The following is a 57,671-nucleotide window of genomic DNA, read 5'->3' on the forward strand; positions in this document are numbered from 1 at the left end:
AGACCATGGGTGGCAGCGTAATAACCGCCGACATGCCAACCACAAGCCTTTACTGATTCCATAGTGTTCGACAGCCTGCAAAGCATATTGAGAACAACTAGGATAAAAGCGACAACAAGGTTTTATGAGTGGGCTAAGCAAGTATTGGTAAAGCCGGATAGGAGCACAAATCATTTTTTGCATAAAGCCGTTAATTTGTCCCATGCTTTATCCAATTTATTGATTAAAATAGAATTTTCCGCCTTAGCGGCGCCATGCCTAGCTAAAATAACCACATCTATTGCTGGTAATTGCCGTACACGGAACGTTTCACGCAAAATACGTTTCAATCGATTCCTGTCATGCGCTTTCGCAACGTTTTTTTTTGATAATGCCAAACCAAGCCGAGCATAACCCATGGCATTATTTCTGTATAAGAAAATGAATTCTGAAGTCATCATTTTCATTGCCTGTTTAAAAACAAAATCATATTCGCTTTTTTTTAACAAGCGCTTTGCTTTAGTAAAACAGTACACTTAGGCAGATAAGCGCTTACGTCCTTTAGCGCGACGGCGTTTGATAACCAAGCGACCAGAACGTGTTGCCATGCGTGCACGAAAACCATGATCTCGTTTGCGCTTTAAATTACTGGGTTGAAAAGTGCGTTTCATGATGAACCTGCAATTAATTTTTCAAAGTGGGCAATGATAGATAACTTTACACGGACTGTCAAACAAGAATTAATTGTTTGATCGGCGAAAATAATACACATGGCAGGCCATAATAAAAATAAGATAAATTTATTATTTGTTATTTATTATAAGCCATGTTTTTCTTGTGGATATGTTTTATTAATTAATTGTTATTAACTAGTTATGTTTTTTTGTTCTTGTTTGAAACCCCTGCTTATTCTATTGAATACATTATGAAAGAAGCGCATTCTCTAAAAGTGGTATGTCGTTAATCCACGAACTACTACGAAGTAATCATTGTGTTATTCACAAAAATTAGACATTCGAAAAATAGAAAATGATTGGTTTAAGTCTTTTTACAAAACTGCACATTTGTCGAGATGTTATCTGAATTCTGATTTTTAATGAGGTTGGATTTATTAATTTTATAGTTTTACAAACTCATGCTTATGCCTGACCTTTAATAACAATAAATAACATTCTTTTATTTTTGTTTTTTATTATTACTGATATCAATTACTGTTATATTTTTAGTTTTTTGATTTAAAATCAATTAGTTATTTGTTTTTTAAGGCTGTGTATAATTGGTGTTTAGAGTGCGTATTTAAATCTGGATAACTTTATTTGATAATGTTTTGCTTAGATTATCCTAGGCTTATTCTTCAAGTTTTATTCCATTTATTCAGGCTTTTTTTGATAAACTCCTATAGAATACCTTCTGCATAAATCTGATTCGCCATGAAAACAGATAAGTGCACAGAGTCTAAGCATCGTCATTGTTTTTCTTGCTCATAGAGGTAATCAGTGGCACTATCTAACGTGGTAATTTGTATTTTTATAAGGGCGTGTCATCAATTAGTATTTTCGGCTGCAAATCGCACTAATTTGCTCAAATTTTAGTTTGAATTCGTTAAATAGGCTGGCTATTCGCCTTATTCAAACTAAAATTTGAGCTAGATTATCGTAACGAAAAACTAATTGATAACATGCCTAAGTAAATTTGCTGAAAAGTGTAGAAAAATTTTTAGGAGTTATCTGTGTCTGCAAATGTTTGGCAGAAATGTTTAGAGCATTTACAAGAAGAGTATCCTGCTCAGCAGTTCAACACATGGTTACGACCTTTACAAGCTGAGGCAGAAGAAAGTACTCTAGTGTTGCTTGCTCCTAATCGCTTTGTGGTGGACTGGGTTAAAAAACACTTTTATTCGCGTATTAAAGAGTTGGTTGGTCAACTTAGCGCAGATGATATAAAATTGGTCAGTATCGAGATTGGTAGCAAGGCGGTAAAACCTGTCGTTGTTGATGACTCATTAGCCAAACATGTTTCTGTTGCGAAATCTTCTCCCAAAAAAACAACCGATCATTATAAAAATAGTTATCTTAATAAAAAATTTTTGTTTGACAGTTTTGTTGAAGGAAATTCAAACCAACTGGCCAAGGCGGCTGCATTACAAGTAGCAGAGAGGCCGGGTGATGCTTACAATCCTTTGTTTATATATGGTGGTGTGGGTTTAGGCAAAACTCATTTGATGCATGCTATAGGTAACAGTATTTTAAAAAATAATCCTGAAGCTAAGGTTTTATATTTACATTCAGAACGGTTTGTAGCGGATATGGTTAAAGCGCTGCAAACGAATGCCATTAATGAATTTAAGCGGTTTTATCGATCTTTAAATGCGTTACTTATCGATGATATTCAATTTTTTGCTGGCAAGGATCGCTCTCAGGAAGAATTTTTTCATACGTTCAATGCATTACTTGAAGGGCAACAGCAAATTATTTTAACGAGTGATCGCTATCCCAAGGAAATTGAAGGTGTAGAAGAGCGATTAAAATCTCGTTTTGGATGGGGGTTAACGGTTGCAGTTGAACCCCCTGAACTTGAAACCCGCGTAGCTATCTTAATCAGTAAGGCTGAGCTTGCAAATATTGAACTGCCTTATGAGGTCGCTTTTTTCATCGCGAAGCGCATACGATCAAATGTTCGTGAACTTGAAGGTGCTTTGCGGCGTGTTATTGCCAATGCGCATTTTACAGGTAAACCGATTACCATTGAGTTTGTCAATGATGCTTTACGTGATCTGTTGGCCTTGCAGGATAAATTGGTCACCATTGAAAACATTCAAAAAACCGTTGCTGAGTACTATAAAGTTAAAGTGGCGGATTTATTATCTAAACGGCGCAGTCGTTCCATTGCCAGGCCAAGGCAAATGGCTATGGCTTTGGCAAAAGAGCTGACCAATCATAGTCTTCCTGAAATAGGCGATCATTTTGGTGGCCGCGATCATACGACCGTTATTCATGCCTGTCGTAAAGTCAAGGAGCTGGTGCAAGAGGCGGGTGATTTTGCTGAAGATTATAAAAATCTGATGCGTACTTTATCCTCTTGATTCGAGGTGTTTATGTTTGAGTTTAACATCAGTAAACAGCAATTACTTACCCCGTTGCTAACGGTGGCCGGTGCTGTTGATAAAAAGCAAACGCTCGCAATTTTGTCCAATATTTTACTTAAGCAGACCACCGAGCAACAACTTTTATTAACCGCAACTGATTTAGAGATTGAAATTACTGCCATTATCCCTTGTCAATCTTCACAAGGTTCTGGAGCTATTACGGTTCCAGCAAAAAAAATGGTTGATATTGTTCGTTCACTGGAAGAGGATGCTCACCCAGTTGTTTCTTGTGATAATAAATCTTTTACTATAAAAGAGGGGCGCAGTTTATTTAAATTAGTTACACTTCCTGCAGAAAATTACCCTACTAGTGAAGAAGAACGTAGTGAATTAGAGTTTTCTCTGTCAAGAATAGATCTTATTCATGTGTTACAATCGACCCATTTTTCTATGTCACAGCAGGATGTGCGCGTTTTTTTAAATGGATTATTGCTGGAGTTTGATAATCAATTAATTACAGCTGTTGCAACCGATGGTCATCGAATGGCTATTTGTCGTCTTCCATGCCCGATGGTTAATCAACATCATCGTCTTTTAATTCCTCGCAAAGGCGTGCAAGAAATATTGCGTCTGCTGAACAATATTTCAGATGAACAAGTATCACTTTCAGCCGGAAAAAATCATTTTCGTTTAATTTCAAGTCAATATTCTTTTGTTTCCAAGTTAATTGAAGCACGTTTTCCACCCTATGTTAAGGCGATTCCTAGAGATCAAGATAAACAAGTGGTTGTTGAGCGAGATTTATTGCGGCGTGCTCTTTCTCGTATCGTTATTTTAGCGCATGAAAAATCAAGAGCTGTTTTATTGCATATGCAAGAAGCTCAATTGACGTTAATTGCTAACAATCAAGAGCAGGAAGAGGCCATTGAAACTTTGGAAGCACAAACACAGGGCGAGGAATTGAAAATAGGGATTAATGCTAGCTACTTGCTAGACGTTTTGAATTATATGAGAGAAGGGTTATTGCGTTTATCGATGACTAATCCGGACAGTAGTATTCTTGTTGAATCTATGCAAGATGATAATTATCAATACATCATCATGCCCATGAAAATCTAATAAAATGTTTGTTGCGAAATCACTTTCATCCGTTTCGTAACATGCATATAACCAAGAAAGAATCATAACGCCGAAATTCAATGGAAAGAATATTCGCGTCTCTGTTAATATAATAGTGAAGTATCTTTCTGTTAGAAATTACTCCTATGAACCTCACTGAGCTGCATATACATCATCTGCGTAATATAAGATCTGCTCGTCTTTCGCTTCATTCGCGAATGAATGTCTTCTATGGTGAAAATGGCAGTGGAAAAACCTCAGTGTTGGAAGCTGTTTATTTGTTGGGAACAGGTCATTCTTTTCGTACTCGTGAAATTATCCCTTTAATACAACAAGGAGAAAATAGACTGACGTTGTTTACAAAAACGGCTACTGAGGATTTAATTAGCATGCAAAAATCGTTGACGGGTTCAACGATAGTCAAGCTTAATCAACAATCTTGTCGTAACAGCAGTGAGCTTGCTCGCTTTTTGCCTTGCCAGATTTTTTATCAAGATATTTTTCATATTATTGATGCAGGACCTTCGATACGCCGAAGTATATTAGACTGGGGGTTGTTTCACGTGAAACAGTCTTATCACCTGGTGTGGAAAGAATATCGGCGAGTACTTAAACAGCGTAATGCTTTGTTGAAACAAAAAGTCAGTCATCAACAATTTATTCCCTGGGATAAATTGTTGGTGGATTTGTCTTATAAACTTGATGCAATGCGTCTAGATTATTTTACTCAATGGACAGAAGCTTTTCAGTATTTTCTTTCCTGCTTAACCGATATACCTTGTGAGCTGCGTTATGATAAAGGATGGGATAAAAGAAATCATGGTAAAAAATTAGAAGACATTTTGACAGAACAGTTTGCAAGTGATTGCCAGCGCCAATACACGCAGTCAGGAGCTCATCAAGCTGATCTTATTTTTGACTCTCTATCTTCAGTTAAGGCTAAATATTTATTGTCTCGCGGTCAACAAAAAATTATTTTAATTGCATTAAAATTAGCGCAAGCTCATTTGTTGCAACAACCATGCATTTATCTGTTTGATGATGTAATTGCTGAATTGGATGATGTTCATTTGCGCCGGTTGATTCATTGCTTAATGCAGATTAAAGGGCAGTTTTTTTTTACGATTACCGATCAAAATCAGTTGCAGTTGCTGGAAACAATAGGCGATATGACAATTTATTCTTTAGATGAGGGTAAGATTCACTGTTTCACGTGAAACAAATGTTAGTGAATGGTTATTTTTATATACGCAAATCAATACTCCTGCTGTTTTATTGTTAATTTCAAACTTTTATTGTATTATAATTAACCATTTATGCTTTGTGTGAATACTATCTTAAGTATTAATAGATTGAGTAATTATGATTCAATGATTCAATAGGAGAGATCGATGCCCAATTTTTTTGGCAGGCCATTTTCGGCAAAACAAAAAAAGCCTAATGATAAAAAAAATTTTTTTCAGAATTATAATGATCATTTGCAGTATTTGCAGGTTGATTTAGCAGAAAAGCTATTGGCTAAACATCCTCGGGGATCACATGATCTTTTAGCAGCTTTAATGGATGAAATATTGAGTTTGAAGCATTTGACAATGTTTGATGGATTGCGCGATGGCTATGATTATTTTGATGAGGTGATGGGTGCAAGTGTTGTTCCTCTTCTAGGTGTTGGGGCCATGGTTGGCTCAGTAGGTCTTGCTATTTGGGAAGGCATACAGGCATTAGCGATTAAAATGAATCTCCAAGAAAATGATTATGGACAACATGGAGATAAGGCATTAACTTGTCTCGTAGTTGCAGGGGCATCACTTGTACTTAGTGCCGCAATTTTCCTTAAATCAGTGATTGGTTTGGTAACAAGGCCAATCGTGACAGCGATTCAAGGCTGGAAACCTCAAGATGAAGAGCGCTTTTACAATGAAGATTCTTGGGAAAGCACTGCAACAAAAGAAATAGCAAGATTATTTACCATCTAAAAAGAATAATTTAGATAGCATAACGTGATATCCAGGTTCTTTATGCTAGAATTCTGATTGTTATTAGGTAACAATCAGAATTCATAGGATACATTTTACATATTTAATTATTATTCTTCAGATATGAAAACATCCATTATATTAATATTGCTGATCTTCAATGTAAATTACTGCTGGGCACTACGGTGCAATGGGCAGCTAGTTTATGAAGGTGATAAGCAAACGATAGTATTGAGTAAATGTGGCGAACCTCAAACTAAAAAAACACTTAGTACTTCCCAGGATTTATACAATGAAGAAGGGGTAAAATTTGGTTCGGCCCCTTTTCTTACTGAAGTGTGGACTTATCATGAGTCTCCTCAAAATTTTGTTTATAAAGTGTATTTTACCAATAAAGTTGTGACTTCAATGACGGCTAATTTACCGTCTCCATAAAAAACAACATATATCATTTATCATTCATCTGCCAGTATTCAACTATAGCAGTCAAAATCGCATAGCTTTTCAGCCTCAGGCATAAAATTGTGATTTTTTCTCGGCAAATCAATTTAAATTCGTTCTCTTTAAAAATCCCAACATGCAAACTAAGGTTGAATAATGGTATAATTTATCTTTTAGCCTTGAGTTTGGGCAAGAGGACAATTCATGAGTGTTGATACCAGCTACGATTCGACCAATATTAAAGTTTTAAAGGGATTGGATGCCGTAAGAAAGCGCCCAGGCATGTATATTGGTGACACTGATGATGGTACAGGTCTTCATCACATGGTTTTTGAAGTGGTGGATAATGCCATTGATGAAGCACTTGCTGGTTATTGCAAAGAAATATACGTCATTATTCATGCGGATGAGGCGATTACGGTCAAAGATGATGGTCGCGGTATCCCAGTTGATATTCATAAAGAGGAAGGCCGTTCAGCGGCGGAAGTCATTATGACGGTTTTGCATGCCGGCGGTAAGTTTGATGATAATTCCTATAAGGTTTCTGGTGGGCTGCATGGAGTTGGTGTTTCCGTCGTCAATGCACTTTCTGACGAGTTGCATTTACTGGTCCGTCGTGGTGGTAAAGTCCATGAGCAGCATTATCGTAATGGCGTTCCTGATGCACCGCTAAGCATCACCGGTGAAGCGGATAGCACTGGCACACAAATCTGGTTTAGGCCAAGCCCCAATACATTCACCAATATCGAATTTCATTATGATATTTTAGCTAAGCGTCTGCGTGAATTGTCGTTTCTTAATTCCGGTGTTTGCATTCATTTGACTGATGAACGGACAAACAAGCAGGATACTTTTCGCTACGAAGGGGGCATTAAAGCATTTGTTGAGCACTTAAATCGCAACAAAAATCCTATCATTCCTATCGTTTTCTCAATGAGTGGTGAAAAAGAGCAAGTCGCTGTGGAACTTGCTATGCAATGGAATGATTCCTACCAGGAAAATATTTTCTGTTTTACCAATAATATTCCTCAACGAGATGGAGGAACTCATTTAGCAGGATTTCGTAGCGCCTTGACTCGTACTTTAAATCATTACATAGAAAATGAAGGATTTGCCAAAAAAGCAAAAGTCACTACCATCGGTGATGATGCTCGTGAAGGCTTAACTGCCGTTTTGTCTGTCAAAGTACCCGATCCTAAATTTTCCTCACAAACAAAGGATAAGTTGGTTTCTTCGGAAGTAAAAGCAGTTGTTGAATCTTTGGTTGCAGAAAAACTTAATGATTTCTTATTAGAAAATCCTGCAGTTGCCAAAGCCATTGTTGGTAAAATGATCGATGCAGCAAGGGCCAGAGAAGCGGCCAGGCGGGCGCGAGATATGACTCGACGCAAAGGGGCGTTGGATGTTGCCGGTCTTCCGGGTAAACTGGCTGATTGCCAGGAAAAAGATCCAGCACTTTCTGAGCTATATATTGTTGAGGGTGATTCGGCAGGTGGCTCAGCTAAACAGGGGCGTGATCGAAAATTCCAGGCAATTTTACCACTAAAAGGTAAAATTCTTAATGTTGAAAAAGCGCGTTTTGATAAAATGCTGTCTTCGCAAGAGGTAGCAACGTTAATTACTGCCCTAGGATGTGGAATAGGTTCTGATGAATATAATCCCGATAAAATTCGTTATCACCGCATCATCATCATGACTGATGCTGATGTTGATGGTTCTCATATCCGTACGTTGCTGCTAACTTTTTTCTATCGACAAATGCCAGAACTCATTGAGCGAGGCTATATCTACATCGCTCAGCCGCCTCTCTATAAGGTGAAAAGTGGCAAGCAGGAACGTTATGTTAAGGATGATGATGCACTCTATGATTATTTAACGCAAAATGCTCTAGATGGCGCTGAGTTTTACCCATCAAGTGATGCTCCGGCAATCACTGCAGAAGCTTTAGCGAAACTTGTTTACCAAGTTCGGCGGATGGAAAAAATTATTAAACGTTACTCCAGACGCTACCATTCTCAGGTGTTGAAACGCATCTCTTATTTGCCCCTGCTTCAGCAAGACGACTTTAATAGTCGGGAGGCGGTAAATAATTGGGCTAGACAGCTCCATGCAAGTTTGCTGCAACTGGATTCTAAGTCGCAGAAATTTTCTGTGGATGTTATTCATAATCAAGAAAATGATCATTATTTACCGCAAGTGTTGATTAGCCAGCATGGAATGGTGCAGACGTTATTACTCAATATAGATTTGTTCCTGTCAAAGGATTACAAGGAATTGGTTCATATTGGCAATCATTTGCGAACGCTAGTCGATGAAGGTGCTTATATTAAACGTGGCGATAAAGTCAGGTTAGTTGAGCACTTTGAGCAAGCACTTGATTGGCTTATGGAAGAAGCAAAACGTGGTCAAACCATTCAACGATATAAAGGTTTGGGAGAAATGAATCCTGAACAGTTATGGGAAACTACAATGGATCCTGAGGTTCGACGTATGATGCAGGTTACGATTGAAGATGCAGTAGCAGCCGATGAAATTTTCACCACATTAATGGGTGACCAGGTTGAACCAAGGCGGGAGTTTATTGAAACAAACGCTCTTGAAGCCGAAAACATTGATGTATAATCCCTGTAGAAGATAAACCGCATCCTTGCGGTAAAGCATATTCAGCGTGCTGGTCCTTTTTTGACTTCTTGTCAGACAATCCTTGTCGTTCCCTGTGATCTAAGTATAACTTTTTCACAGTCTGTGTCATGCTGATTTCGTCTGATTATTATGTAAGAAATATCTCAATACAGTGAGTGTGCTTCGATCAATAAGGGCTGACCACAACCCATTTTTGATGCTGGCTATCGTTGCCACAACAGCAACCTGCCCTAATTGCCGCAGCCATGTTAAAGTGGTATTCAACCGCCCTCCTTTAAATCCTATTATAAAAGCGGTCAACAGCACAGAAATAATGATGATTTTGTTATCTTTTATGTGCTGTTGAAGATAGCGTGTCTGTTGGTGAGCCTTAATCTGATGCTGTTGGAATTTCTGTTCTAGTTCGGTTACAGTCAGAATGATTTGCTTGCGCGTGCTCATGATCGTCACTGTCCTTATTTGGAGATAGAATTTTCCTTGTCTTTGTAAAACTCATGTTTTTTATATTAAATTGCAGGTACTTAAGTAAAACACCAAGTAGAATAAAATTTAGGAATAAGATGGATGATATTGCAATCATTGCACTGTCATATAGTACGTTAATACCGTAGCCTATCATAAACATTGCCGTCAACCAGATAGCTATTAAAACAACAAACAACATACAGAGATTTAGCAACAATGGAAAAATACTGAGGCCGGCAAGCCTTGCCTCCAACTTGATGATTGCAATGGTCGTTTTAATCATTTCTAGCTTGTTGGAAACAAGACTAAGTAATTCATCTACAGCACGCATTATTTTCTTAAGATAGAAGAGAGTAAAAAACCAACACCTGCAGCAACTAATATAGATGCCAAGGGGTTTTTTCTAACTTTCTCCAGCATTTGATCAGAATGTTCTTTAACGTTTTTTTGAGCATCCTCAACTCTATGTAATCCTTCCTCATAAAGTTCATGCGCAAGTTTTTTACTCTCCTTGAGCAGCTCACTGGCGGCTTCTCCTACATGCGATTTGTTGGAGTTTGATTCAGGATGCTTTTTGTTTACATTATCCATTGCCTTAATATCCTTTTAGTTATGAATGGTAATCATAAGCATAGTAGAGCTTACTTGGTTATGTAAACCTTAAATATTTAAAAAGATAAAAACCAAGCAGGAATGCGAAAAAATTAGGAACTAATAAAATGGCGAAGGCTTGTTCTATCGTTTGATGATCTAAGATATAGCCCAAAAGAATTGCCAGTCCACTAAATAACAAACGGGTTGTAAGCGAATCAATACTTAATACGCTCGCTCTTGCAAAGGAGGATAAACGCTGATTCATTAAATAATAAATAAAAGGCATTTTAATGCCAAAGGTTAAGGCCGCGAATAAAATAAAGATGAATTGCCATTTGGCTGAGGATAAGCTCAATACAAGCAACATAAGTAGTAGAAAAACAGGTAATAAGAGGTAGATTTTTTCTTTATAAAACTGAATAATCTTTGCCGTGTAGCTGGAGGTGAAACCGGTTAATAAATTATAAAATAACCAGATCATTCCGATGCTTATAAAAGATAATCCATATTCGTTAATAAATACCTGCAGTAACCAGAATGAAGCAAGCGATATGATGCTTAAGCATGAAGAGTAAAGAATGATTGCTTGAATTGGCCTATTTTTTCTGTTGAATAAAAAATAATGAATACGCATGCCTTGCCTTTTAACATCACACTTTAATCTTTTTTTAAACAAATCTGGTCGAACTCGTGAAATAGGTTCCTTAAGTAAAAAACTTAGAATGATAAGTGGAATTGCTGTAAGAGCGGCCAAGATCGCCAGTAAAACAATATTAAGCGTGGCAATAAAGCCGCCAGTAATGCCTGAAATACTTTCACCAAATCGAGCATAGGCATGAACTTGAGATTCTTGATGCAAATATTGCTCGAGTTGATTTGATTCTTTGGCTGACTCATAGAGTAATGCTGAATCACTCCCTGAAAAAAAAGCGTAGCCGGCGGCTAGTATTCCTTCTGCAACAGAAAAACCGGAAAATGTTTGCCAGAAAACAAAACAAGAACCACCAACCAAATAACAAAAACTGCCACAAATGAGACTCAATCTTCTTCCCATTATGTCGGCAAATATGCCTCCGGGCAGTTCCAATAAAATTAAGGTGAGCGAAAAAATCGCTTGAGTTAAAAAAATTTGCTGATAGTCTAAGCCTATGTGGCGACCATATAAGACATAAAATGGCAGCAGAACATTATAGAAACGAAGAGCCGACATGTATTTTAATAGAGTGAAATTTTGTTGCATCATTTTTGGTGATGGTGCCACTTATTCAGACCCAATTCCATGCCACTTAAATTGCCTTTGCAAAAACCAGGACTGTACCATCCGCCTCTAGTGGTGCGGGCATTTTTATCCAATATAAAATAGACTAAATTTTCCGCGTTATGCGTCTTGCCTTTTAGAGTAAAGCTGACCGCCTGTTTTCCTAAAAATAACCATTGATTTTTATTTAAAAAGGTTGTTTGCAATCGTTGATAGTCAAGAATTTTAAGATGACGGTTCGGTTCATAAACCGGTTTGTCATCCTTAATCGTATAGTAAACCGGCTCGGAATAAAGCGCTTGACATTCAGCCATGCTGATATGTTTATTGATTGATTCAATATTATAAAAATGACTCACAAATTTATTTTCATTGGCGCGCACAACATCATGGAACATGAATAGGGTTAATGATGAAAGGAAAAGCATAAGATAATGTTTCATAAACGCTCCTTGTCAATCAATGTTTCTAAAGTTTGTGATTTTTAAAATAAAGATATTGGATGTAAACCTAATTTTTTACGGGTTATTAAGGTAGTGATAAATGGTTTAACAATCAACACAAATCCCGTCGCTAATGCTGTTCCTAAAATGTCAAAAAAATAAGTAGCGGGGATAACCAATATAAACATCATTCCCAGTTCTACAATACTCCATTTTAAAACCACGCGTTCATAGCCAGCAAATACTAATAAAACGGGAGCAATGCGGCCAATGCATGAAAGTCCGCTGGCAATGACTAAAATAATCAATTCGAGTTCAACCTGAGTATAATCAGGTCCAAAATGCAAAAGAATGGGCTTGGCAAAAAACACAATCAGAACGATTAAGGCAATGATTAAGGTGAAAACAACTAGGTTTGTTTTATTGAGTTTGTATTGTAACTCTCTTCGGCCTTGTTCACTGCCAAGTAATTCAGAAAATTTAGGTTTTAATCCTTGATAAGCGCTGGCTGGTACCAACCATAACATTGAAACGACCGTAAGAATGGCAGCGTAGTAACCAACGTTGGTTTCATTCTTTGAAAATACCTCCACGGCGAGCAGATCAAGCGCACAAGTAATTGAAAAAATAATGTTATTAGCAATTAGACGAGAGGAAGTTTTTAACCAATCCATTTGAGACAAGGACGTGTTAATCAGTTTTTTTACCCCTAATTGTAATAGTTGTAAAATCTCTTCGTTCATGGATAGAGTTGATATGGTTGATATCAGGACAAACGAGAAAAACAAGACAGCGATGATGCTTGTGTTGTTTAATTCCGGATCAATAAACAAAACAACTAAAACAAATAAAATCAACTCAATCAAATATTTGAGTGGATTAGTATAAAACGATGAAAGCAATACGCGATTACTGCTGAGTAAGAAACTACCTGAGAGCGTAGTGATGGCGGCAAAAGGGACTAACCATAATGTATAAACGGCTAAATGATATTGATTGATGCCTTTAACATTTAAGTGATGAAGCAGCGACATCAAGCCAAATGCAGCAACCGCAAGCATAAAGGTAACTAAAAAAGTAAGGCTGAGTAATTTTATATTCCAAGCGAGGTAGTTTGTTGCGGTTGCTTTATTATCTAAATGTAAATATTTTGCAAAAAAACGATTTGCGCCGACATTGGTACCAAACAAAGACAAGGTCACTAAAATGTTCAATAGTTTTATGGCGACACTGTAATCACCATAAATGGTTGCTGTCAGATGGCGAGCTAGAAAAACGTTTAAAGAAAATTTGATCACATACCCCACGATAGCTAATGCAAATAACAAATATGCGATCTTAATTTCGTTTTTTATCATTTAAATTGTTCCTTCTCAATGAACCATCAAGCTTATTCGTATCAGGCATTACGAGTCAAACCCACAGGAGATGGGGGAACAGGGCCAGAAATAAGACCAATAATATTAGTTACCATCATTAAGGTCTGTTTGGAATTAGCATCTCTATTATCTATATAATACCATCGATTCAAGTAGGGAATTGCAACGGCTGCATGCACGGGTTGTTTTTCACAGTAATGGATTTTCATCATTCCGCGTAGAACTTTCTGCCAATCAAATGGTTTACCATTTGGAAAACGGGTGATGGTAGCAATGTGATTTTCCGCATCTTCCTGTGGAACAGCCATTCCTTTAGATAGATAATTTAAAATACCTAAAACAGAGCGGGTAATGAGGGGGGTGGCATAAGGTGCCTCGTAGTTGGTAAAAATAATTTTGTTTTTGTATAGTTTGATTCCTGCTTTATTTAAAATTCGTTTTTCTTTTGTTTTTAATTTTGCTTTTTGATTTAAGTGCAATGTTAATTTTTCATGGTGGTTTTCAATCTGATAAGAAATGATAAATGCATCGTCAAGTTGTAAACGTCTCAGTACGTAGACCATGTCAATAAAATCTTGATAGCGAGGTACATGGCTGGAGGTAGGCCGCGCCGCACTAGAGGCATTAGCGGCATCGCCAGCCTGTTGGAGCGTCACGCGGAATACACGTGCGATACTCCAAGACGATTCAAGTAATAGCGAAATTTGCCTTAAATTAAGCGCCGATAAAAAACGAGTATGGAACATTTGATCATCTAACGGCGTGTAGCTAATGATGGGATTATCACTATAGATAAGTCCCGTTGAACCTTCTAACTTATTTTCAGTGGAGGTTGGTTGTGTAAATAATTTTGAATAAGCTTCAAGTCTCCCTTCTCTTTGTATTTTTGTACTGCCAGAAATATTACCCACACTGAGTACTACTGGTGAATGATCGTATCGTAAACGCACAATGTTAAGTAACAGCTCCTGATTTTTACTGTCGCCTAATGCCAGATTGTATGAATAACGATCATTATGAAGAACTTTAGGACCAATGGAATGGCATCCGGTGAGAAACATTAGAAAGACAATGAAAATCCCTTTATAAACCTGCATAAACACCTTACGAATCACTTATCTTATTGAATGTTAATGGTATGATATTCCATATGGCAACTTATTTTTTTATCCCTGTGTGCCGGTCACACAGGGATTTCGAATGATTAAATTCCAGGTTGGAAAGTATGATCCGTATCCAAGGGTTGCTCCGAAATAATACGGCTGCCGAACATGGTCTGCGGTGTTGTTGTCGGCGATGATGGCCTTAAGATAGCTTCATTAATCGCTTGAGCTAATAGACTGCGTTCGCCAAATGCCAGGTTGATATTGCGTGCCAACGTACTTTTATTTGCAACGGGTGTTGTTTCCGCCAAGCGAGCAGCAAGCCTGTCTGCCTGGGTTTCTATTAACGCAGAACATAAGCTTGAGAATTTGATGTATAAATCAACATTAAACTCAGGTGCCAAAAATTGGCGATGAGGATAACGATTTCGTAAATCAAGAATACTCTCAAGTCGTTGGCGTACTTCTAATGCTTGTGAGATGGTTGCATGAAACGTTTCTTCATCTTTTTCTGGATGCCGCAATGCTTCGACGGCGTAGTTAAAGTCTCTTAGCGATTCTGCGGCAACAGACAGCACCATGTTCGTTGCAACGTCAATTTTTTCTTCAGGTGGCAAGGCATCTAAAATTCGTACGTTTTGTGCCAATTTTTCTGATGTTAATGGTTCTGTCAGTAGCGTCTCTAGTTCTTCTCTCATATCAATGTCCTTATTGAATAATGGCTTATAATCATAACCGAATCATTTTGTACTGTCATGGTCCGAATTAAAGTTTTATTTTATTTGGTCGATGAATCAAATAAATGTTGTTGCCTTAATAATAACAATTATAAGGAGCGGGCAATGTCTTCAAATCATTTATTACAGGATTCTTTTCTCAAGGAATTATCCAAAGAAAAAATGCCGGTATCTATTTTTCTGGTGAACGGCATTAAATTACATGGCGTTATTGCGTGTTTTGATGAGCAGGTCATCATGTTAAAAAACTCAATAACGCAGATGGTGTATAAACATGCAATTTCGACCGTTGTTCCTGCTCGGCCAGTGACGCTGCCTACTAGTGAATAAAGGAAATTTATGGCAGACTGGCGGTCATTTTTTAACGAATGGAAAGTCTATTTTGTTCGAACGTCCACAAAGTGGGGAGCGGGCTATTTTAGTGCAACTGGCTCTTCCGGATATCGATATAGATACCGCAGTGGCAGAATTTGAGGAGTTGGCTGCTTCTGCCCAAGCCGAAGTGGTGGGCCATGTGCGCGGGGCTCGTGCAACGCCTGAACCTAAATATTATATCGGACAAGGGAAAGCAGAAGAGGTTCGACAGCAGATTCTGGCCCATGATGCAGAATTAGTTTTAATTAATCACGAGCTGTCTCCTTCGCAAGAACGAAACCTGGAGCGCTTGTTACAATGTCGAGTGGTTGATAGAACCGGATTGATTCTTGATATTTTCGCGCAAAGAGCACGAACTTTTGAGGGTAAACTGCAAGTTGAGCTGGCCCAATTACAACATTTGTCTACCCGGTTGGTACGCGGTTGGACTCATCTTGAACGGCAAAAAGGGGGGATTGGTCTTCGTGGTCCGGGTGAAACTCAGTTAGAAACCGACAGACGTTTGTTACGGGAGCGTATTAAGACGATTCATAAGCGTTTAGAAAAAGTACGTCGCAGCCGCGATCAGGGGCGGCAAGCGAGGCGTCGGGCTGCTATGCCTACCGTGTCGTTGGTTGGTTATACCAATGCTGGTAAATCTACTTTATTTAATGCGCTCACGGGCGCAGACATTTATTCAGCCAATCAATTGTTTGCGACACTAGATCCAACCATGCGCAAACTGGATTTACCGGGTGCAGCATCCATTGTTCTCGCTGATACGGTAGGCTTTATCCGTGATTTACCTCACCAATTAGTGGATGCTTTTCGTGCGACCCTGGAAGAAGTAAAAGAAGCTGATTTACTCATCCATGTGATCGATGTTTCCGACGCCGGCTGGCGGGAGCATGTGATAGCGGTCGAACAGGTTTTAAAAGAAATCGGTGCGGAAAAAATTAAAAAAATTCAAGTATTTAATAAAATTGATCAGCAAAAGGAATGGCTGCCTAAGTTGGATTGTAGCGAAGAAAGCTGTAAGGTATGGCTGTCTGCAACGACGGGCGCCGGACTTGATTTACTACGAGAGGCTATTGCACAACAGTTGCATGGGACAATTCTTGAAGAAGAAATAGAGCTTACTGCAAATCAGGCGCGATTGCGCGCGCAATTATATGAGCTTGATGCGGTCGTGCATGAAGAGTCGATTGCAGAAGGTGGATGGCGGTTGCTGATTCGTATAACCCCTGCAGAAAAACAGCGGCTGCTCCGAGAAAGCCAGCATAATCACCTACCCTGATGCCATTACTTTGCTTAAACTTCGAACGGTTTGGCTACCATATAATTTCTTGCTTAATTCTCCTTGCGGATTAAAGACAAACGTGACTGGGACGCCGTTGATATCGCCGAGGTTTAATAGACTTGAAGGATCTCTTTTCAAATTTGGATAACGAATATCAAATTGCTTGACCAGCATTTTTTGTTGCTGTATTGGTAGTGCGTCGTAATTTACTCCAAATATCACCACATTCCCTGTTTTATTTTTTTCATAAAAACGATTGAGTTCTGGGATTTCATCCACACACGGTTGGCACCAGCTGGCCCAGTAATTAATAAATACCCACTTGCCATTAAGAGAGGAAAATGGAATGTTTTGCCCATGAATATCCTGTAATACAACATCCGCTTTTGCGCTGCCTGCAAATAACAAACTAGAGAGCGCTGCAAAAAATAATTTCCGAAGAAGCATGGAGCTGTCTCGTTAGCCAATGAAAGAGTTTTATTCTAGCATGATTGTCTTAAATTAAGTCAATCTATATGGGTTTTCTTGTCGTTTAATTAATACACAATGCCTTTTTAAAAAATTGTCCGGTACCAAAGAAACTCTGACATGTGAGTAGATCCACCGAGGTGACTCGGTGGATCTACTCACATGTTTTGTTGTTACAAAAAAATACTTAATATTTTCTTAATGTTCATTTGTTATGATCACTGTACTCTTAAAATGCATTTTTAAAGAATAAGCATGCCTAAAGATACAGAATCTACACCAGTAAACCCAAGTTCAACGACGACAACGAGTCGTCCAGTTGCGCGTTATTTTCCATTCCCTTCTATGGAGACATTATCTGCTTTTGGTTGGCAGGCGGCTAATTTTACGACTACTGTCGCAGCGACTAGTACAGCCATTGCTTTAGTACAAAACCCTTTAAACGGCATTATGGCTAATTTGATGCGACATGGAACGGTATTGGCTCCTCTTGGACCGGGCGCAGGAAGACTTGCTGCTATAAGAGGTTTATACGCAGCATTAGGCTCAAGCATGGTTGGTTCAAGTTTGCGTACAACCTATGTTACCGGTGCTAAAAAAGCCACTGCTGAAGTCGGTGCTGAAGAAGTTAAACCGGAAGTTGGTTCTGGTAGCGTGGTCCAAAGAGTTGGACTTGTCGGCGCAATTTCCTTTGGCGACCTCGCTGTAACGAAGGTGCCCGCGACAAGAGAGTTTTTGCACAAACTTCATGTCATTCCCCCTGATTTTAGAATGACTTTCTACAATTTTAGGCAAATGGCGGCCACTGGATTTTTTGCGCGGTATTCTGGCGGGCTGGTTAGTTTTAGCGCGCTGTGTTTGGTCGAAGGGGTCTATGCACGCTACATGCCTTTCGGGAATGAGGCGACTCGCCATTTTGCGGCGGGAGCTGCCAGTGGTATGACTGCTGCGGTATTGAGTTATCCTTTTGCCTATTATGCAGATTCTCTATTATACCGTGCTAGTGCTGGTCCAGATGGTAGGTTACGTATACCAGGACTTCTTGATATAGGCAAAGAAGTAACGACTTATATTAGGGAGATTGGATTTATCGAAGCAAGCAAGAAAGCCGGCAGAGACTTCTTAAAGCAAGCTCCAGTAAGAATGGCTCGTACCAGTTTGACGTTTGCGATTGTTGCTGGTGTTTCTGCCGCATTAGGTTCTGAACCACTGGCTCGGGTTGGTTTTTTTGCCCCACCAAGACCAACCCGTCCGGCTGAAATCGTAGAGCTTGAACAACAGCCAACTACTAGAAGACCGCCAGATGCTTGATTAGCTCTCACCTTACGCAGTATCATTACGTGAGGTGAGAAAATTTTCCTCCTATGTTCTGGTCATAAATTAAGCTTTTTACTTGCTAGATAAAAGTACCCTCTGTTAAACTCAACCAATGCTGAGATTTTAAAAGAGGGATGCATGATGTTTGGTTTTTTTAGTGGTGTTGCAAGGACTGCTGCTATGGATACTGTTCGGACTCTCGCAGCTACAACAGTCGGTATGGCTACTTATAAGCTTTCTTCCTGTGTTCATCGGGTGATGGCCTCTGATGAGGGCATTCAGGAAATGAGTGAGAGTGAAGCACTTAACCCCAAGACTGATTCATTTAAATTTTATTCTGGACCAAGCAAAATGAAGGATGCGGGAAAAGAAGAGACTATTCCTGCAATTACTCGAAGTTTTGATTTATAGATTGAGTCTACAATGGCTATTACCTGCATTATTCTTGCCATATTAATCCTCACCCTATCTTGTGTTCTTGCCATGTTTCATCTGGTCAGGCGGCAGCCTGCCGTTGAATTATCTTTGTTTGGATATGTTAAGCTTGTCTTTAGTGGCATTGTGGCTTTTGTCGCAGATACTCTAGGGATTGGCAGCTTTGCAGTAAACGTTGCTTTGGCAAAGCTTTTAGGCACGTTTCGTGATGATGAGATGCCGGCAGTTAATAATGGCGCGCAGGTTATTCCAGGAACAATAGAATCTCTTTTTTTTATGCAGCTATTCGATGTGGACTTGACGACCTTGCTTACCTTGGTCATTGGTGCTTGTGTCGGTGGTTTAATTGGTGGAACGGTGGTTAGCCGCTTAAGCAAGCAAGCGATTCGGCTCGCTATGATATGCTGCTTTATGCTGATAATCGGCTTGTTGCTGTGTCATCAGTTACAATTGTTGCCTGTTGGCGGAGATGTGGTTGAATTGCATTCGGGAAAATTAATTCTTGGTTTTTTTGCCATGATTGTTTGTGGTGCTTTGACGTCCGTTGGCATTGGACTCTTTGTCATGGTGCAAGGGGTTTTATTTTTAATGAATGTCTCGCCAGTGGTTGCTTTTCCTATTATGACGACGGCCGGTGCTTTGCAACAACCCTTAACCACCATGGTTTTTCTTAAACATGATAAAATTCCTTTGAAAAAGACTTTGATTTTAAGTTTATCCGGTTGTATCGGTGTGTTTATTACGCTTCCTGTTTTTACCCATTTAACGGTGAGTTGGCTGCATTCCTTATTATTGTTTATTTTGCTATACAACTTGTTTGCGGTTGGCCGCACCTATCTACGCTCTCGTCCCGCCGGCAACCATTATCAACAATACAAACTGGGAAATGGGGTGAACATTCAGGCCCCATAATTTTATGATTGTTTTACTTTGGGAAAGGAGTCCTATATGCCCAAAACTATTGTATCTCGTTATGTAAGTATTCTGCTTGTTACAACCTCTGTGTGGGCGGGTATGGAATCCTCCGGGCCGCAAGCCAATCTTTATGTTGGTGCAACCAACAGTCAAGTAAATCCTGGTAAGCTCTATCTGATTGAAGAAGTTGACTCATTACATCCTGCGGGGGATCGGCATACCGATTTTACCTGGGGATTGGGACTTGGCTATCGCTTTGTATTGCCGCCTTCGACTCAATCGATATTGCATGATATTTCGGCAGGCCTTGATTTATTCTATTTTAAAACCACACAAAATGGTTCTGTGTGGCAGTATCAACATCCTGACTTTAATAATTATCGATATCAATTGCCTATTAAAAGCTTACGCTTTATGGTCAATAGCGAATGGACGGCACACCCCTTGGGCGCACGATTATTCCCCTTTGCGGTTGCTGGCTTTGGCTATGCTCGCAACACCGCTTCTTATCAAGACTATCCTCTGGCGGATGTAGGTGGCACTGGTGTTCATCTTGATAGCCGGGTGCACTATCAATTTGCTTATAATTTGGGTGCTGGATTGAAATTGCTGCTGACACAAAACATGGATATATCCTTCCGTTATTTGTACACAAAACTGGGTGATGCGGTGACTGCTTCAAGCGGGAATGTATCCGTTGAGGCGCCATTGAAAGTGCCTCTTTCAACGCAAGCTTGGCTGTTTGGCTTAAGTTACTTGTTTTAGCGCCTTAGACTGATAGGAATCATTAAGCATGAAAAAATACATCCTTTATATTATTTTTACTTTAATTGGCTTGAGTGTCGTTTTTCCTGTTACGGCAGCTTCAACTTTTTCCGTTGAAACGCCCGCTGTGATTCAAAATATGGTGCCTAATAGCTCACAAAATCTTGTCTATACCATTAAAACAACCGTACCTGCGCCCAACGCCGTTAATGTGCACTGCGAATTCACCAGTAATCATCCAGAACTCACCGCATCCTTTAATAATAATGGCTGTGTGTCATCTGGGGGGGGTTGGGGTTCAAGCCGGTCAACCTGTCACCATTCAGCTTACGCTGACAACAACGGCAAAAGCCAAGGGAACAGTGACTGGGACGGTCACGTTTACCCAAACCAATGGCCGTGGCAAGACCACACCGCCCCAGGCCTTTAAAATTCCAATTACACTTCCTAAGTCCACTCAGAGGGTGATTACCTTTAAAAACTATTGTCCTTTCAACGTCTGGTTCGGTGCCTCTTCAGCCTCAGCGCCTGCTAAAAATAAAAATGCTATTGCATGCACCAGTGATGCACAGTGTGCCGCCTATACGTTTTCATCGTGCGTTAAGGGCTTTTGTGGAGGAGGGGCTTGTAGAGCAGATGCAGATTGCGTGAATACCCATGCCGGGACGTGTGCTGTTCCTGCCGGCGGTTCAAGTGCCGCTTGTACATATTGTGATAATGACAATGACTGCATCACCGGTGCCCAATGTAATACGACGAATCATCTTTGCTTTTGGACAATTCCGGCACCTAAAAATGCAGCTCAAAAACATTATCGTCTAAATCCTTATAAAAAAGATGGCAAGCCTGCCAGTAATCGTCTTGTTTTGCCAGATCATTCCAGCGTCAATGGGTATACTTTATTATGGAGCGGCGGATTTGGTGGCCGCACAGGCTGTAAGTTCGCCCAAAACAAATTGACCTGCAAAACTGCCAACTGTAATACCAATGGCATTGGTAATGGCCACGGTGGATGCCAGCTGGGAGAGTCTTTTGAGGCGCCCTCCACGCTGGCGGAAGCAACCTTTGTCGGCCGTACCCCCGATACTTACGATATTACCATTATCAATGGCATAACCATTCCTGTTGCTATGTATCCCAGTGGTAACAGTAAAGGCACACCGCAAACGTATAATAATCCTTATCTTTGTGCTAAGGCGGGTAGTCCTACGAAGATAGCGACAAACGCGGGAACGGTTGGAGGGTGTGGCTGGAGTTTTTCGCCTTCTTCGGTGGCGTTTCGTTGGGTGGATACCGACAATAACACGCAATGTGCGCAGGATACGGATTGCCAGGCGATTAATTCTAAATTTCGCTGCGGGCTTACTCTAACCAGTATTGAGAATAATAGCGCACAAACCACTTGTGGTACGCCACTTGGGTATTGGAACCAAAATGAAGTATGTGCGAAAAACGAACAATACAGTCAGGCAAATATTGTCGATTGTACAGAGGCTAACATTGGAGGGGCCGGTAACAGCATCATCAATCTTTTAAGATGCACGGGTGGTGCGGCTGTCAGTTGTTATAACGTCTCCACTGCCAATGATACCTGTTGCGGTTGCACCAATTGGCAAAAGCAAGGGGTTATTGTTCCAACGCAAGCCTCCATTGTAGAACAATGCCAATACCCAAATTCAAATTGGGGAGCCGGCTCATCCAAGCAGGCAAATCTTTCCGGCTCTGTGTTACCTGGGTTGGTTTGGTTGAAGCAAGGATGCCCTTCCGCGTATGTTTATCCTTACGATGACAAGGCTTCGACGTTTACTTGCCCGTCAAACAACGGTCAAAGTGCGGTGAATTACACAATAGAATTTTGCCCAGGAGGAAAGACTGCCGGCCTGGCTGACGAGGAGGCTCTTAGTTAAGCGGGCATTCACAAGGTATAATTTTACCTTCTTTGCGTGACCGGCCCATAGGTAACGAAAGAGACCGGTCACATAGGTAACAGTTTATATTATATTTTATGGACTGTGCGAGATTTTTCATTAAAGATTCCGATGGGTAAAAAAGAGTTATTGTCAAATCTGGTGTATGGCACATTAGGCGGCCATTCTGTCAGACTGCTCACTAGCTTGAACCCCATCTTTAAATTCAACATTGTTAACCACAAGTGTTAACAGTCGAAATCCCCTAATTTTAATCCATCGCTTCTCAGCAGATTGCATGAGCTTGTAAACCATAGCCAATGTTGTTTCTCTTGAGCCGCAGTTCTTGCTTTTCTTGGTTCTAAGTCGCACTGTAGCAAATGCGGACTCAATTGGGTTGGTTGTTCGAATATGAAGCCAGTGTTCGGCGGGGAAGTCATAAAATGCCAACAGCTCTTCTTTATCTTTTTTCAAACAGTCCATAGCTCTGGTATACTTTGCCCCGAATCTCTCAAGGGCGTTATCAAAAGCTTTATAAGCATCATCGCGCGTCTCAGCCATCCAGATATCTTGTAGTGCCGCTTTAACTTTTGGCTGCACAGATTTCGGCAGTTTATTCATTACATTTGCTGTCTTATGTACCCAACAGCGTTGGTGGCAACAGTCTGGATAAACTTTGCTAATAGCCTTCCAAAAACCCATTGCTCCATCACCGACGGCTAGCTTTGGCGAATGAGTTAGGCCTCTTTGCTTTAAGTTGATGAGAAGCTCCTCCCAGCTATCAGAGGACTCTCGATAACCGTCCTCAACAGCGACCAGCTCTTTCTTACCATGTTCTGTTACGCCAATGATGACCAAGAGGCATAATCTGTCATCCATACGAACATTGCTGTAAATTCCATCAACCCAGAAATAAACGTAGCATTTTTGGCTTAGGTCTTGATGTTGCCACTGAGCATGTTCGTCAAGCCACTGGGCCTTTAATCTTGAAACCGTATTGGCTGAAAGTCCTTTGGCATTTTTGCCGAGTAACGAACAAAGGGCCTCTGAGTAATCACCCGTTAATATGAATTAATGCGTAAGGTGAGTTAAGAACAGGTGCGCAATGGAGAGAGCTTCCATATTATTATGGCAAATGGCGTTCTGTACATAAACGCTATGAGTCGTGGTGTCGAAAAGGGATTTGGACATTTATTTTAGAAACATTCACAGTGGATTGTGATAAAGAATGGTTTATGATTGATGCAACCATTGTTCGTGCCCATCCTTGTGCAGCTGGATATGAGCGTAATCAGCACGAACGTGAGGCTTTAGGCCGAAGCAAAGGTGGTTTTACAACAAAAATACACGCCATTGTTGATGCTCTGGGGCAGGCCCTTCGTTTCATACTGACATCGGGTAATCGAAACGATATTACCCAAGCCACTCGTCTCATCGAGGGGCTTGAGAACACACAAATCATCGCGGATAAAGCTTATGATGCGGATAGTTTGATTGACCAAATAGAATTGCAACACTGCATACCAGTTATACCACCTCGAACTCATAGAAAAAATCCACGAAAATTCGATAAACATATATATAAGGAGCGGCATTTGATTGAGTCAGGACTTACGCAAAACCCTGTAAATTGAGAAATAGATCCAGTATCAAAGAGCTGATGGATCACAGAATAGTTAGCTGAGGTGTAGTAATCTCCCGTAAATTTCTATGCCTTGTTATAATAATGCCTCGCCCAAAAACAAAAAAAGTGACACGTTTGGATTATTGCCAGTATTTGTTCAGCAGCCAGATTAATTACACACTAACAAACTTTGCTGAGCATGTGGAGTCCTTGTCTCATGATATGATAAATCGCTATTTAAGGGATGAGAAGCTAACCCCCAGGTTAGTCTGGGAGCATACAAAGGGCGACATTAAACAAAGTAAAAATGGGTTTATTGTTTTTGACGATAGTATTTTAGACAAGAACCATTCTCGACAGATTGAATCTGTTCGTTGGCAATATAGTGGAAATGCACATGGGATTGTTCGTGGCATTGGCCTGGTAAATTGTATTTATATTAATCCTGAAACAAAAGAATTTTGGCTTATTGATTATCGAATTTTTGATCCTGAGCGAGATGGTAAAAGCAAAGTGGACCATGTGCAGGACATGCTTAAAAATGCTTTATATTCCAAGCAGCTAAGCTTTACAACAGTGTTGGTTGATACATGGTATGCTAGTAATAAGTTTATGTTGTTTGTCCATAATGTAGGTAAATATTTTTATTGTCCTATTAAGCGAAATCGCTTAGTAAAGCCAGCAGGTACTGAGGAGCACTATAAAGCAGCTACTGAATTGAACTGGACCGAAGAGGACTTAATACTTGGTAAAATAATTCGTCTTAAAGGAATGCCTGGAGATTTTTATATGAAACTGTTTCGTGTACCTGTTTCTACCAACAGGACCGATTATGTGGCCACTAACGACCCAGCTCAACACTGCCGTCATGACACTCAAAATGTGTGTGCGATGCGCTGGTATATTGAGCAGTTTCATCGTGAAATTAAACAGCTAACCGGCGTGGAAAAATGCGAGTGTCGAAAGCAACGTATTCAGAGGAATCATGTTGCTTGTGCGTTACTAGTGTGGGTTAAAATGAAACAAATAGCTTACAAAACAAAAGAGACAGTTTATCAGATAAAGAAAACTCTCTTGCGTAATTATTTGATTCAAGAGCTTAAAAGCCCCTCAGTTTATATGGGTTTTGCGTAAGTCCTGTGAGTGCTTCTTCAGCAAAATCAAGCACTTCAGAAGAGTCTTTTCACGATTTGATAAAAAAGCATCCTCATTTGCCGGCTTTTTATCCTATGCCTCTTTTATTCTTTGGATGAGATAAGTGCACAGAACCTAGGTGCGCATGAAAATTTTTACCGTGATTTAAAAAAACAGCGTTAGTCTAGTCTTAATTCATACTTTTTACTCAAAAAGTGGTGGAGCTTCAGTCACTTGAGGGTTTTTAGGAGGGGCTTTTTGATTGGTTTCTTGTAAAAACCTTGCGGCAAGAATGACGATGATTGTCCAAATAAACATATACCAGGCGGGAGCATAATTGTTCCCTGTCATTTCAATTAATAAAATAGCAATTAAAGGAGCGGTGCCGCCAAAGAGCGCTTGGCCAATATTATAACCAATGGATGTACCACTGGCGCGAACCATCGTCGGAAACATTTCTGCAATGATGGTTGGTACGGTTGCGTTAATAGGGGACAATACGATGCCTAGCAATAATTCACTTCCGAGAGCATACCACCAACTCCCACTCATCAGCAGCCAAAAAATTGGAAAGGCAAGCAGAAAAATACCGATGATCCCTGAAAGAAAGACAACTTTTCGTCCCAGATAATCTGACAATAATCCCATGACGGGAATAAGCAGTGTCAGTAAAAACAAACTGATGAAATTAATAAGTAGTGCGTCGTTTAATGAAAAACTGGCTGATTTCACCAAAAATGAAGTGGCGTAAGCAATCAACATGTAATTGCCTACGGCAAGAATACTGGTGCAAATAACGGCTAATAATAATTGCTTTTTATAACGAGTGAAGACAAGCTTTGCTGGTAATTCTTCACTTGGTTGTTCTTGTAAAAAAGTGGATGGCTCGACGCTTTTAAAGCGTAAATAAATGCCTAAAATACCCAGCGCCCCTCCGATGCAATAGGCCAATCGCCAACCCCATTCAGCCAGTTGTTCGTAAGGAATGGCTGCACTGAGTAAAGAAGCGGTGAGGGAGCCTGCAAAAATGCCTAAAAATGCAGTACATAAAACGAGACTTCCTGCGAATCCGCGACCGTAATTGAACATGTGTTCAATAAGAAAGGTGGCAGAACCCGGTAATTCGCCCCCTATGGCAATCCCTTGGACAAGCCGGAATAACGTAAATAAAATGGGAGCAATAATACCGGCGTACTGATAGGTCGGTAAAAATGCAATGAATGTTGTTGTAATGGTCATGATGGTGACAGAGACGATGAGCGCTTTTCGGCGACCGACGTGGTCTGCATAATGACCTAATAACGCCCCACCTATGGGCCTTACGAGAAATCCGATAGCAAACACCGTAAATGTTGCAATCATGGAAAGGAAGGGAGCATCAGTGGGGAAAAAAATTTCTGCAAAGAGAGGAGCGAAGCTTGCATAAAGTAAAAAGTCATACCATTCAAGAGCGTTGCCATATAGCCCGGCGATGATGCTTCTTTTTTCGCTTGATTCCATGAGCTGTATTCCTACTAAGTAGATAGGGTATCATGAATAGTATGAATGAAATAATAGAACGTCAATTTTGTCTAAAAATCCCTCCCAGCCTCCCTTTAAAAAAGGGAGGCGTTAATGGGCGCATATAATCAGGATATGGCTTTGGCAACAAAATGAGGGTTTTCAAATCCTTTTTTCCCATAATAAAGCGGTGTGCCATCAAGTTGTTCTACGCTTCCGCCTGCAGCGGCTAAGACCGCATGGCCTGCGGCCGTATCCCATTCCATGGTGCGGCCCAGTCTTGGGTAGAGGTGGGCTGTTCCCTCGGCAATTTTGCAGAATTTTAATGAAGAGCCTGTTGCAATAAACCGTGCTATTTTTTTGTTTGCTAAATACGCATCCATTGCGGCCGGCGCGCCATGAGAGCGGCTTCCTACCACATATAATCCTTCTTTTGTGGTTTTGAGAACAGTAATGGGTTTTTTGTGACCAGCGCTATCCATTTTAAACGCCCCCTTTCCTTTCAGTCCTGCATACAAGGTATGCAATGCGGGTGCGCAGACAACGCCCATGACGGGTTGGGTTGCTTCAATCAAGGCAATATTAATGGTGAATTCGCCATTACGATTAATGAATTCTTTTGTGCCATCCAGCGGATCCACGAGCCAGAATTGATGGGGATTTTGTCCTTCTATGGATTCTAGATTTGCGCTTTCTTCAGAGATAATGGGCATTTCCGGAGTTAAGGCATGCAGCTTTGTGACGATGATTTCATGGGAGGCAAGATCGGCCTGAGTTAAAGGACTGCCATCTGATTTGATAGAATAATCAATATTATTTTGATAGATGTCCAATACTGCATCTGATGCTTCCCAGGCAATATCAATCAGTTTATTAAGCAATGCTTCCGTTGTTTGGATGGTCAATGGACTATCTTCCTTTTAAAAGAATTTTGATTTCAGCAATTCCAGCACTTGGCTTGCCGCCTCTAATGGTGTGAGGTTTACTGTATCGATGGTTAAATCAGGCGACTCAGGGATTTCATAACGGCTGCCTATGCCGGTGAAGTTTTTGATTTTTCCTGCTTTTGCTTTTTTATATAGGCCCTTAACGTCACGAGCTTCGGCTACCTCAAGAGGAGCATCAACGAATATTTCCAAGAATTGATCATCGCCAATTAAATGCCGTGCCATGTTGCGCTCGGCGGCAAAAGGAGAAATGAATGAAACCAAGGTAATGAGGCCTGCTTCACTCATCAATTTGGCAACTTCAGCAATACGGCGAATATTCTCAGCACGATCTGTTTCGGTAAATCCCAAATCACGGTTAAGGCCATGGCGGATATTATCACCGTCCAGCAGCATGGTATGTTTTCCCAGAGCATTTAACTGATGCTCTACAAGGTTGGCTATGGTGGATTTCCCAGCACCAGACAATCCGGTAAACCAGAGTACTAAGGGCGTTTGGTGCTTGATGGCGGAGCGCATGCTTTTATCCACCAATAAATTCTGCTGATGGACATTGGTTGAGCGGCGCAGGGCAAAATGAATTAAACCAGCAGCAACGGTGGCATTGGTCATTCTGTCAATCAAAATAAAACCGCCTAATTCGTGGTTATGCTCATAAGGTTCAAACGCAATTGGTCTATCCAAGGCAATGTCGCAACAACCAATTTCATTTAATGCCAATTCTTTTGCAGCTAAATGTTCCATGGTATTAACGTCAATGCGAAATTTGGGTTTACTGGGGGTACAGAGTGCTGTTGCCGCCCCTGTTTTTAAAAGATACTGACGACCGGCAACCATGGGTTGCTCATCCAACCACAATAGCTTTGTTTCAAATTGGTCTGCTACTTCGCAAGGGTCAATGGCGGCCACTAAGACATCACCACGAGAAACGTCGATTTCTTCTGTGAGCGTCACGGTAATCGATTGTCCGCAAATGGCTTTATCTAAATCACCATCGTAAGTCACAATGCGGGCAATTTTTGTTTCTTTTCCGCTGGGTAAAAGCTTAATTCGATCGCCAGGGCAAACTGTGCCGGATGCGATGCGGCCGGTAAACCCACGAAAATCCAGATTTGGTCGATTAACCCATTGCACGGCCATGCGAAAAGGCAAGCTTTCACGAGCGCGTTCAATGACGACTTCTTCCAAATATTGCATTAACGTGGAGCCTTGGTACCATGGAGTATGTGCCGAGCGAGCGACAATATTGTCGCCTTTGAGTGCTGAAACTGGTATGGCTTGAATGGTGGTCATTCCTAGTGTTTGGGCAAATGCCTCGTATTCTGTTGTGATTTGTTGATAAATGGTTTCATCATAATGAACCAAGTCCATTTTATTGATGGCTAAAATGACATGTTTGACGCCTAGCATGGAAACAATGAAACTATGACGACGAGTTTGGGTGAGTACCCCTTTGCGTGCATCAATCATCATCACGGCTAATTCCGCGGTAGAAGCGCCTGTTGCCATATTGCGAGTATATTGCTCATGTCCTGGCGTATCAGCCACGATGAATTTACGCTTGTCCGTGGAGAAAAAACGGTATGCTACGTCGATGGTAATCCCTTGTTCGCGTTCAGAAGCAAGTCCATCAACCAGAAGGGCAAAATCCAGACCATCTTCTGTGGAGCCAAATTTTTTACTGTCAGTCGCTAACGCAGCAAGTTGGTCATCGTAAATCATATGAGATTCATAAAGCAGCCGACCAATCAGCGTTGATTTGCCGTCATCCACCGAGCCGCAAGTGATGAAGCGCAGCAGGCTTTTGTTTTCATGGGCGTTGAGATAGGCTGTGAAATCGTTGCCTATAAAAGGATGTGCTTGCATTTAAAAATAGCCCTCCTGCTTCTTTTTCTCCATAGAGGCGGCACCATCGTGGTCAATGACCCTTCCTTGACGTTCCGACGTTGTGCTTAATAGCATTTCTTCAATAATAGCCGGTAATGTATCGGCTTTGGATTCAATGGCACCCGTTAAGGGATAGCAACCCAAGGTGCGAAATCGTACGTGTCGCCATTGCGGCTGCTCACCTTCTGCCAGAGGCAATCGTTCATCATCCACCATGATCAATGCGCCATCACGCTCCACAACAGGGCGCAGCGCGCTGTAGTAAAGAGGCACAATGTCAATTTTTTCTTGATGAATGTATTGCCAGATATCCAGCTCTGTCCAGTTCGACAGTGGAAATACACGCAGGCTTTCACCTGGTTGTTTGCGGGTGTTGTATAAACTCCATAATTCCGGGCGTTGGTTTTTAGGATCCCAGCGATGGTTTTTATTGCGAAATGAAAAAATGCGCTCCTTGGCACGTGATTTTTCTTCGTCACGACGGGCACCACCAAACGCTGCATCAAATTGGTATTTGTCCAGTGCTTGTTTTAAGGCGGCTGTTTTCATGACATCGGTATGAATGGCAGAACCATGTGTGAAAGGATTAATGCCAGTTTTTATTCCTTCTTCATTAACATGGATAAGCAAGTCGAGCCCGTATTTGGCAACTGTTTGGTCGCGAAATGCAATCATGTCACGAAATTTCCAGGTTGTATCCACATGCAATAAAGGAAAAGGTGGTTTGGCCGGATAAAACGCTTTTAAGGCCAAATGCAGCATGACAGAGCTGTCTTTACCAATGGAATAAAGCATAACCGGATTATCCGTTTCGGCCACAACCTCACGCATGATATGGATACTTTCCGCCTCAAGGTGCTTTAGGTGACTTAACTTCATGTAATCACTCCTTTTAGAGCTTGTTAACAAGCTCTAAGAACTTCCTAATTCTCATTAGTTGGGTTTTAAACTGATTGATAAATAATATGCGCATGGACGGACAGGATTTTTAGTATCGTATTTTGTTGCATAAATTAGCAGCCGTAAAATGAAATGTAAACAGACGTTGCTATAAATGTCTTTTTTTAAAAGAATTGTTTGTCATTTATACTAACCGTATACATCTCGCATTTTCGGTTATGACGAGTATAATCATTGGCAATTTAGTTAATTGAGTTACCTGATGGATGAACCAAAGAGCAAATCGCAAAAAAAACGAGAGGCAGACGTTTTACAGAAGGTCGGCGTTAAGTTGATAGCATTAAGTTTTGCAAAGCTTAATGCTTTGCCGCTAACAGCGGAGTTACGACAAGCGATTATTGATGCGAAATCCGTACATGGTCATGGTGCAATCAGGCGGCAGGCTCAATTGATTGGGAAATTAATGCGTGCTGCCGATGGTGAGGCAATTCTTGCTGCTTATGGGCAATTGCTGGCTGAAGAAAGTGCGCAAACGACAGCATTTCATCAGGTGGAATACTGGCGCGGACGGTTAATTCAGGAAGGCCGCGATGCATTAACGGAATTTATTGATCTTTATCCGTCTGTTGATGCTCAGCAGCTTCGCCAATTAATCAAAAAAGCGATGGAAGAGCAGAAAAATGAACAGCGTACAGGTGCTGGTAAAGCACTGTTTCGATATCTGAGGTCTTGTCTTTTATGAAGTATTCGTTGTTTGTTAATTGTCCAAAAGGTTTGGAATATCTTTTGGAAGAAGAGCTCAAAATGCTAGGGTTACATGTGACTCGTGTTAGTCCCCAGGGGGTGTATGGTGAAGCAACCCTGTCCATCATTTATCATCTTTGCCTGTGGTCGCGGTTGGCTAATCGTGTGCAACTGATTTTATTCTCAGGCCAAGCGCATAATGAACAAACGCTTTATAAACTTTGTCATCAATTTCCCTGGCAAACGGTATTTTCAGCTGATAAAACATTTGCCGTTGAGTTTCATGGCTCTTCAGAACAGATTCGCAATTCCATGTATGGTGCGCAAGTTGTGAAGGATGCGATTGTCGATCATTTTCGCCAGTTGCAAGGAGTTCGTCCTTCCATTGCACGGGATAATCCACAAATTCTTCTGCATGCGCATTTAAAGTATGAAACATTGACGGTCAGTTTCGATTTGGTGGGTTATAGTTTGCATCTTCGTGGTTATCGGGCTCAAGCGGGAGTCGCGCCTTTAAAAGAAAATGTAGCAGCCGCTGTATTAATGCGTGCCAAATGGTCACAATTGGCCGCTTCTGGTTTCGCTTTACACGACCCTTTTTGTGGCTCGGGAACACTCGTGATTGAAGCCGCGATGATGGCAGCTCATATTGCTCCAGGGTTGTTGCGTCATGATCAATCCTTACAGCATTGGGTAGCGCACCAGCCTTCTTTATGGGAAAAAATAAGAGCCCAAGCCTTACAGCAAGTTAAGCCCATTAAAATAACATTACGAGGAACGGATGCTAACGCGAAGTTGATTGCTATGGCATGTACAAATGCTGAGCGTGCGGGTGTTGCTCCTTTGGTGGCGTTTGAGGCTATGGCACTCACTGACTGTAAGGCCAATGTAGAAAAAGGCTTGGTGATTTGTAACCCCCCTTACGGGGAACGCTTGGGGGATGCCACGCAGTTAATCTCTTTATATCAGCAGCTAGGGAGTACACTCCATGCGCATTATCAGGGATGGCAAGCCGCGTTTCTGACTTCTAACCCTATGCTTGCCAAGGCTACGGGATTGCGGGCAGCTAAGCAATACACCATATATAATGGTGCTTTAGAATGTAAATTGTATTGCGTTGATTTAACCAATAATCAATTAAAGGGGGCAGCTGGCGGACAATTATCTTCGGCTGCACAAATGTTTGCGAATCGGTTGCAAAAGAATTTCAATCATCTGCAGAAATGGGCGAAGCGTAAGCAAATCAGTTGCTATCGTGTTTATGATGCTGATTTGCCAGAATATGCTTATGCAATCGATATTTATGATGGTTATGCGGTTTTGCAAGAATATGCTGCTCCAGCGACGATTTCGATTCATAAGGCAGAGCAGCGAAGTCTTGATGTGCTGCAGGTAGTACCGCAGGTACTGGGTATTGCTTCAGAGCATTTAATGATCAAACAACGCCGCCAGCAAAAAGGAAAGAATCAATATCAAAAATTAAATAAAAGCCAGCGTACAATGGTTGTTCAAGAAGGAAAAACCAGGCTTAAAGTCAATTTATACGATTACCTGGACACGGGTTTGTTTTTGGACCATCGCCTGTTGCGTTTAAGTTTTGCTCAATTATCCCCAGGCACCCGTTTTCTTAATTGTTTTTGTTACACGGCAGCTGCTAGTGTCCATGCAGCTGTTGCTGGAGCGTTAACGACGAATGTGGATATGTCCAATACTTATTTGCGTTGGGCCGAAGATAATTTTAAATTAAATCACCTTGATTTAGCGAAACATCAGTTTATTCAGGAAGATTGTATTCATTGGTTGAAGGTAGCGCGCGATCGTTTTGATGTTATTTTCCTTGACCCCCCTAGCTTTTCCAATTCAAAGCGGATGATGACCACGTTGGATGTACAGCGAGATCATGCTTCTCTCATTGCCGCTGCGATGCGTTTACTCAAGGATGAAGGTATTCTATATTTTTCTACAAATCTCAAACGATTTAAATTATCGCCAATCACCACTGCGCAATATGAGGTGGAGGATATTACTGCCGACACGCTTGATGTTGATTTTAAGCGTAACAAACGCATCCATCAGTGTTATAGAATTAAGAAGAAATAATGCGATCAGGATGAACCCTCCCAATCTTTTTGCCTTGATCTTGAGGTTTTTCGTTCTGGCGATAAAAAAATGCAGCCGCACTATCAGCAAAACCTGAATAAAAATTTTACTTAATATTGGCTATTAGTTAAAATAATTGCTCATTAAAAGATCTTAGTGATTACGATATGGGCCCCATTGACTTCGATACTCTTCCTGGACAGAGTGTATTGCATAAATTATTACACTATTTTAAAGCGTGCGCGGATTTAAAAAAAGGATTTCATATTATTGTGCCTGAGGTTCTGCCGGCGGAAACGCAACGAGGAGAAACTTGCAAACTGAAGGCCCTCGCTGACTCAATGCAGCATGCGGCTTATAAAGCTCACGCCACTCGTCCCCCGTTATATAAAGACAGAAGATATGTTGGTCCTTCACTACGTCAATTGGCAAAAATCCATGGCTCAGCCGTTGGCGAAGTGTATTCGCTGGAGATGTTATTGGCTATTTGCCATGATGCGGGTTTTTCTGCGACGACTTATGCCCCATTTAACGAAGATGAATACATCTTGCAAGTTTCTCAACTGGTCGATAAAAATCTTGCACCGGTTGTTTTTTATGATTTGGATAAGACGCCTGGAGAGCGATATGGTTTCCCGCGTATAGGCGATGGTTCTAATGAGCATGGAGCTACGGTAGTTGCTTATTATAAGACACAGTATGATGAAACCCGTTTTATCGTTACCATGTGGGGGCGGTATTATGATTTTGACGGAATGGAGCTTGCCCTGTCTGCTTGCCATTCGTTGGTAGAGCGTCGAACTCCTGAAACATTTGTAAAATGCATGGATACCCTGATGGGTAAGACCTGTTGGATATTAAATAAGAATAGATTTCATCCGGCTTATTTAAGAACAGCCCATGAAATGAAGCCATCCGATACTCCATTAAAGGGCAAGATATTGGTTGTCACTGGCCCCCAGCCAACGCTTGCCGCAAGCGACAGCCGCTTTTTTCCTGCTGGGGGTGAAGCAGCTAAACCGGCGACAGATGCGTATAATTCTGAGCCAGGAGAAGGCATAATGTTTTCTTAGTTTACCTCGGGTGTGATTTAAAGTGCGGTTTTTTTAGTGTCTCGTCATTTGATACGTGCCACTGCAGGATCCCTTGTTGGCTCGGGATGACGGGGTGGGGAGTTACAAGAATCGTTTTTATTGTGCAAAAATTAAATATGTTTACTGGACTTATGTTTCATCATGCCAATCTAAAAAAGAGCTATACTAATAATAATCATTGATTGGTATGAGGATTTTTCAATGCCTAGCCGTAGTGAAAAGGACATTGCTTTGGACGTGATTGAAAATATACGTCGTAAACTTGAACCCAGGGCAACCGCATGAGTGATCAAAAAATACCATCTAATACTTTTTGTGCGTATTCTGGTTGCAGCGCGGCCTTGTAACGCTTAGCTTTGATACCCTTTTTACAGGTTTTTTCATTACGAACTCACCTTACGCATTAATTCATATTAACGGGTCATGTTTTTTAGTTCCTTCATAGCAATTTGATTGGCCCTGACAATCAGTTTGTATTTAATGGCAAAGTGATTCATTTTTGTTTTAAATTTTAAAAACTCTAATTTGCAGTAGGCGATTATGGCGGCAAAGACATGGTTGCATTGGGTTGTGACAGTCTTTGTTGGTGATTTTGCAAGGCTTGCATTTTGCTTAACCGACTTATGATACTCTTCAATTCGCCACCGTTTCTGGTAAACTTCATAAAGACGTTCGGCACTGCTGGTCATGTCATTAGAAACAAGATAGAGAACGCCTGTAGAGTCATTTTCGTTTTTGAAAATTTTCTTCAATAGCCTGACTGGGAAGTTGAGTCCCTTAAGCCAGACTGTGTAGACTACATCTTCGTCAAGTTCTAAGTCTCTGACTTTTGTGTACCGTCCGTTGTTGGCATCGTTTTCGGATAAAGCTAAGGTTCGGTTAGATTTAATCCCGATTATAAACGATTTTTGAAGGTCATTATGGACGTAAGTCATATTGGCCTTCGAGCCAAACCAGTTATCTGCAAGTATATGTTCAAAAAGCACCTTGTTTTTAACTGCCTGCTCAATCAAGCTACGAAACAATTGATTTTTGGTGACAGATGATTTTCGGTGTGTTTTCTTGGTCTGGATATCGCAATAAGCAATATCTTTTTTGATAATTTCGTAGCCGATGGGGACGCTGAAATCATCATAACGCACCATGCAGGTTAGAATATTGATCCCTTTAACCACATCACCTTTGGCATGAGAATAATGCCAGGCATTTACTTCATTTTCATCAGTAAAGGGCTTTTCCTCTATCGAATCATCTAAAAGCAATACGCCAACAGTGCACTCATGTTCTCTAACTGGTTTTTTAACATAATTCCATAGTGATTTTGAACCAAACTCATTAAGCCGTAAAAATCGTGTCACTTTGTCATGAGTAACATCGCCTTCCAGCATCTCTGATAGCCCCGTTGCTGTTGCGTGTTTGTTTTGGCAAATCAAATAATCCGTATAAATATCAAGCATATCCATTTCGTTTACTCCATAAAATCAAGGAGACGATTTTAAGGATTTCTAACTCTCAAGCAATCTTTAGTGCGTAAGGTGAGTCATAAATACGATAATCAATGGGAACTGATTCTTGGCTATCCAAGCCATGCCAAAGCATATTAATTAACCCAATGCCCGCAATAACATCGTGCGCATTTCCCGAGTATTGATAGTTAACAAGATCTATTTTTTGACTACGTGTTTTGGATAAAACAGTATCATCGGCGATCAACAAGCATGGTTCTGATGAGCGTACATATTGCTTTGCAATTTCCCATATTTTTCTTGGCCTAAAATTCTTGTCCGCTAACCAACGACTAATACTGTCATGAGATAAGGCTATTGGGCTTACTTCTGATAAGGCAAGACCAGAATAACGCATACTGCTTGCTTGTAAAGAAGCTTTATATAATTCCTTCGTACATCTGTGTCGGGATATCCTTGACCATTTTTACATCAGTTAATTATGCAGCATAGTTTAATGCATTTTTAGCTAAGTGCGAAACTCGTGATAATCTTAAAGCCATTCGTTCGCATGGTTGGATTTGGGTAACAACGTTAAGAAAAAATCGTATTGTTAATCGAAATGTTCGTTTGGAAACACTGGAAATTCCCGAAGAAGGACTTTCAATTCATTTACGTGGATATGGTTGGGTTTTTGTATTCAAGTTTGTGGCAAAAAACGGCCGCATTGATTACGTAACCACAAACATGGAAAACCCAACACGTGAGCAAGTAAAACACATCATCGATGCTCGTTGGTCGGTTGAGGTCTATCATCGCGAAATAAAACAAACATGTGGAATAGAGCGTTGCCAGGCCCGCACCGGTCGGGCGCAGAGAAATCATATATGCCTTGCCATTGCCGCTTGGTTTGAACAACATAAGCTACGCATCGCTCAAAAAATTACGCTGTATCAACAAAATTGGAATGTAATTAAAAATGCAATTCACGAACAGATCAAAAGGTTGATGCTTCAGACCATTTAAATTAAGTGCGAAACTCGTGACCATGTTCTGTTACGCCAATGATGACCAAGAGGCATAATCTGTCATCCATACGAACATTGCTGTAAATTCCATCAACCCAGAAATAAACGTAGCATTTTTGGCTTAGGTCTTGATGTTGCCACTGAGCATGTTCGTCAAGCCACTGGGCCTTTAATCTTGAAACCGTATTGGCTGAAAGTCCTTTGGCATTTTTGCCGAGTAACGAACAAAGGGCCTCTGAGTAATCACCAGTTGATATGCCTTTCAAATAAAGCCAAGGTATCAGTTCTTCAATGCTTCTACTGCGTTTCAGGTACGGTGGCAACAGTGTCGAACTAAACTTAATTCCCGAACTACTGCGATCTCTGACTTTAGGCAACTGGACCTCTACATCACCAATACCTGTTTGGATCATTCGTTTCGGTAAGTAACCATTGCGAACCACTGCTTGACGGCCATCTGGTAACGTATGATCTTTATATTCAGATAACATGCTTGCTAGTTCAGCCTCAACAGCTTGTTTAATTAAATCTCGCGCGCCAGATCTCAATAAATCAGTCAATGGAACGCTAGACTGTGCATCTGGTGTGGGTACAGCATTAATAGTAGAATCATTCACGGCGTATCTCCTTTGTTGGTTTTGTTCATGCCAGAACTTCCAACAGGGTACGCCACCTAATTTAATTTGTCATACACCAGAAATCACCATAACTCACTCCTTCTCCAACCTAGTCATGCTTTCCGATCACGGTGCTAATTTTACCATAACCTTGATATTTCTCTAATGGTTGCAATCAATGAAGGAAAATATACCGGTTCATCCACAAAGTTATCCACAGGATGGCTGTTTTTTTTTGATATGACTTGGGTTTTTATTCATTATAATCATATAGTTAATATATTATTATTGCTTAATAATGCGGACGTATCCAATGTTATCTACAAGGTGTCTTTTTACTTGGCAATGTGTTTCGTAGTATGTTCAAAAGGGATGAAGTAGCTTAAGGTGGGGAGATTGCAACTGTGGATTAACTCGCATTGGGTATTTTTTCTGTTAAAATGATTTAAGTTCGTCCTGACTTTCTAATAACCGAATTGATGATTCATGAATGACATTATAGAGCGCAAGCCGCTAACTGAATTTACTGAAAAAGCTTATCTTGATTATTCCATGTACGTCATTTTGGATCGTGCATTGCCGCATATTGCCGATGGTTTTAAACCGGTGCAGCGCCGAATTGTTTATGCCATGTCAGAACTTGGGCTTAAAGCCTCTGCCAAGTATAAGAAATCAGCAAGAACGGTGGGGGATGTTTTGGGTAAGTTTCATCCTCACGGTGATTTGGCTTGCTACGAAGCTATGGTTTTAATGGCGCAGCCTTTTTCTTACCGATATCCTCTGGTTGATGGTCAAGGAAACTGGGGATCTGCGGACGATCCTAAGTCATTTGCTGCCATGCGTTATACAGAGGCGCGTTTGTCACCTTATGCTGATATTTTATTGTCCGAACTGCAGCAAGGAACGGTAGACTGGGTTGATAATTTTGATGCGACACTTCAGGAACCTGCCTTGCTTCCTGCGAGGTTACCAAATGTTTTGTTAAATGGTGCGACGGGAATTGCCGTTGGCATGTCATCAGACATCCTGCCTCATAATTTAAAGGAAGTAGCCGACGCGTGTGTTCATTTGCTTGATGAGCCAGCCGCTGGTTTAAGTGAGATTCTTAAACTCATTAAGGCACCAGACTTTCCAACAAAGGCTGAGATTATTACTTCGAAAGAAGCAATTCGTACTTTGTATGCGACTGGTAATGGTTCAATAAAGCTGCGTGCTGTCTATGAGGTCGAGAAACATCACATTGTTATTACTGCCCTGCCTTATCAAGTGTCTGGTGCCAAGATTGTTGAACAAATTGCCGCTCAAATGCAGCAAAAAAAATTGCCAATGGTTGAGGACATACGCGATGAATCGGATCATGAGCACCCTACACGTCTTGTGATTATTCCTCGTTCAAATCGTGTGGATACAGAAGGATTGATGTCGCATTTATTCGCAACGACGGATCTCGAACGTAGTTATCGGGTGAATTTCAATATGATTGGCTTGGACGGAAAACCACGAGTGAAAAGTTTGCTTGATGTGTTGCAAGAGTGGCTTACGTTCCGTTTGGGGACTGTTAAAAAACGTTTGCAACACCGCCTTGATAAGGTACTGGATCGTTTGCACGTATTGCAGGGACTACTCATTGCCTTTTTAAATATTGACGAAGTGATTGCCATTATTCGTGAAGCAGAAGAGCCCAAACAGGCGTTAATGACCCGTTTTGCCTTGACCGAGCGTCAAGCGGAAGCAATCCTTGAAACAAAGTTACGGCATTTAGCGAAATTAGAGGAAATCAAACTGCGTGCAGAGCTTGATGAATTAAGTGCAGAAAGAGATTATTTGCAGCAAGTGCTGGCAGAAGAACAACGGCTTAAAACGCTAGTGAAAGAAGAAATCATTGCAGATCGCGACCGTTTTGGAGACGAACGACGTTCGCCGCTTGTTGTGCGACAAGAATCACAAGCTTTAAAAGAAGAAGATATCCTTCCCAATGAACCTATTACGGTCGTACTGTCGCAAAAGGGTTGGGTACGTGCGGCGAAAGGTTATGACATTAATGGACGCGATTTAACGTATAAAGCTGGTGATGAATTTAAGACGCAAGCCAATGCACGTACCAATCAGCAAGTCGTGTTTTTTGATACGGAAGGCAAAGTATATTCTTTGCCTGGCCATGCCTTGCCCTCAGCCCGCGGTCAAGGTGAACCACTAACAGGAAAACTGAATCCGGCTGAAGGCATGTTATTTGAGGCGCTAATCAGTGGCGAACCAGAAGATTGGGTTTTGTTAGCAAGTGATGCGGGATATGGTTTTCTGACCCAGATCAAAGAATTATACGTCAAAAGCCGTAATGGAAAAACTTGTCTTAAATTGCCAGAACATAGTAAGGTGCTTGCTCCGCGTCTTTTAGCGGATAAGGAATCTGCGCAAGTTGCTTGTGCGACGAATACGGGGCGGTTGCTTTTATTTCCTGCTCATGAACTACCGGTTTTGGCTCGAGGAAAAGGGAATAAACTAATGAGTATTCCCGCAGCCAAATTATTGCAGCGTGAAGAGTTTCTTATGGATATTCAGCTTCTTTCTCCAAACGATGTCTTGACTATTTTTGCTGGGAAACGCCATTTTACTTTAAAAGAGGCAGATTTGGCACATTATCAAGGCGAGCGAGGGCGGCGAGGTAAATTATTGCCACGAGGATTGCAAAACGTTACAGCCTTGGAAAAAGGTTCTAAAAAATAATCTCCCTAACTCCTCTTTAGTAAAGGGGAGAATTATATGAATTGAACAAAAACATAGGACGAATCGTATTTATTCAGTGTCTGGCGAAGGCGTGTCTGTTGTTAGTTGATTTATTTTGTTTTCGAGAGAACTGATAAATTGGGTCAGCTGTTGCCGGCGTTCTTCTTGTTTTGCCTGTGAGGTAATACACTCATGGCTGATATGTAATGCTGCGAGTAAAAGGGTTTGATAATCATCAAGCTGTTTAAATTTCTTTTTTTGTTCTAGCATATGGGCGTTGAGTTTAAGTGCTGCCTGTCTTAGGTTGTCTGCTTCATCTTCAGGGCATTTGATCTCATAGGGCTTGTTTAATAAGCGAATCGTACAAGATTTTGTTTTTGTCATAGTAAGCTCTTTAGTATGTCACAGCACTGCTCAAATGGTAGCAATTTTGGTTTGCGCGAGCAAATCGGGTATTATTATTCATTTGAATTAAGAGCTTTATTATGACCAGCCGTGATACGTCGCTTCGCTTACCTGATTATCAGACTTTTATTGATTCAATTGCCATGCTTTCATTGTCCCTCTCCGGGAGTGAGTTACATGGCATTATGTGTGGTTATCTGTGTGCAGGTGCTATAGGCAGAGGAGAGGCGTATTTACGAGCTCTGATAATGAATCAAAATGATGCACAGAAACGGATGGCGATGTTGGCTTTATTTGATGCGTATGCGGCAAGCCAACAACAAATTACTGGCTTTGATTTTGAATTTCAATTGATGCTTCCGGATGATCATGAGTCGTTAATCGATCGTGCTCGCGCGTTCAGTGAGTGGTGTGAAGGATTTACCCAAGGACTGGCGATGGCAGGCGTTGATTTAAACCAACTCCAGGAAGAAGATGCTCAGGAAGCAGCTCTCCATTTAAAGGAGTTTGCTCAATTGGATTATGAGTCCTTACAAGTTAATGAAGAAGACGAACGAGCGTTAATGGAGGTCAGTGAATACGCTCGTATGGCGGTATTAAGAATCTATAATGATTTACAACATCAGGGATTGGATGAGGATGCTTCAAGAACGACGCATTAAGGATAGTCATGATTACGAAAAAAGAATATCAGGCGCGAAGACACACGCTTGCGATGAAATTACCTATCGATTCTCTTGCCATCATTCCTGCTGCTAATGAATTAGTGCGTAATGGTGACGCTCATTATCGTTTTCGGCAAGATAGTGATTTTTATTATCTGACTGGTTTTAATGAGCCAGATGCTTTGTTGTGCATTACCAGTGGAAAGAACAGCGAAAGCATTTTATTCAACCGCCCAAGAGATCCCATGCAGGAACAGTGGACGGGAAGACGCTTGGGCCAAGAAGATGCGCGTGAGGTATTAGGTATTAGTGCTGCATACCCTTTGTCTCATGTAGAAAAACATTTGCCAAAATTATTGGCTAATCGTCAGGCTGTTTATTACCCAATGGGTCGATATACATTTTGGGAGCGTTGTATCCGCCAAGCATGGAATGAAGTTAAGAGTCAGGCTCGCAGGGGTATAAAAGCCCCGGAAGCGTTTTGTGATATAGCACCTGTTTTAAGTGAAATGCGTCTCATCAAAAGTGAAGCAGAAATAGGGTTGATGCGCAAAGCTGCTGCTATTTCTGTCGCAGCTCACCAACGCGCTATGCAAATTTGCCGACAAGCCCATTACGAATACCATCTGGAGGCGGAGTTATTGCATGAGTTTACCCGCCAAGGCTGTCGTAGTGTGGCCTATGACCCAATTGTTGCTGGAGGAGATAATGCCTGCATTCTTCATTACACTGACAATAATAAACCACTGGTTGAGGGTGCGTTGGTTTTAATCGATGCAGGTGGGGAGTATGAAAATTATGCGGCGGATATTACTCGAACTTTTCCAATCAATGGCCGATTCAGTGCAGAGCAGCGTCAAATTTATGAGCTGGTCTTAAGTGCACAAAAAGCAGGCATTGCATGCATTCGCCCCGGTTGCTTATGGCATGAAGTACAGGAAATGATTGTACGGATATTAACTTCCGGATTGGTTGATTTAGGATTGTTGCATGGTTCTGTAGATGATTTGATTGTAAATGAGGCTTACAAGCCATTTTATATGCATCATTCTGGTCATTGGCTGGGGTTAGATGTCCATGACAGTGGTTCCTACAAAGTTTCGGGTCAATGGCGGCCTTTGGAGGAGGGAATGGTGTTGACTGTCGAACCAGGTTTATACATTCATGGCGATATACCAAACATTGATCCGCGTTGGCAAGGGATTGGGGTACGCATTGAGGATGATATTAAGGTAAGTGCCGATGGCTATGAAAATCTGACCGGTGAGCTGGCGGTGGAAATTAATGATGTTGAGGCATTAGTACGTGACTGAGCAGCAAGTTGATATTCTTATCATTGGTGGCGGTTTAACAGGCGCAACGTTAATGCTTGCATTGGCGAATGCGGGTCATCGTGTGTTGCTTATAGAGGCACAGCCTTTTGCGGATAAGACAAAAATTGATTTTGATGCACGTACTTTGGCCTTATCGCCAGCCAGTGTGCGAATTTTAAAAATGCTTAATGTATGGTCTGAGCTTGCAGATGAGGCGACAGCCATTACGACCATTCATGTTTCAGAAAAGCAGCGATTTGGCACGGCGAAATTACAGGCGGACAAAAAGAATCCACTTGGCTATGTCGTTGAAATGCAACATATTCATGGCGCTATGCATAAGCGCCTTGATGCACAAAAAATCATAGCTCCAGCCAAACTTATGGCGCTTGATATGCAAACTGGTACCGCAACGATTCAAGATGATCAGGGAATCTTAACGTTGCGGGCAACATTAATTGTAGCCGCGGATGGTGCAGATTCTTACGTACGTCAATTATGTGGTTTAAGTGCTCAAATAAAAGATTATCATCAACATGCAGTGATCGCTAATATTGGTTTGACTCGTTCCCATCGACACTGGGCCTATGAACGTTTTATTTCATCAGGCCCCATGGCATTGCTGCCTATGACGGGTTTGCGTGCTTCTTTGGTATGGTCATTACCGCCGAAAGAAGCCGAGCGCATGATGGTGATGAACGAAGCCCATTTTTTGAAGGCGTTGCAAGAAGCATTTGGTTATCGGCTCGGACGTTTTGTGAGAGTTGGACGACGGGCTTTATACCCATTACGACAAGTCATTATGGTTCAGCAAGCATTTTGGCCTGTGGTGTTTGTCGGCAATGCAGCGCATACATTGCACCCTGTTGCAGGACAAGGATTTAATCTGGGCTTGCGTGATGTGGCTTTATTGGCACAATGCATCATTCAGCATGGATTAAATCCAGAGATGCTACGGCAATATCAACAGTTACGTCGCCATGATCAAATGGCAATTACACGTTTTACCGATTCATTGGTTGAATTGTTTGGTTGTAAGATACCTGGTATAGGGGCAGCACGAAGCGCGGGCTTAATCGCTTTGGATAATAATCGTTTGTTAAAAAAAATATTTGCTCGATATACCTGCGGTTTTGCTGGTTTTATTCCTGATCTGGCTTGTGGTATACCATTGCAGATGCCTGGTTCGCCATTATAAAAGGAGCACCGATGCGTGAGATTTTTGATGTTGTGGTGATTGGTGGCGGGGTAGTTGGCTTAACCGCTGCCATTGCCATGAGTCAACGCAATTATCATGTTGCGGTGATTGACACAGGCTCTTTGACGATGGATAAGATGCCTGTTGATTCGCGAGTCTATGCCATCAATCAGGCGTCTCAATCTTTATTACAGGCACTTGATGTTTGGCTGCAAATGAATGAGTCACGTATTTCGCCCTATCGTCATATGCATGTTTGGGATGCAGGAAGTGGCGCATATATTGATTTTGATGCGCGGATTGTTGGTGCCGACCAGCTAGGGGTTATTGTTGAAGAAACAATTATCAAACAGGCATTACTGCAACGGGCGTCGCAACTGGGAATAACATTATTCCCGCAAAGCTGCATCAGCAATATTAAGGTGGATGCTGAAAAAGTACAAATCAGTGGCGCTAGCACCTGGCATGCCAAGCTGTTAGTCGTTGCTGATGGTGCTGCATCAGCAACTCGTCAGTTGCTGGGAGTTGCCATGACGAATTGGCCTTACCATCAGCATGCAGTCGTTGGTACTGTGCGCGTTGAAAAACCTCATCAAGCGACTGCATATCAAGTGTTTAATTCAGATGGACCATTGGCCTTTTTGCCCTTACATGATCCTTACCAATGCTCTATTGTTTGGTCAACGACGCCTGCTCGGGCAGCTTTATTAAGCGCCATGACAGATGATGAATTTAATCGTAAACTGACTGAAGCCTTTGCTGCAACATTGGGACTGAGTCAAATTATAAGCAAGCGCCGTCAGTTTCCTTTACACATGCGTCATGCAAAACAATATCATGGCGTACGTTGGTTGTTAATGGGAGATGCTGCTCATACCATTCATCCATTAGCAGGACTTGGCCTTAATGTAGGTTTGGCGGATGTCTCTGCTTGGCTTGACATTCTCGATGAGGCCGGCTCATCGGTGTGGTCTGAGAAGATGTTAGCTGCTTATCAACGCCAGCGTAAGCATAGTGTATGGCAAATCATTGTTATGATGGAGACACTAAAAGCTTTATTTGCAAATCCTTTACCGCCTGTCAAACGTTTGCGTGGTTTAGGGTTAAATGTCTGTAATACGATGCCGGCACTAAAAAGATTTTTTATTGAGCAAGCTGCTGGACAAGTTTTTTGATTGACCAAATTTAATACATTTGCTATTCTTGCGCCTCATCGATTTTTAAAACGTGAGGCATTTATGAAGTTATCCCGATTGTCTTTTCTAGCTTTATGTATTAGTGGCAGTGTATTTGCTCAGGATATTGAGATTGTTGGCAATGTAAAACAATCCGTTTCACTTCCCAGTCAGCACAGTCGTTCTTTACTTCAAGTCGAATCAGATATTCAGCCTGCCGTAAAACAGATTACCTTATTAAAATTGCAGTTATCCGATAAGGCACAACAGACCTTTCGCAATCGAGCAAAGCTTGCAGCCAATAAAAATGCTGGCTTAATGTTTTCAGCAAAATTACCCAGACAGGTTCAGCTGGGAATGAATAATGTGCCGGTATTGGATCAAGGCAGCCATGGAACTTGTGCAACATTTGCGAATACTGCCGCGGTTGATGCGGCTCTGGATAAAGGGGATTACATCAGTCAATTATGCCAGTTGCAATTAGGTCGTTATTTTGAAAATAATGCCTATGGTCCTAGTGGTTGGGGTGGCTCTCTTGGACCTATCGTATTGCATCAGATGGAAATATTTGGTGTTGTAAATAAGGCACAACAGAAATCTTATGGTTGTGGTGGCTTCACCGATTATCCTTCTTATGGAGCAGATCCTGATACAGAAATGTCTTTACCAGAGTATCACCAAATCAGTGAAAACATCTCTCAAGAAGGCTTTGGCTGGTCGCCAATGCTGGATATTTATCAAGCTGTTTTAAGAGAGACAGACACTTCCAGAATTTTAAATGATATTAAATCAGCGTTGCATGATGGGGAACGTGTGACGTTTGGTGTGCTGTTGGTTGATTTGCATTTAGGGGTTGTTGGCGCTGTAGGTAAACATCATGCTGGTAACGACACTTGGGTGTTAACCCCTGAAATCGTTCGCGATCTTGAAGATGATGTTGAGTTTGCCGGCCATGAAATGATTATTACTGGTTATGACGATAATGCCGTTGCAATCGATGAGCATGGTCGTGAACATCGTGGTTTATTAACATTGCGCAATTCATGGGGGAAAGGCATAGGAGATAAAGGAGATTTTTATATGTCTTATGATTATTTCAAAGGACTGGTCATAGAAGCCCAACGCATTCGAGATTTACGCGGATAATTATCAACAACCATTCCTCCCTTTTGTAAAGGGAGGAAGTTTGAATTGAGGCAATCGTGCTGAAGATTCAATTCAGACAACGTTGAATCAATATTAATCGGCAAACTGTTGTTTGCTGAATGCAATTCTTGCGGTAACCGATTCTTTTTCTTTAAGTGTTGCAACATGTGCTTCAATCATGCGATAGCGATGAAGCGCGCCTTCGCGGTTGGCTATTTGAATATTAAGGCCGGGCCGTGCATTCAGTTCCAACATCAATGGACCGTGCTCTTTATCGAGAACGATGTCAACACCTAAATAACCTAAGCCAGTTAATTCGTAAGCGCTGGCAGCAATTTTCAGTATTTTATCCCAATGAGGAATAGGGATGTTATTGATGGAGTTTAATGTGTCCGGGTGATAATCCACAGTGTCATTATGAAATACACCACCAAATGTGATACCGGTAGCCAAGTTAATGCCCGTACCAATTGCCCCTTGATGCAGATTTGCTTTTCCGCCTGACTGACGCGTTGGCAAGCGTAGCATGGCGATAGCAGGATAGCCTAATAAGGTGATGACTCGAATGTCTGGAACACCTTCATAACTGACTTCAGCAAAAACTGGATCAACAATAACACGATGTTCAATAATAGCGTAGTCCGGATGACCTCCCAGACTGTAGGCGCCAGAAAGCAGGCATGAAAGGTGATAACTTAACTCTTGTGAGGTTAGTAATTTGCCATTAATTTGGCGATAACGACCAAGGACGCGATTGACGATAACAAGGATTCCGTCTCCACCAGCGCCTCGCGCCGGTTTAATAACAAAATCTGAATAAGGTTCTAGTAATTTATCCAATGTTTTGATTTGATGTTCTGTCTCAATAACTTGATAAAGCGGAGGAACGGAGATATTTGCTTGCAGTGCTAATTGTTTAGTCTTTAGTTTGTCATCCACTAAAGGATAAAATTTACGCTGGTTATAGCGCAATACAAAGTCGCTGTTGCGCTGATTAATGCTTAAGACACCGCGTTCACGCAAGCGACGATAAAGTTTCCACATTATTTTAGTCCTGCCAGTGCTTTAAAACGAAATAGCTCAAACACTCTATAGCCACGATATTGGCCACACCATAGGACAAGTGCCAGTAATAACAATAGTAATTCGGGAAAGGCAAAAATAAGATATTGCAAAGGCGCATAATTCATGGCCCAGAAACAGATAACTGCCGCTATCATACTGCCAACCCCCGATTTGATTGCTTCATAGGCACCGCGCTCATCCCAGATAATACACATGCGCTCAATGGTCATGGTCAGAATCACCATGGGAAAGAGAGCTACCGATAAGCCACTATCAAATCCTAGATTTTGACTTAATATGCTGATGAAGAGCATCATAAGAATTACAACGGTTAAAATGGCGGTTAGTCGTGGAACAAGCAGCAGGCGTAACTGATCCAGGTAAAAGCGCGCTAATAGTCCAAAGGAAACAATCAGAGTAAATAAAGTAAGCCCCCAGATGACATGCGTTTCACGAAAAGCAAGAGCAATTAATACGGGCATAAAGGTACCGAATGTACTTAATCCTATGAAATTACGCAGAATAAGAATTATAAAAGCACCAATCGGCACTGTAAGCAGTATTTTATAGGTTTCCTGGGCGTTCACCGGAAGTTGCAGTAAGGAGAATCTTAGTAATTCAGACTCAGTTTGTAATCCCCGTGCTTTGGCGATAGTAAGCGCATTTATTGGAGTCAGTGATACCGTGACGGTAAACTGAGGTTTTTTTCCGCCAGAAACTTGAAACATGGTTTCATGACCATATTGCCATACAAGAAAATTCTTAGGCAAACCCGCTTCTCCTGTGCGAGGATTAATATAGATCCAGTCTTTTTCATTAAAAACAGCAAGGTACAGGATAAACTCTGCCTTGTTTTGATGACTTAATAAGAGTCCTTGCACCGGCATAGCATAAATTTTAGCCTGATTTAACACGGTAATTGCAGCCGCTGTGATGTTCTCATCATTGAATTCATTACCAACTAATAATTTCGCATTTCCATCTTTTTTGTTGAGTTCTTTTATGGCACTTTGCGCAAAAGTCTGAATATCGGCAGAGGATTGTCTCGCCTTGTCAATCATTGTATCCACGGCCGTTTTCTGATTTTCAGGTAATGATTCGGTTTTGAGCAATGTCGCGGTTGGTTTCGCCAAATGACTTTCCATGCTTCCTGTCTCGCGTAGAACGGCACGATAATAAAGCGATTGAGGACCGCTTCCACGCCTAAGCGACCAAACAACTCGCCGGTTGTAACCACTTAAATTGGTCGTGACACCATAATTTTGCGAGATAAAATATTCATCTAGAATGGTGAAATTGAGAGGCATATAAGGAATAGTAAAGCTTGCTTTAACAGGCCTGTTTTTTTCAGCAACAAAACGCAGATTAGCTTCAACCATCCAACTATTAACGGTTTCTGTTTCCATCAATGGAACGTCAAGTACAAAATGACGATAAAGAAAAACACTTATACCTGTTAAAAATAATAGAATAATCAATCCATAAAGATGGCGTTTATTGAAATTCATTCTGCATCCATATTTTGGGCTTTTATCGTGTATTTCAAACTAGGGTCGATGATGCCATTGAATGCAATGATCGCTTCCCTACCTAACAAAAGAGGATAAGTAAAGTGTTTACGATTTGTTAGATTGACGCGAATGACCCGTTCCTTATTGGCAATTTTAATTTTCATTAATACAACTGGACGTTTAATGGTTTGCCGTAGCAGTGGATCTGCTTGTCTTTCACCGGTGCGTGCTTTGATGTGGACATCGCCGGCATACTCGCATTTGAATAGTATATCTCCTTCCTTGCTTGGCACAAAAAATCTTAAATAAGGTTTCCCATCCACGTCGATTTTACTGATGTGTGTTGCATTTAAGGACGCTGATTTTGCACCAGTATCAAGTTTTGCCGATAGCGTTAGATTTTCGCTAACCAGAGTGGCCTTTTCAATATAACCATAAACAATTTTTTCATTGCTCGCCATAACGTGCCCAATTAACAATATCCAGAAAAAAAAAATAAGTACTGACAACCGCATTTGGCCTCCTAAAAAATATTGAAAACTCAACAGGCCATAATCCTAGCAGGTTTGTATTCCCGGTCACAGTATTCAAGCTCATTCCAGGGCGATGTTTAAGCTATTTTTAGCAAATTTGTTAACTTATCCTTGCTTTTACTTCAGGAAAAACTTTTTATTTTTAATATTCTCATGTGATATAATTGTCGATGGGCCAAATGTTTTTGTAACAATTTAAATCATTTTGAAGGTATACTTGTCATTTAGTATATGACAGGGTACAATTTGCACCATCTTGGCCCCTTCCAACGATCCACATGACGAAAGTGCATGAGTCGACCACATTTATAAGGGAAATGGATAGTCCTGGCAAGACTACGATGCCTCTGAAGAGGTCGAATGCTCGAAGTCGTTCGTATGCTGAAAAATTACATGAAGCAGGATACATCTACGCTCTATATGGTGCTTTGGATGGTCTAAGTCTCTCTTATAGCATGATTAAATATGGTTTTGATCTGCTTTGTGTCAATGGCGGTGCCAACTCTTCTGATTTAATGCATGACTGGATGATGACACCAGGCGGTGCAGCAGCCGCTGCTGCGGAAGCTGTGACGTTAGTTGGTTTTTCCCTCCTCGCGAATGTTTTTAATGAGAACGATAAAAATGCATTTAAGCGTTACGTTGCAACGCTTTGGCCGTATTTTCGCGATACCTTGAAAGGGTTAAAGAACGCCTACAAAGGGATCCGAAGTACGATGATGGTAGCAAGTGTTTTTGCCGGCCAGGATCTGAACTACATGATTCTTCCCCTCGGCATAGGGCTTGGTGTCCTCTCAGTTTTTAACCGCATTTGGTACCGGCGGATGAAAGATCGCCGCAAAGCAATGATGAAGGAGAATGCAAAACTCTTTGAAGACATTCAGGCGACGGTCAATCCAGATGAACAAGCCTGTGCTGAATTTAGAAAAAGAATTGGCAGACAGACGGACGCTGAAAAATTTAAAGGATTACTTTCTCAAGCATACAGTGGAATAATAGACGGCATGTATCTTTACATGGGCGTGCTGGGATTAACCGCGTTAGCACCACCGGTTTTTATAGCAATGTCTATTTTTTGCGTCGTTTTTACATTGACTTGTATTATTACTCGCGTTTATGAGGAATATGATTATCAGCGCAAATTAGTGGCAAGTCAGGCTAAGATTGAACTGGCTATCTGCGGTAAAGAGTTGGAGGTATTATTTGGCCGTTTGCAGAAAATGTCTGACCCGCGTCTTGCTCCTTTAGATGAGGATTTGCAAAGTTATCAAAAGGAACTGTTCCAAGCTCTGGAAAGTAAGATAAAGGAGTTTGAGGAAAAACGAGGCTTCTTACATTCCCAGGTAACCTTATCGTATACGTCGGCAATGCTTGAGGGACTAAGAAATGGTTTAGCTGCCTATGGTGCTATTGCAAGCATTATGTTTGCTGTTGCTACCATATGTACTTTATCTTTAGCTCCTTTTCCTCCTGCGTTATTAATTGTCGGAGTATTTGCTGGACTGGCGTGCCTGATTGGATTTGTAGCACATTCATTGCACACGGCCTATATGCATCGCTGTCAGCAGGAAGTGCAGGAAAACAAGCCGAAGCCACCTGAAAAATTATCTGAATTATTAAAACGGGTTAAAGCACATAAAAAAGAAGCAAGCGACTTGCAGCCTATTGAGGTGGAAGAAGCCATTTTGGGCGGTATGGTGGTTGATCCCTCTCCCCAATTTTTCTTTCAAGAATGGTTTGAAGTCATTCGTTCATTTTTCTCTGGGGTATCTAAAGGACAGAAATCCGTAGATTATACTTTAAACGCTTGGCAAGAAGCTGATGAGCAAGGACACTATCACGAGAGCTCACTGATGTTGGGCCTAACGGTTGTAAGTGCCACTGTGTATTCAGTCGCATTGGCGCTTAGAGCTCATGCTCGCGGATTCGGTCGCCCAGACATTGGTGGTCGCACTACACCGCCATTGAAAAAGAACGTTGGGAAAGAGGAGCCTTTACAACCGTCTCCCATGGAGGCTAGGGACTCTGACCTAGAATTTCCAGGAGAGAGGCGGACTGGAAATCGTGATGAGTCGATGCGGGTTGCTCCTCCACCTCCTCTTGAACGTCCCGCCTCAACCCCTCCGATGTCTCCTTCTGGCCGATGGCCTCGTTTCTTTCACCCCCCCTCTCTTCCTCGCCCAGCCAGTACAAATGATTTAGCCAAACTTCCTCAGCCTACTCCTAGGCCTTATTCTGGTATAGCTCCGGATTTAATGTAGGGTCATTATACATTTTAAACTGATGATAAACTCTAAATGTTCTTGTTTTATTAATGATTTCTGTAAAAAACTCTGTTAAACAAGTTTGTAATTGCAGTTTCTGCTCTTTAATGACGGCTAATTTAGTTAAACAGGCTTGTCGGTGTGTTTTTTCTACATCCATGCGTTTTGTTTGAAGCGCCATATGATAGGCTTTTAAGGTCAGGATGGATAATCGGTCGATCATCATTCCTGGTGTTTCGGAGTGTACAGGACAACTTACTGGTGGAGATGGTTGTAATTGATTAAATAACCATTCATCGATTGCTTCCATGCGATTGTTACGTTGTTGATTGCAGTGATCAATCTCTCGTTTGGCACGATAAACAAATTCAAACCCCATATCATCTCGTCGTGCGCGATCCTCTGCGTGCCAAAGTTGATAATTAAAAGCATGATTTTCTTCTACAAGTCTTAAAAAACCTTCTTGAGTTAATTGAAGGTCATTTTTTTTCCACTTGTTAATGCAATTCTGTTGTATGGTTGTAATTTGCGGCACTAAATTTAAAATGTGCATAACATTCCTATTAATTAATACATGACATAGTTTGCAAATCATTTTAACAAGATGATGATTTTTATTGAAATAAAATATGTAAATCCGACACGGATTATTAGTTGTTCCTTTTGAGGAAAAGGGTCGTCTTTGGCAAAATTAAAAAAATCAGCGTAGTACGTGTCATGTAACCTCCTAATTATTTAAGCGTTATCACTTAAACAATATTGCCAAGCTTTTATTCATGCTAAGCTGTATGCGGTATAAGAAGAAATATAGCCATTTTTTGATGAGTGATTGAATATTTATTGCTTTTGGAGTAAGACGTTATGAGGTATTGTTTATTTATTGTCTTCGTGGTGATGTCGTGGGTTGCACAGGCTGAAGAAATTTTACCAGCAGGATGCAAAGCCATTAAAGTCAACGGTGACTCTGTTATGCTGACGGCACCAAACCCAGTGTTGATCATGCTTCATAATATTTCTAATATGGACCTCTGGGTGACTCATCCTGTGTCTGAGCCAAATGCTAGTGCTGGCTGGAGTAGTCGCTTACAAGCAGGAAATTGGTCGGCACTTGCTTTGCAGAACAAATCATTTGAATTGACGTGCATTGAGTCAAAACCAGGTCATGAACAACAAGTTGCTTGTGCTGATGTGCTGGCGGTTTGCCAATGGCCTGGAGGCTCCATGCCCGCACAAGGTGAAGCAACGACGTATTGGGCTGGCGAAGATATGTCTTTATCTGCTTTAACAGCCTATTTGGGACGTCGAGGATTTGAATTACCGGAGCCACGGCAATAAAGGTGGTCAGTAAAATTAGAATACTTGGTCTTTATTGATAATGATATACCGCATTTCATAGGTGAAAGGTATGGTGAACCGTGAGTAAAAAATCGAAAACTCCCTATTATAAATCGGATCCTTTTTTAAAGCGGGAGAGTGAAAAATATGTGGACCCTATTCCTAGTCGTGAATTAATTATAAATATATTTGAGGGTTTTGGTCGGCCCATGACCCGTAATCAGCTGATCAATAAATTGGAGCTGGAGGATGAGAGCAAGCAGGAAGCGCTTGGATTTCGTTTGCGTGCCATGCTGCGTGATGGGCAATTGATGCTTGACCGTCGGGGGCGATATTGTTTATTACAGCGAATTAATCTCCTGCGTGGCACAGTACAAGGTCATCCGGATGGTTTCGGCTTTTTCATCCCCGACCAAGGTGACGAAGATATGATATTGGCTGCTAAGGAAATGCGGTCAGTGATGCATGGTGATGTTGTCCTTGCTTATCAAATTGGTGTGGATAGGCGCGGCCGTCCAGAAGCCAAAATTCATGAAGTGATTGAGCATGCGAATACGAATGTGGTTGGTCGATTTTTTTCCGAGCATGGCATAGGATTTGTTGTGCCAGATAGTAAGCGTCTAACACAAGATATCTCTATCCCGCTCGATATGTCACTCGGTGCTAAAAATGGGCAGATCGTATTGGTTGAACTGGTTGCATATCCAAGTCGGAGAAATCAAGCGGTTGGTCGAATTATCCATATTCTAGGCGAGCATATGGCTCCAGGAATGGAAACTGAAATTGCTATTCTTGCGCATGGGATTCCTTCTGAGTGGCCAGATGATGTGACTGCAGACGTTTCACGCATTCCCATGCAAGTTCATAAAGACCAATGGTTGAAAAGAACAGATTTGCGTCATTTGCCATTCGTGACGATTGATGGGGAGGATGCAAAGGACTTTGACGATGCAGTTTACTGCTATGCGAAACCTAAGGGAGGATACCAGCTTTATGTAGCTATTGCAGACGTTAGTCACTATGTAGAAGTAGGTTCGGTGTTAGATAAAGAGGCCGCTCGACGGGGAAACTCGGTTTATTTCCCTGGAAAAGTTGTGCCCATGTTGCCTGAAGCATTGTCGAATGGTATTTGTTCGCTTAATCCTCGTGTTGATCGGTTATGTATGGTAGTTGAAATGGCAATCGCACCAACAGGGAAAATAAGTCGTTCGCGATTTTATAGGGCGGTGATCCATTCCCAGGCTCGTTTGACTTATACGCAGGTAAATCAATGGCTTACTCAGGGATTTACTGACGAAGCATTTATGCAATTGTGGCCGATGCTTGAATCACTATATACCTTGTATGGCATTTTGCATGCCAGTCGCAGGAGCCGTGGTGCAATTGATTTTGAAACGACAGAGACGCGTATCCTGTTTGATGAGCACAGGAAAATTCAACGCATTATTCCTATCATGCGGAATGATGCGCACCGATTAATTGAGGAATGCATGCTTGCGGCCAATATGGCAACCGCAAAATTTTTGCAAAAAGCAAAGATCCCTGCGCTCTATCGCGTACATGCTGCTCCCGAAGAAGATAAGGTGATTGCCTTGCGTCAATTTCTTGGTGAATTGGGGTTGCAATTAGGGGGTGGGAAAAAGCCGCATCCTAAGGATTTTCAACGGACGTTGACGCTGGTTCGTGAAAAACCGGAAAGACATTTGATTGAAACGGTCATGTTGCGATCTTTGAAGCAGGCACAATACATTGAATCCAACGACGGTCATTTTGGCTTGGCCTACTCCGCGTATACGCATTTCACCTCTCCAATCCGACGCTATCCTGATTTGTTAATTCACCGTGCTGTTGGCTATTTGATTGATAGTAAAACGGTGGATAAATTTGAATATAGTGAAGAGGATATGAGTCGGTTAGGAAAGCATTGTTCGGCAACGGAGCGGCGGGCAGATGAAGCAACCCGCGAGGTGGTTGCTTGGCTTAAGTGTGAATACATGCAAGATAAATTGGGCCAGGTTTTCCGTGGTAGGATTTCGGCGGTAACTGGCTTTGGCATTTTTGTTGAATTGGATGACATCTATGTAGAGGGTTTAGTGCATGTGACGTCCCTAAAAAATGATTATTATGCATTCGATGCGATTAAGCATCGATTAGTCGGCGAACGTGGAGGACGAATTTATCGTTTGGGGGATAAAATGAGCGTGTTGGTGGCAAGGGTTGATTTAGATGAACGTAAAATAGACTTTGAACCCGTTGAAGAAGAGTCGGATGATGAGTGAGCAATTTGTGTATGGTGTTCATGCTGTGGCTGCTTTGCTGGCTAATCCACATCGACGAATAAAAAAGCTGTACCTTAATCAGGAGCGTGTTGATAGCCGCATTCAGGATTTATTGCATACTGCACGCCAACGAGCGGTTCCTGTTGAATATCTTGCTTCCCAGACCATCAATCAGAAGTTTAGACATTTTGTTCATCAAGGGATTGTTGCCAAGGCTGAGAAATTACCAGAATTCAGCGAGCGGGATATTGAGCATTTGGTGGAATCCAGCAAATCTCCTTGTCTTGTTTTAATCTTAGATGGTGTGACGGATCCACATAATCTAGGGGCTTGTTTACGTACAGCTGATAGTGCCGGGGTGGATTTTATTCTTATTCCCAAAGATAAGAACGCTCGTGTTACCCCGGTCGTTAGTAAAGTTGCCTGCGGCGCTGCTGAATCAATACCTCTTGTGCGTGTAACGAATCTGGCAAGAGCCATGGATGCCCTCAAGCAGTTAGGAATGTGGATTTATGGTGCTGCAGGAGAAGCAAAGGCTTCACTCTATTCCCTTGATCATAAAAGACCAATCGCTTTGGTTATGGGGGCTGAAGAAAAAGGATTACGGCGTTTAACTCGTGAGCATTGCGATTCTTTATTTTCTTTACCTATGCTGGGGTCGGTCTCAAGCTTGAATGTGTCTGTGGCCGCGGGCATATGTCTTTATGAAGTAATACGTCAACGGCAAGCAGCTACTTTACAAACTGGTTAATGGTTTTAACCAGTCTTGTTACCAACTCGTTGATTTCATCTTCATTGATAATTAACGCCGGCAAAAGTCGAATGACGGTTTCTGCTGTGACATTTAATATTAAACCATGATCTAGTCCTATTTTTCTTATCTCAAGGGCTGGCCTGTCCAGTTCGATACCTAGCATGTAGCCTTTGCCACGGATAGCACGCACATTGGGATGTTCTCCCAATGCTTTTATCAGCTTATCTTTAAGAATTAGGCTATTATGGGTGGTTTTTTCGCATAATTTATCGCGCTCAATTACTTCCAAGACTGTTAATGCGGTTGCGCAGGCCAATTGGCTTCCACCAAATGTTGAGCCGTGATTACCAGGTTTAAAAAGATTGCAGGCGTGTTTACTCATCAGGCAAGCACTGATAGGAAGGCCATTTGCTAACCCTTTGGCGGTCGTTAATATGTCTGGTTGAATTCCTAAATCCATACAAGCAAATAATTTCCCTGTGCGGCCATTACCAGTCTGGATTTCATCAAGGATAAGCAGCCATTCTTTATGAGTGCAGAGTTTGGCTAATTCACGTAGGTACATTTCATCGGCAACATGAATACCACTCTCACCCTGAATGGGTTCCAACATAATGGCAACGATATCGTCGCGGTTTGCGGCGATGGTATGTATGGCATTAATATTATTAAATGGAGCTCTGATAAATCCGGGAACTAGAGGTTCAAATCCTGCCTGAACTTTTCGACTCCCTGAAGCGGTTAACGTTGCCATAGTCCGACCATGAAAGGCCCCTTCCATGACAATAATGGAGGGGGTTTCAATGTTTTTTTTATGTCCATACAAACGTGAGAGTTTTATGGCGGCTTCGTTGGCTTCTGCACCGGAATTACCAAAAAAAACTTGCTCCATGCCGGACATGGTTGTCAGTTTTTCCGCAAGAAGCTGTTGCTCTTTGATTTGCACCATATTGGAAGTATGCAGGAGCTTGGCTGCTTGCTCTTGGATGGTACGAGTAACATCCGGGTGAGCATGACCAAGACCACAAACAGCAATGCCACTGAATGCATCAAGGTACGCCATACCTTGTTCATCATATAACCATACGCCCTCTCCATGTGTGAATGATATTGGCAGTGGATTGTAAGTGGTAACGAATGCCATAAAAGCTCCTTATCATTCTTTTCTGACGCGAAATAGAACGGTGACGAATTTTTCTGTTGAATTATTGTAAATTGGTTGCTGCAAATTCCCAATTAACCAATTTCCAAAAAGCACTAATATACTCTGGTCGGGCATTACGATAGTCAATGTAATAAGCATGTTCCCAGACATCACAAGTCAAAATGGCATTTAAACCATCTGTCATGGGGGTGCCGGCATTACCGGTGTTAATAATTTTTAAATGACCATCGTTGTCTTGGACTAACCATGCCCATCCGGAACCAAAGGTCGTGGCTGCCGTATTGGTAAATTGTTCTCTAAATTTATCAAATGACCCAAATGCTTTATTAATGGCATCTGCTAATTTACCTGAAGGTTCTCCCCCGCCATTTGGCGTCATGCAATGCCAGTAAAAGGTATGATTCCATACTTGAGCTGCATTATTAAACAGACCACC

51 protein-coding genes and 6 pseudogenes (2 of these 57 cut by a window edge) are annotated in these 57,671 nt (G+C 41.5%); 31 read left to right on the forward strand and 26 right to left on the reverse strand.

Annotated elements, in window-relative coordinates; all coding sequences use genetic code 11:
• The 3 genes in view from yidD to rpmH are tightly spaced (at most 27 nt apart) and all read right to left on the reverse strand, a layout consistent with a single transcriptional unit that may run on beyond the window.
• On the reverse strand, nucleotides 1–204 hold the 5' portion of the coding sequence (gene yidD, locus E1O52_RS07435) for a membrane protein insertion efficiency factor YidD (RefSeq protein WP_133128084.1). The gene continues 48 nt to the left of window position 1, outside the view; 204 of the gene's 252 nt are visible here — the first part of the coding sequence; the start codon lies at nucleotides 202–204; its stop codon lies beyond the left edge, outside the window.
• The gene (rnpA, locus tag E1O52_RS07440) at nucleotides 171–488 is read right to left on the reverse strand and encodes a ribonuclease P protein component (RefSeq protein ID WP_242602196.1); all 318 of its coding nucleotides are present in this window, start codon (nucleotides 486–488) and stop codon (nucleotides 171–173) included. The genes yidD and rnpA overlap by 34 nt, the downstream gene beginning before the upstream one ends.
• A 27-nt stretch (nucleotides 489–515) precedes the next feature.
• Nucleotides 516–650: a 50S ribosomal protein L34 gene (gene rpmH / locus E1O52_RS07445; RefSeq protein WP_133128086.1), complete on the reverse strand. Its 135-nt coding sequence runs from the start codon at nucleotides 648–650 to the stop codon at nucleotides 516–518.
• Between the two features lie 1,058 nt (nucleotides 651–1,708).
• Here rpmH and dnaA point away from each other — a divergent pair.
• From dnaA to gyrB, 6 genes are all read left to right on the forward strand, one after another.
• Nucleotides 1,709–3,061 (forward strand): chromosomal replication initiator protein DnaA, encoded by a 1,353-nt coding sequence (gene dnaA / locus E1O52_RS07450; protein WP_133128087.1) that lies wholly within the window; start codon nucleotides 1,709–1,711, stop codon nucleotides 3,059–3,061.
• Between the two features lie 12 nt (nucleotides 3,062–3,073).
• Entirely contained in the window at nucleotides 3,074–4,183 is a 1,110-nt protein-coding gene (gene dnaN, locus E1O52_RS07455; protein WP_133128088.1) for a DNA polymerase III subunit beta, read from the forward strand.
• Nucleotides 4,184–4,329: 146 nt separating this feature from the next.
• Nucleotides 4,330–5,400: a DNA replication/repair protein RecF gene (gene recF / locus E1O52_RS07460; protein WP_133128089.1), complete on the forward strand. Its 1,071-nt coding sequence runs from the start codon at nucleotides 4,330–4,332 to the stop codon at nucleotides 5,398–5,400.
• Between the two features lie 174 nt (nucleotides 5,401–5,574).
• Nucleotides 5,575–6,159 carry a hypothetical protein gene (locus tag E1O52_RS07465; RefSeq protein ID WP_133128090.1) on the forward strand — a complete coding sequence of 195 codons (585 nt, stop codon included), beginning with the start codon at nucleotides 5,575–5,577 and terminating at the stop codon, nucleotides 6,157–6,159.
• 123 nt (nucleotides 6,160–6,282) lie between these two features.
• A complete protein-coding gene (locus E1O52_RS07470) occupies nucleotides 6,283–6,594 on the forward strand; it encodes a DUF2845 domain-containing protein (RefSeq protein ID WP_133128091.1) in 312 nt (103 codons plus the stop codon).
• A 210-nt stretch (nucleotides 6,595–6,804) separates the two neighbouring features.
• Nucleotides 6,805–9,222 carry a DNA topoisomerase (ATP-hydrolyzing) subunit B gene (gyrB, locus tag E1O52_RS07475; RefSeq protein WP_133128092.1) on the forward strand — a complete coding sequence of 806 codons (2,418 nt, stop codon included), beginning with the start codon at nucleotides 6,805–6,807 and terminating at the stop codon, nucleotides 9,220–9,222.
• A gap of 126 nt (nucleotides 9,223–9,348) precedes the next feature.
• Here gyrB and E1O52_RS07480 read toward each other — a convergent pair whose 3' ends face one another.
• The 7 genes from E1O52_RS07480 to E1O52_RS07515 all read right to left on the reverse strand — a co-directional run bounded on the left by E1O52_RS07480 (nucleotide 9,349) and on the right by E1O52_RS07515 (nucleotide 15,183).
• A complete protein-coding gene (locus E1O52_RS07480) occupies nucleotides 9,349–9,684 on the reverse strand; it encodes a hypothetical protein (protein ID WP_133128093.1) in 336 nt (111 codons plus the stop codon).
• A 354-nt stretch (nucleotides 9,685–10,038) separates the two neighbouring features.
• Nucleotides 10,039–10,299, reverse strand: coding sequence for an ElaB/YgaM/YqjD family protein (locus E1O52_RS07490; protein WP_133128094.1), 261 nt, complete (start codon nucleotides 10,297–10,299; stop codon nucleotides 10,039–10,041).
• A 58-nt stretch (nucleotides 10,300–10,357) separates the two neighbouring features.
• Nucleotides 10,358–11,563 carry an MFS transporter gene (locus tag E1O52_RS07495; RefSeq protein ID WP_165474739.1) on the reverse strand — a complete coding sequence of 402 codons (1,206 nt, stop codon included), beginning with the start codon at nucleotides 11,561–11,563 and terminating at the stop codon, nucleotides 10,358–10,360.
• Entirely contained in the window at nucleotides 11,542–12,003 is a 462-nt protein-coding gene (locus E1O52_RS07500; RefSeq protein WP_133128096.1) for a hypothetical protein, read from the reverse strand. Before E1O52_RS07500 ends, E1O52_RS07495 begins: the two co-directional genes overlap by 22 nt.
• Nucleotides 12,004–12,044: 41 nt before the next feature.
• A complete protein-coding gene (locus E1O52_RS07505; RefSeq protein WP_133128097.1) occupies nucleotides 12,045–13,361 on the reverse strand; it encodes an MATE family efflux transporter in 1,317 nt (438 codons plus the stop codon).
• A 41-nt stretch (nucleotides 13,362–13,402) separates the two neighbouring features.
• A complete protein-coding gene (locus E1O52_RS07510) occupies nucleotides 13,403–14,479 on the reverse strand; it encodes a hypothetical protein (protein ID WP_133128098.1) in 1,077 nt (358 codons plus the stop codon).
• Nucleotides 14,480–14,586: 107 nt separating this feature from the next.
• Nucleotides 14,587–15,183, reverse strand: coding sequence for a hypothetical protein (locus E1O52_RS07515; protein ID WP_133128099.1), 597 nt, complete (start codon nucleotides 15,181–15,183; stop codon nucleotides 14,587–14,589).
• A gap of 144 nt (nucleotides 15,184–15,327) precedes the next feature.
• On the opposite strand from E1O52_RS07515, the gene hfq reads away from it, so the two are divergent.
• Both hfq and hflX read left to right on the forward strand, forming a co-directional pair.
• Nucleotides 15,328–15,552, forward strand: a complete 225-nt coding sequence (gene hfq / locus E1O52_RS07520; protein WP_133128100.1) for an RNA chaperone Hfq — start codon at nucleotides 15,328–15,330, stop codon at nucleotides 15,550–15,552.
• Nucleotides 15,553–15,604: 52 nt separating this feature from the next.
• Nucleotides 15,605–16,873: a ribosome rescue GTPase HflX gene (hflX, locus tag E1O52_RS07525; RefSeq protein WP_133128153.1), complete on the forward strand. Its 1,269-nt coding sequence runs from the start codon at nucleotides 15,605–15,607 to the stop codon at nucleotides 16,871–16,873.
• Here hflX and E1O52_RS07530 read toward each other — a convergent pair.
• The gene (locus E1O52_RS07530) at nucleotides 16,865–17,323 is read right to left on the reverse strand and encodes a TlpA disulfide reductase family protein (protein ID WP_133128101.1); all 459 of its coding nucleotides are present in this window, start codon (nucleotides 17,321–17,323) and stop codon (nucleotides 16,865–16,867) included. The two genes, hflX and E1O52_RS07530, sit on opposite strands and share 9 nt — an antisense overlap.
• 276 nt (nucleotides 17,324–17,599) lie before the next feature.
• Here E1O52_RS07530 and E1O52_RS07535 point away from each other — a divergent pair, with 276 nt between their 5' ends.
• The 6 genes from E1O52_RS07535 (at nucleotide 17,600) to E1O52_RS07555 (ending at nucleotide 22,683) form a co-directional block, all read left to right on the forward strand.
• Entirely contained in the window at nucleotides 17,600–18,655 is a 1,056-nt protein-coding gene (locus E1O52_RS07535) for a hypothetical protein (protein WP_133128102.1), read from the forward strand.
• A gap of 144 nt (nucleotides 18,656–18,799) precedes the next feature.
• A complete protein-coding gene (locus tag E1O52_RS07540; RefSeq protein WP_133128103.1) occupies nucleotides 18,800–19,072 on the forward strand; it encodes a hypothetical protein in 273 nt (90 codons plus the stop codon).
• Between the two features lie 12 nt (nucleotides 19,073–19,084).
• A complete protein-coding gene (locus E1O52_RS07545; RefSeq protein ID WP_133128104.1) occupies nucleotides 19,085–20,008 on the forward strand; it encodes a TSUP family transporter in 924 nt (307 codons plus the stop codon).
• Between the two features lie 36 nt (nucleotides 20,009–20,044).
• Nucleotides 20,045–20,776, forward strand: a complete 732-nt coding sequence (locus E1O52_RS07550) for an outer membrane protein (RefSeq protein ID WP_133128105.1) — start codon at nucleotides 20,045–20,047, stop codon at nucleotides 20,774–20,776.
• Nucleotides 20,777–20,804: 28 nt separating this feature from the next.
• Nucleotides 20,805–21,206, forward strand: coding sequence for a hypothetical protein (locus E1O52_RS13170; RefSeq protein ID WP_165474740.1), 402 nt, complete (start codon nucleotides 20,805–20,807; stop codon nucleotides 21,204–21,206).
• The gene (locus E1O52_RS07555) at nucleotides 21,139–22,683 is read left to right on the forward strand and encodes a thaumatin family protein (RefSeq protein ID WP_165474741.1); all 1,545 of its coding nucleotides are present in this window, start codon (nucleotides 21,139–21,141) and stop codon (nucleotides 22,681–22,683) included. The genes E1O52_RS13170 and E1O52_RS07555 overlap by 68 nt, the downstream gene beginning before the upstream one ends.
• A gap of 174 nt (nucleotides 22,684–22,857) precedes the next feature.
• Here E1O52_RS07555 and E1O52_RS07560 read toward each other — a convergent pair.
• Nucleotides 22,858–23,751: pseudogene (locus E1O52_RS07560) on the reverse strand (IS256 family transposase); the annotation flags it as partial.
• 32 nt (nucleotides 23,752–23,783) lie between these two features.
• On the opposite strand from E1O52_RS07560, the pseudogene E1O52_RS07565 reads away from it, so the two are divergent.
• The 3 genes and pseudogenes from E1O52_RS07565 to E1O52_RS13470 form a co-directional block, all read left to right on the forward strand.
• Nucleotides 23,784–24,317: pseudogene (locus E1O52_RS07565) on the forward strand (IS5 family transposase); the annotation flags it as partial.
• 92 nt (nucleotides 24,318–24,409) lie between these two features.
• The gene (locus E1O52_RS07570; protein ID WP_133128108.1) at nucleotides 24,410–25,441 is read left to right on the forward strand and encodes an IS701 family transposase; all 1,032 of its coding nucleotides are present in this window, start codon (nucleotides 24,410–24,412) and stop codon (nucleotides 25,439–25,441) included.
• Nucleotides 25,442–25,448: 7 nt separating this feature from the next.
• Nucleotides 25,449–25,565, forward strand: a pseudogene (locus tag E1O52_RS13470) (IS5/IS1182 family transposase); the annotation flags it as partial.
• Nucleotides 25,566–25,645: 80 nt separating this feature from the next.
• On the opposite strand, the gene E1O52_RS07580 reads toward E1O52_RS13470, so the two are convergent.
• The 4 genes from E1O52_RS07580 to cysD all read right to left on the reverse strand — a co-directional run bounded on the left by E1O52_RS07580 (nucleotide 25,646) and on the right by cysD (nucleotide 30,684).
• Nucleotides 25,646–26,941: an MFS transporter gene (locus E1O52_RS07580; RefSeq protein ID WP_133128109.1), complete on the reverse strand. Its 1,296-nt coding sequence runs from the start codon at nucleotides 26,939–26,941 to the stop codon at nucleotides 25,646–25,648.
• A gap of 128 nt (nucleotides 26,942–27,069) precedes the next feature.
• Nucleotides 27,070–27,846, reverse strand: a complete 777-nt coding sequence (gene cysQ / locus E1O52_RS07585) for a 3'(2'),5'-bisphosphate nucleotidase CysQ (RefSeq protein WP_133128110.1) — start codon at nucleotides 27,844–27,846, stop codon at nucleotides 27,070–27,072.
• 15 nt (nucleotides 27,847–27,861) lie between these two features.
• A complete protein-coding gene (gene cysN / locus E1O52_RS07590) occupies nucleotides 27,862–29,754 on the reverse strand; it encodes a sulfate adenylyltransferase subunit CysN (RefSeq protein WP_133128111.1) in 1,893 nt (630 codons plus the stop codon).
• On the reverse strand, nucleotides 29,755–30,684 hold the full coding sequence (cysD, locus tag E1O52_RS07595; protein WP_278043942.1) for a sulfate adenylyltransferase subunit CysD: 930 nt from the start codon (nucleotides 30,682–30,684) through the stop codon (nucleotides 29,755–29,757).
• A 253-nt stretch (nucleotides 30,685–30,937) separates the two neighbouring features.
• Here cysD and yjgA point away from each other — a divergent pair, with 253 nt between their 5' ends.
• The 3 genes from yjgA to E1O52_RS07610 all read left to right on the forward strand — a co-directional run bounded on the left by yjgA (nucleotide 30,938) and on the right by E1O52_RS07610 (nucleotide 34,592).
• Nucleotides 30,938–31,417: a ribosome biogenesis factor YjgA gene (gene yjgA, locus E1O52_RS07600; RefSeq protein WP_133128113.1), complete on the forward strand. Its 480-nt coding sequence runs from the start codon at nucleotides 30,938–30,940 to the stop codon at nucleotides 31,415–31,417.
• Nucleotides 31,414–33,519 carry a bifunctional 23S rRNA (guanine(2069)-N(7))-methyltransferase RlmK/23S rRNA (guanine(2445)-N(2))-methyltransferase RlmL gene (gene rlmKL / locus E1O52_RS07605; RefSeq protein ID WP_133128114.1) on the forward strand — a complete coding sequence of 702 codons (2,106 nt, stop codon included), beginning with the start codon at nucleotides 31,414–31,416 and terminating at the stop codon, nucleotides 33,517–33,519. Before yjgA ends, rlmKL begins: the two co-directional genes overlap by 4 nt.
• A 167-nt stretch (nucleotides 33,520–33,686) precedes the next feature.
• A complete protein-coding gene (locus E1O52_RS07610) occupies nucleotides 33,687–34,592 on the forward strand; it encodes a hypothetical protein (RefSeq protein ID WP_133128115.1) in 906 nt (301 codons plus the stop codon).
• A 434-nt stretch (nucleotides 34,593–35,026) separates the two neighbouring features.
• Here E1O52_RS07610 and E1O52_RS07615 read toward each other — a convergent pair whose 3' ends face one another.
• Together E1O52_RS07615 and E1O52_RS07620 are read right to left on the reverse strand one after the other, a co-directional pair.
• Complete coding sequence (locus tag E1O52_RS07615; RefSeq protein WP_133128116.1) at nucleotides 35,027–36,076, reverse strand: IS701 family transposase; 1,050 nt, start codon at nucleotides 36,074–36,076, stop codon at nucleotides 35,027–35,029.
• Nucleotides 36,077–36,152: 76 nt separating this feature from the next.
• Nucleotides 36,153–36,533, reverse strand: a pseudogene (locus E1O52_RS07620) (IS701 family transposase); the annotation flags it as partial.
• Between the two features lie 71 nt (nucleotides 36,534–36,604).
• Between E1O52_RS07620 and E1O52_RS07625 the strand changes: the two are divergent.
• A pseudogene (locus E1O52_RS07625) lies at nucleotides 36,605–37,084 on the forward strand (transposase); the annotation flags it as partial.
• Between the two features lie 13 nt (nucleotides 37,085–37,097).
• Here the strand turns inward: E1O52_RS07625 and E1O52_RS07630 are convergent.
• Nucleotides 37,098–37,703 (reverse strand): annotated as a pseudogene (locus E1O52_RS07630) (transposase); the annotation flags it as partial.
• 486 nt (nucleotides 37,704–38,189) lie between these two features.
• Between E1O52_RS07630 and parC the strand changes: the two are divergent.
• Nucleotides 38,190–40,427, forward strand: a complete 2,238-nt coding sequence (gene parC / locus E1O52_RS07635; protein WP_133128117.1) for a DNA topoisomerase IV subunit A — start codon at nucleotides 38,190–38,192, stop codon at nucleotides 40,425–40,427.
• A gap of 69 nt (nucleotides 40,428–40,496) precedes the next feature.
• Here the strand turns inward: parC and E1O52_RS07640 are convergent, their stop codons facing one another.
• Entirely contained in the window at nucleotides 40,497–40,811 is a 315-nt protein-coding gene (locus E1O52_RS07640) for a cell division protein ZapA (protein WP_133128118.1), read from the reverse strand.
• Nucleotides 40,812–40,912: 101 nt separating this feature from the next.
• Here E1O52_RS07640 and E1O52_RS07645 point away from each other — a divergent pair, with 101 nt between their 5' ends.
• The 5 genes from E1O52_RS07645 to E1O52_RS07665 all read left to right on the forward strand — a co-directional run bounded on the left by E1O52_RS07645 (nucleotide 40,913) and on the right by E1O52_RS07665 (nucleotide 46,329).
• Nucleotides 40,913–41,494, forward strand: a complete 582-nt coding sequence (locus E1O52_RS07645) for a UPF0149 family protein (RefSeq protein ID WP_133128119.1) — start codon at nucleotides 40,913–40,915, stop codon at nucleotides 41,492–41,494.
• 8 nt (nucleotides 41,495–41,502) lie between these two features.
• Complete coding sequence (gene pepP, locus E1O52_RS07650) at nucleotides 41,503–42,810, forward strand: Xaa-Pro aminopeptidase (RefSeq protein ID WP_133128120.1); 1,308 nt, start codon at nucleotides 41,503–41,505, stop codon at nucleotides 42,808–42,810.
• Nucleotides 42,803–44,008, forward strand: a complete 1,206-nt coding sequence (ubiH, locus tag E1O52_RS07655) for a 2-octaprenyl-6-methoxyphenyl hydroxylase (RefSeq protein WP_133128121.1) — start codon at nucleotides 42,803–42,805, stop codon at nucleotides 44,006–44,008. Before pepP ends, ubiH begins: the two co-directional genes overlap by 8 nt.
• Before the next feature lie 11 nt (nucleotides 44,009–44,019).
• A complete protein-coding gene (locus E1O52_RS07660; RefSeq protein ID WP_133128122.1) occupies nucleotides 44,020–45,183 on the forward strand; it encodes an FAD-dependent monooxygenase in 1,164 nt (387 codons plus the stop codon).
• Nucleotides 45,184–45,246: 63 nt separating this feature from the next.
• The gene (locus E1O52_RS07665; protein ID WP_133128123.1) at nucleotides 45,247–46,329 is read left to right on the forward strand and encodes a C1 family peptidase; all 1,083 of its coding nucleotides are present in this window, start codon (nucleotides 45,247–45,249) and stop codon (nucleotides 46,327–46,329) included.
• A gap of 93 nt (nucleotides 46,330–46,422) precedes the next feature.
• On the opposite strand, the gene E1O52_RS07670 is transcribed toward E1O52_RS07665, so the two are convergent.
• From E1O52_RS07670 to E1O52_RS07680, 3 genes are read right to left on the reverse strand one after another with little or no spacing between them, the layout of a single operon-like run.
• The gene (locus E1O52_RS07670) at nucleotides 46,423–47,373 is read right to left on the reverse strand and encodes an alpha-L-glutamate ligase-like protein (protein ID WP_133128124.1); all 951 of its coding nucleotides are present in this window, start codon (nucleotides 47,371–47,373) and stop codon (nucleotides 46,423–46,425) included.
• Nucleotides 47,373–48,902, reverse strand: a complete 1,530-nt coding sequence (locus E1O52_RS07675) for an inactive transglutaminase family protein (protein ID WP_133128125.1) — start codon at nucleotides 48,900–48,902, stop codon at nucleotides 47,373–47,375. The genes E1O52_RS07670 and E1O52_RS07675 overlap by 1 nt, the downstream gene beginning before the upstream one ends.
• Complete coding sequence (locus E1O52_RS07680) at nucleotides 48,899–49,420, reverse strand: ATP-dependent zinc protease family protein (protein WP_165474742.1); 522 nt, start codon at nucleotides 49,418–49,420, stop codon at nucleotides 48,899–48,901. The genes E1O52_RS07675 and E1O52_RS07680 overlap by 4 nt, the downstream gene beginning before the upstream one ends.
• A 296-nt stretch (nucleotides 49,421–49,716) precedes the next feature.
• Between E1O52_RS07680 and E1O52_RS07685 the strand changes: the two genes are divergently transcribed.
• A complete protein-coding gene (locus E1O52_RS07685; protein ID WP_133128126.1) occupies nucleotides 49,717–51,699 on the forward strand; it encodes a hypothetical protein in 1,983 nt (660 codons plus the stop codon).
• Here the strand turns inward: E1O52_RS07685 and E1O52_RS07690 are convergent.
• Nucleotides 51,662–52,255, reverse strand: coding sequence for a DUF4254 domain-containing protein (locus tag E1O52_RS07690; protein WP_133128127.1), 594 nt, complete (start codon nucleotides 52,253–52,255; stop codon nucleotides 51,662–51,664). The genes E1O52_RS07685 and E1O52_RS07690 overlap by 38 nt on opposite strands.
• A 308-nt stretch (nucleotides 52,256–52,563) precedes the next feature.
• On the opposite strand from E1O52_RS07690, the gene E1O52_RS07695 reads away from it, so the two are divergent.
• From E1O52_RS07695 to rlmB, 3 genes are all read left to right on the forward strand, one after another.
• The gene (locus E1O52_RS07695; protein ID WP_133128128.1) at nucleotides 52,564–53,037 is read left to right on the forward strand and encodes a hypothetical protein; all 474 of its coding nucleotides are present in this window, start codon (nucleotides 52,564–52,566) and stop codon (nucleotides 53,035–53,037) included.
• An 80-nt stretch (nucleotides 53,038–53,117) separates the two neighbouring features.
• Nucleotides 53,118–55,316 carry a ribonuclease R gene (gene rnr / locus E1O52_RS07700; RefSeq protein ID WP_133128129.1) on the forward strand — a complete coding sequence of 733 codons (2,199 nt, stop codon included), beginning with the start codon at nucleotides 53,118–53,120 and terminating at the stop codon, nucleotides 55,314–55,316.
• Nucleotides 55,309–56,067: a 23S rRNA (guanosine(2251)-2'-O)-methyltransferase RlmB gene (gene rlmB / locus E1O52_RS07705; RefSeq protein WP_165474744.1), complete on the forward strand. Its 759-nt coding sequence runs from the start codon at nucleotides 55,309–55,311 to the stop codon at nucleotides 56,065–56,067. Before rnr ends, rlmB begins: the two co-directional genes overlap by 8 nt.
• Here rlmB and E1O52_RS07710 read toward each other — a convergent pair.
• Together E1O52_RS07710 and E1O52_RS07715 are read right to left on the reverse strand one after the other, a co-directional pair.
• A complete protein-coding gene (locus tag E1O52_RS07710; protein WP_133128131.1) occupies nucleotides 56,048–57,214 on the reverse strand; it encodes an aspartate aminotransferase family protein in 1,167 nt (388 codons plus the stop codon). The two genes, rlmB and E1O52_RS07710, sit on opposite strands and share 20 nt — an antisense overlap.
• Nucleotides 57,215–57,275: 61 nt before the next feature.
• On the reverse strand, nucleotides 57,276–57,671 hold the 3' portion of the coding sequence (locus E1O52_RS07715; RefSeq protein ID WP_133128132.1) for a superoxide dismutase. 183 nt of this gene lie beyond the right edge of the window; only the last 396 of its 579 coding nucleotides appear in the window; its start codon lies off the right edge, out of view — the gene reads right to left on this strand; the stop codon is at nucleotides 57,276–57,278.

Origin of the sequence: Legionella nagasakiensis, from assembly GCF_900639915.1 — a bacterium.
In the GTDB taxonomy this organism is placed as follows: Bacteria; Pseudomonadota; Gammaproteobacteria; order Legionellales; family Legionellaceae; genus Legionella_A; species Legionella_A nagasakiensis.

Coding starts and splice junctions, on each gene's coding strand:
- E1O52_RS07550 (WP_133128105.1), top strand. CDS start 20,045: ATGCCCAAAACTATTGTATCTCGTTATGTAAGTATTCTGCTTGTTACA.
- E1O52_RS07610 (WP_133128115.1), top strand. CDS start 33,687: ATGGGCCCCATTGACTTCGATACTCTTCCTGGACAGAGTGTATTGCAT.
- rlmKL (WP_133128114.1), top strand. CDS start 31,414: ATGAAGTATTCGTTGTTTGTTAATTGTCCAAAAGGTTTGGAATATCTT.
- E1O52_RS07490 (WP_133128094.1), bottom strand. CDS start 10,299: ATGGATAATGTAAACAAAAAGCATCCTGAATCAAACTCCAACAAATCG.
- hfq (WP_133128100.1), top strand. CDS start 15,328: ATGTCTTCAAATCATTTATTACAGGATTCTTTTCTCAAGGAATTATCC.
- E1O52_RS13170 (WP_165474740.1), top strand. CDS start 20,805: ATGAAAAAATACATCCTTTATATTATTTTTACTTTAATTGGCTTGAGT.
- E1O52_RS07690 (WP_133128127.1), bottom strand. CDS start 52,255: ATGCACATTTTAAATTTAGTGCCGCAAATTACAACCATACAACAGAAT.
- E1O52_RS07500 (WP_133128096.1), bottom strand. CDS start 12,003: ATGAAACATTATCTTATGCTTTTCCTTTCATCATTAACCCTATTCATG.
- E1O52_RS07545 (WP_133128104.1), top strand. CDS start 19,085: ATGGCTATTACCTGCATTATTCTTGCCATATTAATCCTCACCCTATCT.
- E1O52_RS07470 (WP_133128091.1), top strand. CDS start 6,283: ATGAAAACATCCATTATATTAATATTGCTGATCTTCAATGTAAATTAC.
- E1O52_RS07580 (WP_133128109.1), bottom strand. CDS start 26,941: ATGGAATCAAGCGAAAAAAGAAGCATCATCGCCGGGCTATATGGCAAC.
- dnaN (WP_133128088.1), top strand. CDS start 3,074: ATGTTTGAGTTTAACATCAGTAAACAGCAATTACTTACCCCGTTGCTA.
- E1O52_RS07540 (WP_133128103.1), top strand. CDS start 18,800: ATGATGTTTGGTTTTTTTAGTGGTGTTGCAAGGACTGCTGCTATGGAT.
- E1O52_RS07505 (WP_133128097.1), bottom strand. CDS start 13,361: ATGATAAAAAACGAAATTAAGATCGCATATTTGTTATTTGCATTAGCT.
- E1O52_RS07685 (WP_133128126.1), top strand. CDS start 49,717: ATGACGAAAGTGCATGAGTCGACCACATTTATAAGGGAAATGGATAGT.
- E1O52_RS07480 (WP_133128093.1), bottom strand. CDS start 9,684: ATGAGCACGCGCAAGCAAATCATTCTGACTGTAACCGAACTAGAACAG.
- E1O52_RS07640 (WP_133128118.1), bottom strand. CDS start 40,811: ATGACAAAAACAAAATCTTGTACGATTCGCTTATTAAACAAGCCCTAT.
- recF (WP_133128089.1), top strand. CDS start 4,330: ATGAACCTCACTGAGCTGCATATACATCATCTGCGTAATATAAGATCT.
- yjgA (WP_133128113.1), top strand. CDS start 30,938: ATGGATGAACCAAAGAGCAAATCGCAAAAAAAACGAGAGGCAGACGTT.
- E1O52_RS07535 (WP_133128102.1), top strand. CDS start 17,600: ATGCCTAAAGATACAGAATCTACACCAGTAAACCCAAGTTCAACGACG.
- E1O52_RS07530 (WP_133128101.1), bottom strand. CDS start 17,323: ATGCTTCTTCGGAAATTATTTTTTGCAGCGCTCTCTAGTTTGTTATTT.
- E1O52_RS07680 (WP_165474742.1), bottom strand. CDS start 49,420: ATGCGGTTGTCAGTACTTATTTTTTTTTTCTGGATATTGTTAATTGGG.
- parC (WP_133128117.1), top strand. CDS start 38,190: ATGAATGACATTATAGAGCGCAAGCCGCTAACTGAATTTACTGAAAAA.
- E1O52_RS07710 (WP_133128131.1), bottom strand. CDS start 57,214: ATGGCATTCGTTACCACTTACAATCCACTGCCAATATCATTCACACAT.
- E1O52_RS07465 (WP_133128090.1), top strand. CDS start 5,575: ATGCCCAATTTTTTTGGCAGGCCATTTTCGGCAAAACAAAAAAAGCCT.
- pepP (WP_133128120.1), top strand. CDS start 41,503: ATGATTACGAAAAAAGAATATCAGGCGCGAAGACACACGCTTGCGATG.
- E1O52_RS07695 (WP_133128128.1), top strand. CDS start 52,564: ATGAGGTATTGTTTATTTATTGTCTTCGTGGTGATGTCGTGGGTTGCA.
- rpmH (WP_133128086.1), bottom strand. CDS start 650: ATGAAACGCACTTTTCAACCCAGTAATTTAAAGCGCAAACGAGATCAT.
- gyrB (WP_133128092.1), top strand. CDS start 6,805: ATGAGTGTTGATACCAGCTACGATTCGACCAATATTAAAGTTTTAAAG.
- E1O52_RS07510 (WP_133128098.1), bottom strand. CDS start 14,479: ATGCAGGTTTATAAAGGGATTTTCATTGTCTTTCTAATGTTTCTCACC.
- E1O52_RS07665 (WP_133128123.1), top strand. CDS start 45,247: ATGAAGTTATCCCGATTGTCTTTTCTAGCTTTATGTATTAGTGGCAGT.
- E1O52_RS07660 (WP_133128122.1), top strand. CDS start 44,020: ATGCGTGAGATTTTTGATGTTGTGGTGATTGGTGGCGGGGTAGTTGGC.
- E1O52_RS07515 (WP_133128099.1), bottom strand. CDS start 15,183: ATGAGAGAAGAACTAGAGACGCTACTGACAGAACCATTAACATCAGAA.
- rlmB (WP_165474744.1), top strand. CDS start 55,309: ATGAGTGAGCAATTTGTGTATGGTGTTCATGCTGTGGCTGCTTTGCTG.
- E1O52_RS07570 (WP_133128108.1), top strand. CDS start 24,410: ATGCCTCGCCCAAAAACAAAAAAAGTGACACGTTTGGATTATTGCCAG.
- E1O52_RS07645 (WP_133128119.1), top strand. CDS start 40,913: ATGACCAGCCGTGATACGTCGCTTCGCTTACCTGATTATCAGACTTTT.
- cysN (WP_133128111.1), bottom strand. CDS start 29,754: ATGCAAGCACATCCTTTTATAGGCAACGATTTCACAGCCTATCTCAAC.
- E1O52_RS07615 (WP_133128116.1), bottom strand. CDS start 36,076: ATGGATATGCTTGATATTTATACGGATTATTTGATTTGCCAAAACAAA.
- E1O52_RS07670 (WP_133128124.1), bottom strand. CDS start 47,373: ATGTGGAAACTTTATCGTCGCTTGCGTGAACGCGGTGTCTTAAGCATT.
- E1O52_RS07675 (WP_133128125.1), bottom strand. CDS start 48,902: ATGAATTTCAATAAACGCCATCTTTATGGATTGATTATTCTATTATTT.